Source organism: Streptomyces sp. NPDC057307 (assembly GCF_042667665.1).
Taxonomy (GTDB): domain Bacteria; phylum Actinomycetota; class Actinomycetes; order Streptomycetales; family Streptomycetaceae; genus Streptomyces.
The window spans coordinates 1-56,865 of sequence record NZ_JBHUZM010000038.1 but is presented as its reverse complement, the minus strand read 5'-3'; the positions used below and the strand labels follow the sequence as shown (position 1 = coordinate 56,865).

General features: G+C 71.6%; 44 protein-coding genes, 3 tRNA genes and 2 pseudogenes (1 of these 49 only partly in view). 22 read left to right on the top strand and 27 right to left on the bottom strand.

Going from position 1 to position 56,865, the window contains the following annotated elements:
• On the bottom strand, nt 1-944 hold the start of the coding sequence (locus ACFUN8_RS16560) for a glycoside hydrolase family 3 protein (protein ID WP_383637168.1). 1,540 nt of this gene lie to the left of the window's left edge; only the first 944 of its 2,484 coding nucleotides appear in the window; the start codon lies at nt 942-944; its stop codon lies beyond the left edge, outside the window.
• A 156-nt stretch (nt 945-1,100) separates the two neighbouring features.
• Between ACFUN8_RS16560 and ACFUN8_RS16555 the strand changes: the two genes are divergently transcribed.
• Nucleotides 1,101-1,685 carry a TetR/AcrR family transcriptional regulator gene (locus tag ACFUN8_RS16555; protein WP_383637165.1) on the top strand — a complete coding sequence of 195 codons (585 nt, stop codon included), beginning with the start codon at nt 1,101-1,103 and terminating at the stop codon, nt 1,683-1,685.
• 98 nt (nt 1,686-1,783) lie between these two features.
• Nucleotides 1,784-3,037, top strand: a complete 1,254-nt coding sequence (locus ACFUN8_RS16550) for a pyroglutamyl peptidase (protein WP_383637179.1) — start codon at nt 1,784-1,786, stop codon at nt 3,035-3,037.
• A 66-nt stretch (nt 3,038-3,103) separates the two neighbouring features.
• Here the strand turns inward: ACFUN8_RS16550 and ACFUN8_RS16545 are convergent, their stop codons facing one another.
• Nucleotides 3,104-3,958 carry an EI24 domain-containing protein gene (locus tag ACFUN8_RS16545; RefSeq protein WP_383637162.1) on the bottom strand — a complete coding sequence of 285 codons (855 nt, stop codon included), beginning with the start codon at nt 3,956-3,958 and terminating at the stop codon, nt 3,104-3,106.
• A 176-nt stretch (nt 3,959-4,134) separates the two neighbouring features.
• Here ACFUN8_RS16545 and ACFUN8_RS16540 point away from each other — a divergent pair, with 176 nt between their 5' ends.
• On the top strand, nt 4,135-6,702 hold the full coding sequence (locus ACFUN8_RS16540; protein ID WP_383637159.1) for a M14 family zinc carboxypeptidase: 2,568 nt from the start codon (nt 4,135-4,137) through the stop codon (nt 6,700-6,702).
• A gap of 145 nt (nt 6,703-6,847) precedes the next feature.
• On the opposite strand, the gene ACFUN8_RS16535 is transcribed toward ACFUN8_RS16540, so the two are convergent.
• Both ACFUN8_RS16535 and ACFUN8_RS16530 read right to left on the bottom strand, forming a co-directional pair.
• On the bottom strand, nt 6,848-7,276 hold the full coding sequence (locus tag ACFUN8_RS16535; protein WP_383637156.1) for an organic hydroperoxide resistance protein: 429 nt from the start codon (nt 7,274-7,276) through the stop codon (nt 6,848-6,850).
• A gap of 65 nt (nt 7,277-7,341) precedes the next feature.
• Nucleotides 7,342-8,400 (bottom strand): NADP-dependent oxidoreductase, encoded by a 1,059-nt coding sequence (locus ACFUN8_RS16530; protein WP_383637153.1) that lies wholly within the window; start codon nt 8,398-8,400, stop codon nt 7,342-7,344.
• Nucleotides 8,401-8,494: 94 nt separating this feature from the next.
• On the opposite strand from ACFUN8_RS16530, the gene ACFUN8_RS16525 reads away from it, so the two are divergent.
• A complete protein-coding gene (locus ACFUN8_RS16525; protein ID WP_383637150.1) occupies nt 8,495-8,929 on the top strand; it encodes a MarR family winged helix-turn-helix transcriptional regulator in 435 nt (144 codons plus the stop codon).
• Nucleotides 8,930-8,945: 16 nt separating this feature from the next.
• Here the strand turns inward: ACFUN8_RS16525 and ACFUN8_RS16520 are convergent, their stop codons facing one another.
• A complete protein-coding gene (locus ACFUN8_RS16520; RefSeq protein WP_383637147.1) occupies nt 8,946-9,692 on the bottom strand; it encodes a hypothetical protein in 747 nt (248 codons plus the stop codon).
• 121 nt (nt 9,693-9,813) lie between these two features.
• On the opposite strand from ACFUN8_RS16520, the gene ACFUN8_RS16515 reads away from it, so the two are divergent.
• The 3 genes from ACFUN8_RS16515 (at nt 9,814) to ACFUN8_RS16505 (ending at nt 13,657) form a co-directional block, all read left to right on the top strand.
• Nucleotides 9,814-10,416, top strand: coding sequence for a hypothetical protein (locus tag ACFUN8_RS16515; RefSeq protein WP_383637145.1), 603 nt, complete (start codon nt 9,814-9,816; stop codon nt 10,414-10,416).
• Between the two features lie 196 nt (nt 10,417-10,612).
• Complete coding sequence (locus ACFUN8_RS16510; RefSeq protein ID WP_382568976.1) at nt 10,613-11,656, top strand: rod shape-determining protein; 1,044 nt, start codon at nt 10,613-10,615, stop codon at nt 11,654-11,656.
• Between the two features lie 531 nt (nt 11,657-12,187).
• Complete coding sequence (locus tag ACFUN8_RS16505) at nt 12,188-13,657, top strand: GAF domain-containing protein (protein ID WP_383637176.1); 1,470 nt, start codon at nt 12,188-12,190, stop codon at nt 13,655-13,657.
• A gap of 106 nt (nt 13,658-13,763) precedes the next feature.
• Here the strand turns inward: ACFUN8_RS16505 and ACFUN8_RS16500 are convergent, their stop codons facing one another.
• Nucleotides 13,764-15,953, bottom strand: coding sequence for a ThuA domain-containing protein (locus tag ACFUN8_RS16500; protein WP_383637140.1), 2,190 nt, complete (start codon nt 15,951-15,953; stop codon nt 13,764-13,766).
• Nucleotides 15,950-18,439 carry a PQQ-dependent sugar dehydrogenase gene (locus tag ACFUN8_RS16495; protein WP_383637137.1) on the bottom strand — a complete coding sequence of 830 codons (2,490 nt, stop codon included), beginning with the start codon at nt 18,437-18,439 and terminating at the stop codon, nt 15,950-15,952. The genes ACFUN8_RS16500 and ACFUN8_RS16495 overlap by 4 nt, the downstream gene beginning before the upstream one ends.
• Before the next feature lie 561 nt (nt 18,440-19,000).
• Between ACFUN8_RS16495 and ACFUN8_RS16490 the strand changes: the two genes are divergently transcribed.
• Together ACFUN8_RS16490 and ACFUN8_RS16485 are read left to right on the top strand one after the other, a co-directional pair.
• Entirely contained in the window at nt 19,001-19,486 is a 486-nt protein-coding gene (locus tag ACFUN8_RS16490; RefSeq protein WP_383637173.1) for an SDR family oxidoreductase, read from the top strand.
• Between the two features lie 310 nt (nt 19,487-19,796).
• On the top strand, nt 19,797-20,939 hold the full coding sequence (locus ACFUN8_RS16485) for a methyltransferase (RefSeq protein WP_383637134.1): 1,143 nt from the start codon (nt 19,797-19,799) through the stop codon (nt 20,937-20,939).
• Between the two features lie 70 nt (nt 20,940-21,009).
• On the opposite strand, the pseudogene ACFUN8_RS16480 reads toward ACFUN8_RS16485, so the two are convergent.
• The 6 genes and pseudogenes from ACFUN8_RS16480 to ACFUN8_RS16455 all read right to left on the bottom strand — a co-directional run.
• Nucleotides 21,010-21,213, bottom strand: a pseudogene (locus ACFUN8_RS16480) (MFS transporter); the annotation flags it as partial.
• Between the two features lie 251 nt (nt 21,214-21,464).
• Nucleotides 21,465-22,304, bottom strand: a complete 840-nt coding sequence (locus ACFUN8_RS16475) for a hypothetical protein (protein WP_383637131.1) — start codon at nt 22,302-22,304, stop codon at nt 21,465-21,467.
• A 50-nt stretch (nt 22,305-22,354) separates the two neighbouring features.
• Nucleotides 22,355-24,394 carry an ABC transporter permease gene (locus ACFUN8_RS16470; protein ID WP_383637129.1) on the bottom strand — a complete coding sequence of 680 codons (2,040 nt, stop codon included), beginning with the start codon at nt 24,392-24,394 and terminating at the stop codon, nt 22,355-22,357.
• A 114-nt stretch (nt 24,395-24,508) separates the two neighbouring features.
• Nucleotides 24,509-25,330: a molybdate ABC transporter substrate-binding protein gene (gene modA, locus ACFUN8_RS16465; RefSeq protein ID WP_383637126.1), complete on the bottom strand. Its 822-nt coding sequence runs from the start codon at nt 25,328-25,330 to the stop codon at nt 24,509-24,511.
• A 66-nt stretch (nt 25,331-25,396) separates the two neighbouring features.
• Nucleotides 25,397-25,795, bottom strand: a complete 399-nt coding sequence (locus ACFUN8_RS16460) for a molybdopterin-binding protein (protein WP_383637123.1) — start codon at nt 25,793-25,795, stop codon at nt 25,397-25,399.
• A 103-nt stretch (nt 25,796-25,898) separates the two neighbouring features.
• Nucleotides 25,899-26,402, bottom strand: a complete 504-nt coding sequence (locus ACFUN8_RS16455) for a molybdopterin-dependent oxidoreductase (protein ID WP_383637120.1) — start codon at nt 26,400-26,402, stop codon at nt 25,899-25,901.
• A 193-nt stretch (nt 26,403-26,595) separates the two neighbouring features.
• On the opposite strand from ACFUN8_RS16455, the gene ACFUN8_RS16450 reads away from it, so the two are divergent.
• On the top strand, nt 26,596-27,096 hold the full coding sequence (locus ACFUN8_RS16450) for a GNAT family N-acetyltransferase (RefSeq protein WP_383637117.1): 501 nt from the start codon (nt 26,596-26,598) through the stop codon (nt 27,094-27,096).
• A 133-nt stretch (nt 27,097-27,229) separates the two neighbouring features.
• Here ACFUN8_RS16450 and ACFUN8_RS16445 read toward each other — a convergent pair whose 3' ends face one another.
• Entirely contained in the window at nt 27,230-27,904 is a 675-nt protein-coding gene (locus ACFUN8_RS16445; protein WP_383637114.1) for a ferritin-like domain-containing protein, read from the bottom strand.
• A gap of 43 nt (nt 27,905-27,947) precedes the next feature.
• On the opposite strand from ACFUN8_RS16445, the gene ACFUN8_RS16440 reads away from it, so the two are divergent.
• From ACFUN8_RS16440 to ACFUN8_RS16425, 4 genes are read left to right on the top strand one after another with little or no spacing between them, the layout of a single operon-like run.
• Entirely contained in the window at nt 27,948-28,724 is a 777-nt protein-coding gene (locus ACFUN8_RS16440) for a (5-formylfuran-3-yl)methyl phosphate synthase (RefSeq protein WP_383637111.1), read from the top strand.
• 8 nt (nt 28,725-28,732) lie between these two features.
• Nucleotides 28,733-30,136, top strand: a complete 1,404-nt coding sequence (locus tag ACFUN8_RS16435) for an aldehyde dehydrogenase family protein (protein ID WP_383637108.1) — start codon at nt 28,733-28,735, stop codon at nt 30,134-30,136.
• Nucleotides 30,133-31,239: an NAD(P)-dependent alcohol dehydrogenase gene (locus ACFUN8_RS16430; protein ID WP_383637105.1), complete on the top strand. Its 1,107-nt coding sequence runs from the start codon at nt 30,133-30,135 to the stop codon at nt 31,237-31,239. Before ACFUN8_RS16435 ends, ACFUN8_RS16430 begins: the two co-directional genes overlap by 4 nt.
• A 2-nt stretch (nt 31,240-31,241) precedes the next feature.
• Nucleotides 31,242-32,150: a class I SAM-dependent methyltransferase gene (locus ACFUN8_RS16425; protein ID WP_383637103.1), complete on the top strand. Its 909-nt coding sequence runs from the start codon at nt 31,242-31,244 to the stop codon at nt 32,148-32,150.
• A gap of 236 nt (nt 32,151-32,386) precedes the next feature.
• Here ACFUN8_RS16425 and ACFUN8_RS16420 read toward each other — a convergent pair.
• From ACFUN8_RS16420 to ACFUN8_RS16410, 3 genes are all read right to left on the bottom strand, one after another.
• Nucleotides 32,387-32,460 (bottom strand) — tRNA-Ile (locus ACFUN8_RS16420).
• 276 nt (nt 32,461-32,736) lie between these two features.
• A tRNA-Asn gene (locus tag ACFUN8_RS16415) sits at nt 32,737-32,809 on the bottom strand.
• A gap of 5 nt (nt 32,810-32,814) precedes the next feature.
• Nucleotides 32,815-32,887, bottom strand: a tRNA-Asn gene (locus ACFUN8_RS16410).
• A gap of 202 nt (nt 32,888-33,089) precedes the next feature.
• On the opposite strand from ACFUN8_RS16410, the gene ACFUN8_RS16405 reads away from it, so the two are divergent.
• The 4 genes from ACFUN8_RS16405 (at nt 33,090) to ACFUN8_RS16390 (ending at nt 38,741) form a co-directional block, all read left to right on the top strand.
• On the top strand, nt 33,090-33,386 hold the full coding sequence (locus ACFUN8_RS16405; protein WP_383637100.1) for a YtxH domain-containing protein: 297 nt from the start codon (nt 33,090-33,092) through the stop codon (nt 33,384-33,386).
• A 77-nt stretch (nt 33,387-33,463) separates the two neighbouring features.
• The gene (locus ACFUN8_RS16400; protein ID WP_383637097.1) at nt 33,464-34,915 is read left to right on the top strand and encodes an FGGY family carbohydrate kinase; all 1,452 of its coding nucleotides are present in this window, start codon (nt 33,464-33,466) and stop codon (nt 34,913-34,915) included.
• A gap of 158 nt (nt 34,916-35,073) precedes the next feature.
• The gene (locus ACFUN8_RS16395) at nt 35,074-36,807 is read left to right on the top strand and encodes an ABC transporter ATP-binding protein (RefSeq protein ID WP_383637094.1); all 1,734 of its coding nucleotides are present in this window, start codon (nt 35,074-35,076) and stop codon (nt 36,805-36,807) included.
• On the top strand, nt 36,807-38,741 hold the full coding sequence (locus ACFUN8_RS16390) for an ABC transporter ATP-binding protein (RefSeq protein ID WP_383637091.1): 1,935 nt from the start codon (nt 36,807-36,809) through the stop codon (nt 38,739-38,741). Before ACFUN8_RS16395 ends, ACFUN8_RS16390 begins: the two co-directional genes overlap by 1 nt.
• 75 nt (nt 38,742-38,816) lie before the next feature.
• Here the strand turns inward: ACFUN8_RS16390 and ACFUN8_RS16385 are convergent, their stop codons facing one another.
• The 5 genes and pseudogenes from ACFUN8_RS16385 to ACFUN8_RS16365 all read right to left on the bottom strand — a co-directional run.
• Nucleotides 38,817-40,061: a sigma-70 family RNA polymerase sigma factor gene (locus tag ACFUN8_RS16385; protein WP_383637088.1), complete on the bottom strand. Its 1,245-nt coding sequence runs from the start codon at nt 40,059-40,061 to the stop codon at nt 38,817-38,819.
• A 505-nt stretch (nt 40,062-40,566) separates the two neighbouring features.
• The gene (gene dnaG / locus ACFUN8_RS16380) at nt 40,567-42,489 is read right to left on the bottom strand and encodes a DNA primase (protein WP_383637085.1); all 1,923 of its coding nucleotides are present in this window, start codon (nt 42,487-42,489) and stop codon (nt 40,567-40,569) included.
• Nucleotides 42,490-42,555: 66 nt separating this feature from the next.
• A complete protein-coding gene (locus tag ACFUN8_RS16375; RefSeq protein ID WP_383637082.1) occupies nt 42,556-43,833 on the bottom strand; it encodes an NAD(P)/FAD-dependent oxidoreductase in 1,278 nt (425 codons plus the stop codon).
• A gap of 212 nt (nt 43,834-44,045) precedes the next feature.
• Complete coding sequence (locus tag ACFUN8_RS16370) at nt 44,046-45,401, bottom strand: deoxyguanosinetriphosphate triphosphohydrolase (protein ID WP_383637079.1); 1,356 nt, start codon at nt 45,399-45,401, stop codon at nt 44,046-44,048.
• Between the two features lie 29 nt (nt 45,402-45,430).
• Nucleotides 45,431-46,174 (bottom strand): annotated as a pseudogene (locus tag ACFUN8_RS16365) (sirohydrochlorin chelatase); the annotation flags it as partial.
• 163 nt (nt 46,175-46,337) lie between these two features.
• On the opposite strand from ACFUN8_RS16365, the gene ACFUN8_RS16360 reads away from it, so the two are divergent.
• Together ACFUN8_RS16360 and ACFUN8_RS16355 are read left to right on the top strand one after the other, a co-directional pair.
• Nucleotides 46,338-47,093, top strand: coding sequence for a vancomycin high temperature exclusion protein (locus tag ACFUN8_RS16360; RefSeq protein ID WP_383637170.1), 756 nt, complete (start codon nt 46,338-46,340; stop codon nt 47,091-47,093).
• 121 nt (nt 47,094-47,214) lie between these two features.
• The gene (locus ACFUN8_RS16355; RefSeq protein WP_383637076.1) at nt 47,215-49,311 is read left to right on the top strand and encodes a molybdopterin oxidoreductase family protein; all 2,097 of its coding nucleotides are present in this window, start codon (nt 47,215-47,217) and stop codon (nt 49,309-49,311) included.
• Nucleotides 49,312-49,484: 173 nt separating this feature from the next.
• Here ACFUN8_RS16355 and ACFUN8_RS16350 read toward each other — a convergent pair whose 3' ends face one another.
• The 5 genes from ACFUN8_RS16350 to ACFUN8_RS16330 form a co-directional block, all read right to left on the bottom strand.
• Complete coding sequence (locus tag ACFUN8_RS16350; RefSeq protein ID WP_383637073.1) at nt 49,485-51,251, bottom strand: CocE/NonD family hydrolase; 1,767 nt, start codon at nt 51,249-51,251, stop codon at nt 49,485-49,487.
• 44 nt (nt 51,252-51,295) lie between these two features.
• The gene (locus tag ACFUN8_RS16345; RefSeq protein WP_383637070.1) at nt 51,296-52,147 is read right to left on the bottom strand and encodes an ABC transporter permease; all 852 of its coding nucleotides are present in this window, start codon (nt 52,145-52,147) and stop codon (nt 51,296-51,298) included.
• Entirely contained in the window at nt 52,144-53,052 is a 909-nt protein-coding gene (locus tag ACFUN8_RS16340) for an ABC transporter permease (RefSeq protein ID WP_383637067.1), read from the bottom strand. Before ACFUN8_RS16340 ends, ACFUN8_RS16345 begins: the two co-directional genes overlap by 4 nt.
• Before the next feature lie 5 nt (nt 53,053-53,057).
• Nucleotides 53,058-54,107, bottom strand: coding sequence for an ABC transporter substrate-binding protein (locus ACFUN8_RS16335; RefSeq protein WP_383637064.1), 1,050 nt, complete (start codon nt 54,105-54,107; stop codon nt 53,058-53,060).
• Nucleotides 54,108-54,243: 136 nt separating this feature from the next.
• Nucleotides 54,244-55,104: an ABC transporter ATP-binding protein gene (locus ACFUN8_RS16330; RefSeq protein ID WP_383637061.1), complete on the bottom strand. Its 861-nt coding sequence runs from the start codon at nt 55,102-55,104 to the stop codon at nt 54,244-54,246.
• 86 nt (nt 55,105-55,190) lie between these two features.
• Between ACFUN8_RS16330 and ACFUN8_RS16325 the strand changes: the two genes are divergently transcribed.
• Complete coding sequence (locus ACFUN8_RS16325; RefSeq protein WP_383637058.1) at nt 55,191-55,925, top strand: alpha/beta fold hydrolase; 735 nt, start codon at nt 55,191-55,193, stop codon at nt 55,923-55,925.
• 140 nt (nt 55,926-56,065) lie between these two features.
• Nucleotides 56,066-56,821, top strand: coding sequence for a GntR family transcriptional regulator (locus ACFUN8_RS16320; RefSeq protein WP_383637055.1), 756 nt, complete (start codon nt 56,066-56,068; stop codon nt 56,819-56,821).
• Nucleotides 56,822-56,865: the final 44 nt, after the last annotated feature.

The window sequence follows — 56,865 nt, the reverse complement described above, 5'->3', positions numbered from 1 at the left end:
CCGTCGAGGGGTGCGGGGAGGGCGGACTCGGCGACGACGGCGGGCGCGTTGTCGAGGACGCCGACGCGGGCGGCGAGCCTCAGCACGTTGCGTACGGCGTCGTCGACGAGGGATTCCTCGACCTCGCCGGCCCGGACGGCGGCGGCGAGCGCCTGGCCGTACACGGTCTTGGGGCCGGGCATCGCGACGTCGAGGCCGCCGAGGATGGCGCCGGTGGTGGAGCGGGCGGCCAGCCAGTCGGAGACGATGTAGCCGTCGAATCCCCATTCGCCGCGCAGGACTTCGTTCTGGAGATGGCGGTGCTCGGTCATCGAGTGGCCGTTGACCTGGTTGTAGGCGGCCATGATGCCCCAGGGGTGGGCGTTCTTGACGATGGCCTCGAACGGGGCGAGGTACAGCTCGCGCAGCGGGCGCGGGGCGACGATGTTGTCGACGGTGAAGCGGTCGGTCTCGGCGTCGTTGGCGACGAAGTGTTTGACGGTCGTGCCGACGCCGCCGTCCTGCACGCCGAGGACATAGCCGGTGCCGATCTCGCCGGTGAGGTACGGGTCTTCGCTGTACGCCTCGAAGTGCCGGCCGCCCAGCGGGGACCGGTGCAGATTGACGGTCGGCGCGAGGAGGACGTGCACGCCCTTGCGGCGGGCCTCCTGGGCGAGCAACCGGCCTGCCCCGCGGGCCAGTTCGGGGTCCCAGGTGGCGGCGAGCGCGGTGGGCGACGGGAGCGCGACCGACGGGTCGTCGGCGGTCCAGCGGACGCCCCTGACACCGATCGGGCCGTCGGACATGACGAGGGAGGCCAGGCCGATCTCCGGGAGGGCGGGCAGCGACCAGTTGTCCTGCCCCGCCAGCAGCCGCGCCTTGTCGTCGAGATCCAGCTTGCCGAGCGCCGCCTCGACGGCCGCTTCGCGTGCTTGGTCGGCCCGGGTGTTGGGTGCGCCGGTCACGGCGGTACCTCCTCGTCAGTGTCCTGCTCCTGCGGACGGTTACATGGTGACCCGTAATTCTGTAGGCGGGTAGGCTTCGTTATCGGTTTGTTACTCGTGTACGGTCCGGACAACGGCCGGTGAGCGGACAGGTACGAGGCGAGAGGACCCGGTTGCATGGCGAGGCCCAGAGGCGCGGAGCGGCGGGCGGAGATTCTGCGCGCCACCATCGAGGTGATCGCCGAACGCGGCTACCGCGGCACGACGTTGGGCGCGGTGGCCGAGCGGGTGGGCCTCACCCAGCAGGGACTGCTCCACTACTTCCCCACGAAGGAGGCGCTGCTCCTCGCCGTCATGGACGAGCGCGACCAGTGGGACACCGGGGGCGGCAGCCGGGGCGCGGACGGCTGGCGGCTGGAGCTGCTGACGTCGATGGTCGACTACAACGCGATGCGGCCCGGCATCGTGCAGACCTTCTCGGCGCTGCTCGGCGAGAGTGTGACGGAGGGTCACCCGGCCGGGGAGTTCTTCACCCGCCGCTATGTGCAGGTACGGGGCAATATGGCGGGTGTGCTGCGCGACGAGTTCGGCGACCGGCTGCCGAGCGGGCTCACACCCGAGCAGACGGCGCCGCTCCTGGTGGCGGTGATGGACGGGCTCCAGTACCAGTGGCTGCTCGCACCGGAGTCGGTGGACATGCCGGAGGCGTTCCGGGCGTTCGTGACACTGCTGCGGGGTGGCGCGGAGGGGCCGGAGCGGTAGCGGGTGGCGGGCGCGGTAGCGGCCGGCGGGCACCGGAGGTGATACTTCCGCCACCCGACGGAAGGACTCCCGTGAGACTCGTGCGCACCACCGGCAACATGGGCCGGTTCGGACTCGTACTGCTCGCGTCGGCCGCCCTGGTCGCCGTGGCACCTCCCCCACAGGCCACGGCAGCCGCCCCCGCCCCGCCCGTCACCGTCGAGGAGAAACGCCTCGACGGTGATGTGCCCCGGCGGATACTCGGCGACAGCGGCTTCGGCTCCGTGGCTCCGGCGTTCGCGAGGTCGCTGCGCGGCGCGGGCTCGTACGCGCAGGCGGAGCGCGCGGCCGTACGGCATGGCGAACAGCTGTGGCAGCGGGCGGTGGACCGCGCGCAGGGACGGGGTCCGGCGGGCGGTGAGCTGAGCCGGGACGACGACCGGCCGCTGTACTGGGCGCGGCTGGCCATGACCCGTGAACTGCGCGCGTGGCACGCGGAGTCCGGGCTGTCCGAGGCGGCGGGCGTACGGCTGCTGGAGCGGCTGGAGAGCGCGTCGCGCGGCCAGGACTCGATGACGGACCGGGGCAAGGAACGGGACCGGGACCGGGCGAAGGGCGTCAAGCGGATCGTGGTCACCGGCTTCGACCCGTTCACGCTGGACCGGGACATCCGGATCAGCAACCCGTCCGGGGCGGTCGCGCTCGCGCTGGACGGCACGGTGATCCGTACGGCCGACGGACCGGCGCGCGTCGAGACCGCCGTGTTCCCGGTCCGCTGGGGGGACTTCGCGGACGGCACGGTCGAACGGGCCCTGCGCCGTGCGCTGCCCCGCGCCGACCTGTTCGTGACGGTCAGTCAGGGGCGGGTGGGGCGTATCGACGTGGAGCGGTACAACGGCGCCTGGCGCGGCGGCTTCGGTGACAACGAGAACGTGTCCGAGACCGGGCTTGTACCGGTGCGGGACCCGGCCACGCAGCCCCAGTGGACGAAGACGACGCTGCCCTACGCGGGCATCGTGGCGGCCGACACGGGGCGGTTCCCGGTGTACGACAACACGTCGGTCACCGAGATCCCGGCGGGCGCCACCGCCCCCGTCGTACGTCCGGACGGTCCGACGCCCGGCTCGGCGGCCCGCGCCGGTGGTGGCGGCGACTATCTGTCGAACGAGATCGCCTACCGGGCGACGCTGCTGCGCGACCGGCTGGGGCTCGACATCCCGGGCGGCCATGTCCACACGCCGGTGCTCCAGTTCGGGCCGGGCAACACCGACCCGGCGACCGGGACGGTGTCGGATCCGGTCTTCGTACAGAACAGGCTGGACATCACGGCGCAGCTGCGCACGATCGTGCGGGTGGCGGCGGAGGAGTCGTAGGCCGGGGGGGGCCGGAGCGGCGCACCGGGTCCGCCCCGGTGGGCCGCGACCGGCCGGCGACCGCGTTCACCAGTCGCGCGGGACCTCGGGTGCCGGAGCCGTACCGCCGGTCAGGGGCGAACCGGCCTGCCCCGGCGCCGTGTTGAGGCGCGGTGTCGCCGGATCGGCGGGGCCGGTACCGGCGCCCTCCCCCGTCAGGTCGCGGGCCATCAGCGTCGCCCCGGCCACCGCGCCCGGCATCAGGAACACCGCGACGAACGGCACCAGGAAGGCGAGTGTCAGCGGGACCCCGAAGCCCAGGGTGAGCAGCCGGCGGTGGCGCAACAGCGGGAGGCGCTGCTTCAGTTCGATACCGCGTCGCTGCATCGCGACCGCTGTGAGTTCTTCCGTGAGGAAGAAGCCGGACACGCAGAAGCCGAGCACGGGGACGACGGTCTGGCCGACGACGGGGACGAAGCCGAGGGCGAAGAGCAGGACGGCGTACAGCAGCACGCGTCCCAGGATCCGCAGGCTGTCGCGCGCGGAGATCCACAGTTCGCGCCAGAGCGGCAGACCCGACTCGGGTACGTCGCCGCCCTCCGACCGGTCCACGGCCTCGGACAGCGATTCGTAGAAGGGCTGCCCGACGAGCAGGGTCACGGCGGTGAAGGTGATCACGGCGACGAACAGCACGATCGCGAAGAGCAGCACGGTGAGGAAGCCGCGGAACAGTCCCTGCCACAGCGAGGACCAGTCGTCGGCGAAGGGTGTCGCCCAGGCCGTCAGGTCGTCGGCGCCGTAGAGCAGGCCGACGAGCGCCGCCGCGTACAGCACAAGGGTCACCAGTCCGGGCAGCAGCCCGAAGCCCAGCCATCTGCCGTGCGCGCCGACCCAGCGCTGGCCTTTCACCAAGTAGCCGAAGCCCACACCGAGATCACCCATACCGTCAGCCTATCGGGGTTGTTCCACGGCTGTTTCGGGGTGGTTCCCGGCCGGTTCCATGGTGCGGGTGGGACGGATGAGAGTCCGAGCACCCCTTGTTGTTGACACGTTCAACCGGTATGACCTGCCTATTGAACCGAACGATCGCCCCCCGCACGACCCGGAGGTACATCCGCATGGGGATGCCCAGACCCGTTCTGCTCGCCACCGCCACGGCCACCGCGGCCCTGATGCTCGCACCGCTGCCCGCGCTCGCCTCCCCCGGCGCCGACGGCGGCCGCTCGTCGCACCCGGTGCGGGACGGCGGCACCACGGACAGCCGCGTGGCCTCGTCCGCGCTGCCCTCGGCCGGTGCCGCCGCGCTCTCCTCGGTGGGCAAGACCTCCCTCGGTCTGCGCAAGGACGGCGGCTATCCGCGCCGGAACGTCCTCGACACGCTGCCCGAGAACCCGGCCGACAAGGCCATCAAGCTGGGCCTGGCGCCGTACCACGCGCTCGCTCCGCGTCTCAACGCCCTTCAGGAGCTGGGCAATCGGGTCAGTGTCGAGGTCACGGGCCGGTCGGCCGGCGGGCACGACCTGTATCTGGTGACGGTCACGGCCCCGGAGAGCGCGAAGGAGGCCGCCGAGCAGGAGCGGATGCGCGAGCGCATCGAGAACTCCCCCGCGTCGGCCGCCAAGGACAAGCGCATCAAGGAGAATTACAAGACTCCCGTCTTCATCAACAACAACATCCACGGCAATGAGTGGGAGGGCACCGACGCGGCCCTGAAGCTCATCGAGGAGCTGGCGAAGGCCAAGGACAGCCGGACGAAGAAACTGCTGGCCACGAGCCGGATCCATCTCAACGTCACGGCCAACCCGGACGGCCGGATAGCCGGAACCCGCGCCAACGGCAACGGCATCGACCTCAACCGCGACTTCATCACCGCCTCGCAGCCGGAGGCGCGCGCGATCCGGCAGATAGCCGTCGACAAGCAGCCGGCGGTCATGCTCGATCTGCACGGGTACGTCAACGGCACGCTCATCGAGCCGACGACGCCGCCGCACGGCGAGAACTACGAGTACGACCTGTTCCTCAAGAACTCCTACGCCAACGCCCTCGGTATGGAGGAGGCGGTCAACGACCTCGGCTACACGTCCGAGAAGGACGGCGTCGAGCCGCCCGTCATCCCCTTCCGGGACCAGGAGGAGGGCTGGGACGACTGGCCGCCGATCTTCACCCCGCAGTACATGGCGTTCCAGGGCGCGGTCGCCTCGCACACCATCGAGATCCCGATGCGGGTCAACAACAACGACTACAACACCCTGCCCGTCGAGGAGTTGCGCCGCAGGTCCGCGATCAACACGGATGTCGCGGGCGCCGCGATGCGCTCCACGCTCGACTTCGCGCTGGACCACCGCAAGACGCTGATCGCCGACCAGATCGAGACGTTCAGGCGCGGTGTGGCGGGCGAGAAGCAGCGGGTCATCTCCGAGGAGACGGTGCCCGGTGTGCCCGGCATCGGTCCGGAGGACATCTACACGACCGACTTCCCGCGCGCGTACGTGATCCCGGCCGGCGACGGCCAGCGGTCGGCCTCGGCCGCCGCCCGGCTCGTCGACCACCTCATAGCCAACGACGTGAAGGTCGAGCAGGCCCGTAAGAGCTTCAAGGTGGCCGGCCGCAACTACCCGGCCGGTTCGTACGTGGTCGACATGGAGCAGGCCAAGCGCGGTATCGCCAACGTCATCCTGGACGAGGGCCGGGACATCAGCGCCGACGTGTCGTCGATGTACGACATCTCGGGCTGGAGCCTCGGGCTGCTGTGGGGCGCGAACGTCACCAAGGTCCAGCGGGGCGGGCTGGACTTCTCCGGGCGCGAGGTGAACGCGGCCGCGCCCGTCGGCTCGGTGGCCCGTAACGGGGACCTGAAGCTGCGGCTGGACGACCCGAAGGAGTTCGCCGCCGTCAACTCCCTGCTCGCGCAAGGTGTGCAGGTGCGCAGGACCGCGGACGGCGCGGCGATCGTGCCGTCGTCGGCCCGTAGGAAGGCCGAGATCCTGGCCGACCGGTACGGCGTCGTCTTCACCGCCACCAAGGACAAGGGCGTCGCGGCGCTGCGCCGTACGACGGTCGCCGCGGCGGTCAACTCGGGCGAGCTGTTCGCGCTGCGCGAGATGGGCTTCGAGGTGCTGCCGGTGTCGACTGCGACGGCCAACGCGGGCTTCGACTGGTCGAAGGCCGACGCGCTGTACGTGTCGACGGGGCTGAGCCACAAGGCGCTCGACGAGACCGCCCGCGCCGCGCTCGGTGAGTTCCTCGCCGGGGGCGCCCCGGTGGTGGCGCTGGGCTCCGGCGGTGCGACGTTCAACTCCGAGGCCGCGCTGCTGACGGCCACACCGGTGCGGGGCAACGGGAACGCCAACGGCGTGGTGCGGGTGCTCAACACGCCCGGCCCGATCACCGGCGGCACGCAGCCGCACTCGTTCGTCTACTCGCCGATCTGGTACACCGCGCTCGGCAAGGGCGTGCGTACGGAGCAGTCGTACGGCGGCGGCAACCCGCTCGTCTCGGGCCACTGGCGCGCGAATGAGGACGGCACGGGCGGTCCGCAGGCCGCGGCGGGACAGGCGGCGATCGTGAGCGGTACGTCGGCGGCCGGGGCGCCGGTCACGCTGTTCGGCACCGAGCCGCTGTTCCGTGACCACCCGAAGGGCTCGTTCGCCCAGGTGGGCAGGGCGTTGCTGAACCGGCTTCCGTAGGAGGCGCGCACGAAGGGCCGCACCCCGCTCGTGGGGGTGCGGCCCTTCGCGTGGCTATGGAGCGGCCGTGCCGTCAGTCGTGCGATCGGCCGGACGTGCGGTGTTGCGGTCTTGCGGTGTTGCGGTCTTGCGGTCGGACGGTCCGTCAGGCGACGGACAGCTCGACCTTGATGTTGCCGCGTGTGGCGTTGGAGTACGGGCACACCTGGTGCGCCTTCTCCAGCAGGTCCTTCGCGGTGGCCGCGTCCACGTTCGGGATGGACGCCTCCAGTTCGACCTCAAGTCCGAAACCGCCGGCCTCGGTCTTGCCGATGCTGACCTTGGCGGTCACGGTCGAGCCGGAGATGTCCGCCTTCTCCTTGCGAGCCACGACGCCGAGCGCACCCTGGAAGCAGGCGCTGTAACCGGCGGCGAAGAGCTGCTCCGGGTTCGTACCGGCGCCGCTGCCACCCATCGACTTGGGCGGGTTGACGACGACGTCGAGCTGGCCGTCGTCCGAGGAGACGCGGCCGTCACGGCCGTTCTCCGCGGTGGCGACGGCGGTGTAGAGGGAGTCGATCTTCTGGATGGTCATTCGGGGTTCCTTCTTCTTTGTACGTCGCGGTTCGCGCCCACGGACCACGACGGCCTGGCACGAGCCTAACGGCTGAGGGTCGGTCGCTGTGGTTCGGCCGACGTTTGGCGGAGGGTGACGATCATCTTTCCGGTGTTCTCGCCCCGGAGCAGCCCGACGAAGGCGTCGTAGCCCTTCTCGATACCTTCGACGGACGTCTCCTGGTACTTGAGTTCGCCGGAGGCGAGCCAGCCGGAGACGTCCTCGACGAACCGCGGCATGAGGTCGCGGTGATCGTTGACGAGCATGCCCTGGAGGCGCAGCCGCTTGCCGATGACCAGCGCGAGGTTGTGCGGGGCGGGGGTCGACTCGGTGCTGTTGTACTGCGAGATCATGCCGCAGATGGTGGCGCGGCCGTGCAGGTTGAACGAGGAGAGCGCGGCTTCGAGGTGCTCGCCCCCGACGTTGTCGAAGTAGACGTCGATGCCGTCGGGCGCGGCTTGCCTGAGCTGCTCCTTGACCGAGCCGCCGCTCTTGTAGTTGAAGGCGGCGTCGAAGCCGTACTCCTCTGTAAGAAGCTTGACCTTCTCGTCGGATCCCGCCGACCCGATGACCCGCGACGCGCCCTTGATACGGGCCAGTTGACCCACCTGGTTGCCAACGGCGCCGGCGGCGCCGGAGACGAACACGGCGTCGCCCTCCTTGAAGGAGGCGGTCTCGAAGAGCCCCGCGTAGGCGGTGAGGCCCGTCATACCGAGGACGCCGAGGTAGGCGCTGAGCGGCGCGAGCGAGGCGTCGACCTTCGTGGCGTACTTGGCCGGCACCTCCGCGTACTCCCGCCAGCCGAGTCCGTGCAGCACATGGTCGCCGACCGCGAAGCCTTCGGCGTTCGAGGCGACGACCTCACCGACGGCGGCGCCGTCCATGGGGTGGTCGAGCTTGTACGGCGGGGTGTACGACTTCACGTCGTTCATCCGGCCGCGCATGTACGGGTCGACCGAGAAGTGCTTGTTGCGGACGAGGACCCGGCCCTCGCCCGGCTCGGCCACGGGGGCCTCGCGCAGGGCGAAGTCCTCGGGCTTCGGCCAGCCGTGCGGGCGGGCTACAAGATGCCATTCGCGGCCGGACGCGGGAAGAACGGTCATGGGTGCGGTGCCTCCTCGACTAAAGCTTCACTACCTGAAACAACCATGCTCCTCGATATTTCATGTTGTCAAGTAAACGGGTACGCTGCTTCGTATGGCTGAGCACACGGACCCCTTGACCCTCGAAGTCGTCGAACTCATCGGCACGGTCGTGGCGCGCTACTACGAGGAGTACGACCACGCCGCGGCGGAGCACTCCCTGACCGGCGCGCAGGCACGGGTACTGGGGCTGCTCTCCATTCAGCCGCTGCCCATGCGCCGGATCGCACAGAAGCTGAAATGCGAGCCGTCGAACGTCACGGGGATCGTGGACCGGCTGGAGTCACGCGGCCTGGTGGAGCGGCGCCCCGACCCCTCCGACCGGCGGGTGAAGCTCGCGGCGCCCACGGAGAAGGGGCGGAGCACGGCGCGGCAGCTGCGGGACGGACTGAACTTCGCGCGGGAACCGCTGGCGGACCTCTCGGTGGCCGAGCGGACGGTGCTGCGGGATCTGCTGAAGCGGATGCTGGGGCCCGACGCAGGGCAGTGACCGCCCCGCCCTGCCCTCAGAAGCAGAAGATCAACAGGACGCAGCCGTCGTCATCCTCCGCCGGGGGTTCCGTGGAGGTGGAGGGCTGCGGCGGCGGGGGCTGATTCGACTGGCCGGGGGTGCTCGGGTCGCCCGAGGGACCGGTGGAGCCCGTGGGGCCGGGCGAGCCGCTCGGGTCCGGCCCGTCGCCCGGGTCCGCCGCGTCCGTCGGTGCCGGGGACTCCTCGCCGTCGGACGACCCTGATCCCGTACCGGACGCCGAGGGGTCGGGCGAGCCGTCCCCACCGGGGCCGGGCGAGCCGGTGGATTCGGAGGGCGTGCCGGTCACGGGGACCGGGGCCTTGGGTTTCGTCGGGCCGGTCGGCGGCGGTCCGCCGTCGATCTCTATGGCCCGGTCCTCCTGTACGGAGGTGGCGTCGCCGTCGTCGCCGGACGACTCCAGCGCCAGCTCGGCCAGGCTCAGCGCGCCGACCGCCAGGACGAGACCCATCACGGTGAGCAGGACGGCGCGGCCCTTGCGCCGGTGGACACCGCGCTCGGCGCGCATCTCACGGCGCTCACGACGGGACACCTTGCGCTTGCGGGAACCACGCTGCCGGCGCGGGCTCCCGGCGGGCTCCTCACTGTGTTCGCGCGTGGCAAGGACCACCTCCGCCTCGTGCGGGACGGGGTCGTGGAGCCGTAGCTCCTCGGCGGGCGTACCGCACCCGGCGCAAGCCAGGGCGCCGTTGAGGTGCCGCCGACAGTGATGGCAGTAGTCCATGGCGCCCTGAAGATAATCCGACTAACCCTGGAGCGGGCACCTGTGGTGTGAAGATCCTGTGCGGAATCGGTCCTTCCACCAATCCGCCGCCCGACCTGCCCCGAAGGTGCACGATGTCGCTATGAATGCCACGACATCGGCCGGAGCCGGTGGAACCTCCCACCGTTTCGGACCACGCGACTTCCAACTCGTACTGCTGCGCCGAATGGCCGACCACCAGGGTGAGTTGGTCGAGGACGCCCGGCGTGAACTGGGCGCGTCGCTCGCCGAGATGCGGGAGGCCAACCGGCGCTGGCAGGCGATGGTCCGCTCCCCGCGTGCCCGGGGCACGCTGTCGCGCTACCGCTCGGTGCTGGGCGCGCCGGAGGCGACGTTCCCCCGGCAGGTCGGCGATCTGGCGTGCGAGGTGCTGCTGTGGCCCGTTCCGCTCTGGCCCACGCTCCGCTTCGAGGTGACGGCGGCACCGGGCGGCGGCGTGTGGAACGAGTGGCTGGTACGGGCGCCGGGCGAACCGGGTCCCGAGCTGCGTACGGCGGACGATCTGCGCCCCTGGTCCTGCACGGTCGACGAGGTCGCCCGCGCGTTCGCCCCCGCCAGACCGCTGGAGGGTACGGCGCCGAGCCGCTGGGGTCTCGCGTTCGACACGCCGGGGACGGGGCCGTGCGTCGCGGAGTTCACCTGGGGCCTGCTGCAGCGTTGGGCGCCGGCGCGGGGCGGGGCGTAGGCGGGGCGTAGGCGGGGCGGGCTCCGGCGGCGCGTTCCTGGCGGCGCGTCAGGGTCCGTTCCCTGGCGTGGCGTCAGCTCCGTACCCCCGACCGGCGCATCCCAGCGCGCGCACCGCCCCTCGGGCGCCCACGATGCGAAGAGGACCGGCGGCCCGCCGGTGATCCACCTCAGCGCTCCCGGGAGAAGAACCCGCCGTGACCGTCAGCCTTGAGCAGTTGCGCCGTTGCCATGTCGCCGTCGACCTCGGGGCCGCCAGGACCCGGGTCTTTGTGAAGGGATCCGGGCTCGTCGTGGACGAGCCGAGCGTCGCCGCAGTGAACACCCGGACCGGAGCGCTCATCGCCGTCGGCGCGCTCGCCGAGCAGATGACGGGCCGTACGCCGGACTACATCCGCGTCGCCCGCCCCGTGACCGGCGGCACCGTCGTGGACATCGAGATGGCCCAGCGGATGCTCCGCCATCTCCTCGGCGAGAAGCTCCGCCGCCAGCTGCGCAGAAAGCCGCGGCTGCGCGCGGCGGCCTGTACGCCCCACGACAGCGACCCGCTCGCCCAGCGCGCGGCCGTCGAGACCCTGGTCGGTCTCGGCGCCCGCCGGGTCGAGCTGGTCGACACGCTCATCGCCGCCGCGGTCGGCTGCGGGCTGCCCGTGGAGAAGCCGACCGCCACCATGATCATGGTGTGCGGCGCGGCGACCACGCAGGTCGCGGTGTTGTCGCTCGGTTCGATCGTGACGGCCCAGCGGATCCCGGTCGGCGGCAACGCCATCGACCACGCGGTCATCCAGCATCTGCGCCACCAGCACGAGTTGATGCTGCCGAGCCAGTCCGTCCGGCCGCTCCAGCTGGCGCTGCGCGGCAACGGCATCACGCCGGACGGCCCCACCTCGACGGAGATCCACGGCCGTGACGTGGCGACGGGGCTGGCCCGGTCGGTCTTCGTGGACACCGCCGCCGTACGGCAGGCCATCCACACGCCGCTCACCGCGGTGCTCGACGGCATCGGCAAGGTTCTGCGCGACTGCCCGCCGGACCTGGTGGCCGACCTCGCCGACACCGGCATCATGATGGTCGGCGGCAGCGCGCTGCTGCCGGGCCTGGACCAGATGCTGCGCGACGCGACGGGCATGCCGGTGCACATCGCCGAGCGGCCCGACGTGTGCGCGATCCTCGGGCTCGGGGCGATGCTGGACGGCAAGATCCAGCCGCTGGTACTCAACCCGCTGGCGCACGCCGAGTGACGTGACGACGGGCGGGGAGGACGGAGCCGACGGGCGCCGGGAGGACCGGGCTGCCGGCGACCGGGGGTCCGCCCGGGCCCCGGACGGCCGGGAGGCCCCCGACGGACCGGATGAGCGCGTTGGCCTCCCCGACGGCACGGGTGGGTGCACCGGCATCCCCGACGGCACGGGCGACATGGACGACGGCCGGGGCGGGCCGGGAGACCGGGCCCCCGCGGACCGGCGGGGCGAGCGTCCCGGCGATCGGGACGGCGCATGTCGGCGGGAGGGGGTGACGGGGTGACGGAGGATTCGGGCCACCGGGAGCACCGCCCGGACGGGTCGGACTTCCCGGACGAGCGAGACCCTTCCGCCCCTGCCGCGCAGGACGGCTCGCACGATCGCCCGGACGGTCGGGAGGTCCCCGACAGCGGGGGCGATCGGGACGACCGCCCGTACGACCCGGACCGGGCAGGTTCCCCGCGCGCCGAAGACCCCACGAGCAGCCGCCCCGGAAGCGGTGGCCCCCGTGCCGCCGCCCCCCGGCTGCCCATGCTGCTCGACGCCGTCCTCAACGTCGGGACCGAGGTCGAGTTGGCGTCGACCCTTCAGCACGTCGTCGACAGCGCCGCCGATCTCACCGGCGCGCGTTACGGCGCGCTCGCGCTCGCCGGGCCCGCGCACGGCCGGGGGCGAAGCCGTATCGCCGAGTTGTTCTCCGTCGGGCTCAGCGAGGACGAGCGCCGGCGGATCACCCGGCTGCCCACCGGGCACACCGGACTCCTCGGGCACCCCGGCAGCACCCTCAGCCTCGGCGTCCCCGTCCGTGTCAACAACGACGTGCTCGGTCATCTCTGTCTGGCCCGCAAGCGGCACGGCCCCTTCACCGAGGAGGACCTGGCCCTGCTGCGTGTGCTCGCCTCGCAGGCCGGGATCGCGATCGGCAACGCGCGCCTGTACGGGACCGCCCGTCAGCGCGCGCGGTGGATCGAGGGCGCCGCCGCCGTCACGACCGCGCTGCTCACCGGCGAGACCGCGGCGGACGCGCTGACGACGCTCGCGAAGTCGGCGCGGATCCTGGCGGGAGCCGCCGCCGGGGTGGTGCTCCAGCCCACCGACGAGGGCGGCATGGAGATCGTCGCCGCCTCCGCCCTGGACGACCCCGGCGACTTCGTCGGTACGAGCATCGCCCCCGGCTCCCCCGTACTCATCCAGCTCCTCGGCGGCGAACCCGTCTACATCGACGACTCGGCGACCGACCCCCGGATGACCACCCACGTACGGACCCGGTTCGGGCCCAGCATGATGCTGCCGCTCCAGAGCGGCGGCCGGCTGATCGGCACGCTCGCCCTGCCGCGCAAGCGGGGCGGCCGCCCGTACACCTCCGTGGACCGGCTGCTGGCCACGCAGTTCGCCTCCCAGGCGGCGCTCGCGCTGGTGCTGGCCGACGCGCAGCACAACCGCGAGCGGCTGGCGGTCTTCGAGGACCGCGACCGGATCGCCCGTGACCTGCACGATCTGGTCGTGCAGCGGCTGTTCGCCACCGAGATGATGCTGGAGTCGACCCGGCGGCGTACCGGTGAGGGGGAGCTGGCCGATCTGCTCGGCCACGCCGTGGACGAGTTGGACTCCACCATCCAGGAGGTGCGGACCACGATCTTCGCCCTCCAGCAGCCGCCCGCCGACGCGCCGGCGAGCCTGCGCGGCAAGGTGCTGCGTGAGACGGCGGGCGCGGCGGCCCTCCTCGGGTTCCAGCCGTCCGTGCACTTCACGGGGGCGGTCGACACTCTCGTAGGGGATTCGCTGCACGCCGGGCTGCTGGCCGCGCTGCGCGGCGCGCTGGCCGCCGCCCACCGGCGGACGGGGGTGACGTCGATCGAGGTGGAGGTCGACGCGACGGTGCGCCTGCCGGGCGGCCGGGACGGGGTGCGGCTGGTGGTCACGGACGACGGGGACGGCGACGGGGACGGCAGCAGCGACGGCCCCGAATCGGCGCCCGTCGTCTGGGAGGCCGAGCGATGACCCGGCCCGCCGAACAACAGAAGGCCCGGTACGGCAGGTTCGCCGTACCGGGCCCGCTGCTTCATCGCCCGGACCGGGGGTGTCTGGCACCCGGCACGGGCCGCTCTCACCGCAGCTTGGCCGCTCGCGCCGCCTCGAACTGGTTCACCCAGTACTGCGTGCGGTCAAGATACGCCGTCTCGGCGTCGGCCCCGGTCTTCCCGTACGCGCCCGAGAAGGTCTGGTAGCCGTGACCGGCCGGCGGGTTGCTCGACGCGGGTTCGATCGAGCTTCCCTCGTGCCATTCGTTGAAGGACGTGACGGAGACCCAGGTGGGTGATCCGCCGATGGCCGGGTCCAGCGCGTTGTTCCACTGCTTGTCGTACGCGGCGCCGTTGTCCCTGCCCAGGGTGGGCGTGGTGTTGCCGGGTACGGCGCGGTCGTCGATGTAGCCGGGGGCCACCGAGGGCGCCCAGACCAGATCGTTCGCCGCCGCGTAGTCCCCGGCGTTCTTCCAGCCGGGAGCGGTGGCGCCGGCGATACCGTCGTACGTGTAGATGCCGTTGAAGTGCGCGATCTTCGACGTGTCGGTGGTCTGGGCCAGGACGATGTTGTTGTCGGTCACCTGGTCCAGGGCCGACCAGTCGGGCACGTCGAGGCTCTGGAAGACGTAGAACGCGTTGCTGTTGTTGCGCTCCGCGTCGCGGAAGTACGCCGGGTGGTCGCCGTAGTTCTCGTTGATGTAGTTGATGTCGTCCACCGTGGACGCACCGCTGCGACCGCTGTACGGCTCCAGGTGCCAGGCGACCTTGATGCCGTGGCGCTGGGCCGCGTCCATCACACCGTCGACCAGGCCGTCCTCGTAACTGCCCTGGCCCCACCAGCTGTAGACCAGGACATTGGCACCCGACTGCTTGATCCACTTCATGTGCTCTTCGACGGCGCCGGTGAAGTCACCGGAGTCGTACGCCCCGAGCTTGGGGTAGAGGTCGGCGCCGACGTCCTCGGGCGGGTTCTGGCCGCCCTGCTGCCAGTGCCGCCAGCTGCCGTTGACCTCGGGGCTGCCGTACCAGGGGTAGTAGAAGAGGTGCACGTTCTCCGAGGTGGCGGCCTTGGGCTCCTCGGCCGCGCCGGAGAGGGTGAAGCTGTCGATGTCGAACAGCGCGCCCGCTCCCCCGGTGAAGCGCAGGAACAGCGCGCCCGTCCCGGTGGCGGTCAGCGTGGTGGAGACCTCGGTGAAGGTCTCCCAGCCGCCCGTCGGAGCGACGTCGACCGAGCCGAGCAGGGTGCCGGTGGCGGAGCCGCTTCGGATCTCGACGGTGCCGCCCGCTCCCGCCGACGAGACGTCGGCGGTGAACTTCGTGGCACCGGCGGTGTCGACCTGCGAGTACCCGGCCCAGTCACCGTTCTCGATGTGACCGAGGGTCTGGCCGCCGCTGGCCGGGCCGTGGTTCGCGCGCTCCACGCCCGAGCCGGAGGTGTACGACTCCCCCTCCACGGCCGTCGGCTGCGGACCCGGGTCCTCGCCGCCGTCCGCCGAGCAGTCGGCCTCGACCGCGCCGGCCGCGTACTGGATCCCGCCCAGCAGCACCTGACGGAAGTCGGGATCGGCGTACGACTCCTGGGTGTGGCCGAGCCCGGTGTAGAAGGACCGGCCCGCGGCCTGCTCGTCGCACCAGGTGATCGGGTGGTCGCCGCCCATCTCCCCACCGCTGTAGGTGGATTCGTCCAGGCTCTGGAGCACATGGACGCTACCGCGCGGATTGGTGCGGTAGTTGTACCACTCGTCGGTCCGGGACCAGGTCGGGTCGAGGTGCGAGGTGGCCGGGTTCGTGCGGTCCTCGTTCTTGACCGTCGCCTGCTGGATCGCCGGGTGGCTCTTGAACCAGGCGCCGACCAGGCCCTCGTACGCCGGCCACTCGTACTCGGTGTCGGCCGCCGCGTGGACGCCGACATAGCCGCCGCCCCCGTCGACGTACGACTTCAGCGCCGTCTGCTGCGCGTCGTTGAGCACGTCACCGGTCGTGCTGAGGAAGACCACCGCCTCGTAGTTCGCGAGGTTGGCCGTGGTGAAGGCACCGCTGTCCTCGGTCGCCGTGACCGTGAACTCGTTGTCCGCGCCCAGCGCTTGGATCGTCTGGATGCCGACCGGGATCGAATCGTGCCTGAATCCGGCCGTCTTGGAGAAGACGAGCACCTCGTACGGATCGGCCGCGGCCTCCGCCGAAGCTCCGGTGGGTGCCAGGAACGCGGCCCCGAGCGCGACGGCCAGCACACAGGACAAGTGCCGCATACGCCGGGCTATTTGACCTCTCATCGCTCAACTCCCTTGGCCGCCTTGGCCGCCGCACCGGTGGAGAAGGTGAAGGCGTCCAGGTCGAAGAGGTTGCCCTGGCCCGTCGCGCCCTTGAAGACGAGGAACAACTCGGTTGTCCCGGCAGGGGCGTTGGAGATGTTCCCCGTGACGTCCACGAAGTTCTCCCAGCCGCCGGTCGGGGCGACGGTCAATGTGCTGAGCAGCGTGCCGGTCGCGGAGCCCGCCCGTACTTCGAGCGTGCCGCCGACGCCGCCGGACGCGACGCGCGCCGAGACGCTGGTCGCGTTGTCCACCGCGTACGGCTTGAAGGAGACCCAGTCGCCGTTGTCGGTGAAGCCGACCGTGGCCCCGCCCTCGGCGTTGCCGTGGGCCGCGACCTCGATGCCGGACTGGGCGCCGAAGTGCTCGCCCTGCCGGTGCCGGGGCTGGAGGATGCTGTCGCTGTGGGTGGTCAGACCGCCCGCGTCGGTGTACTCGGCGTCGAAGACCCCGTAGATGTTGGCCGCGGTGTCGTGCTCACCGTCGACGGGGACGTCGATGGTGCCGGAGCAGCCGTTCTTCGAGGTGATCTGGTGCCGGTGCTCGTCGTGGCCCAGCAGATACGTCACCTTGACCTTGGTGCAGTCGACGGTGCCGTCCTCGGGGTCACTGGCCGTCACGGTGAACGGGACGCTGTCGCCCCAGGAGAACAGCTCGCCGTCGGTGGGCGTGTTCAGGGTGACGGTGGGCGCGCTGTTGCCGGCGGTCACGACGAGGCTGGCGGAGCCGGTCAGGCCCTCCGGGTCGGTGACGGTGAGGGTCGGCTGGAACGTGCCGGCCTCGGTGTAGGTGTGGCTCGGGTTGGCGTCGGTGGACTTCGTACCGTCACCGAAGTCCCAGGCGTAGCTGAGCGCTCCGCCCTCGGGGTCGGCGCTTCCGGCGGACGAGAAGGAGACCGCGAGCGGCGTCGGTCCCGATGTCTTGTCGGCGACGGCCTTGGCGACCGGGCTGCGGTTGCTGCCGGCCAGGTACTCGACGCGGTACAGCGCCTGGTTGTTGGAGCCGGTGCCGTAGTCGAGGACGTACAGGGCGCCGTCCGGGCCGAACGCCTGGTCCATGACCTGGGTGCCGGTCCACGGGAAGTTCTCGATGACGCCGGGGGAACCGTCGGCCTTGACCTCGATGGCCTTGATCCACTTACGGCCGTACTCACCGGCGAAGAAGCGGCCGTCGAGGGACTCGGGGAACTTCACGGCGGAGTCGAGACCCGCGTCGTAGTTGTAGACGGGACCGCCCATGGGCGACTCGGAGCCGCTGCCGAACTCGGGCGGGGAGCCCGCGTCACCGGAGTAGCGGATCCAGGCGGCCTTGGCCGGCGGGAGCTTGCTCTGGCCGGTGTTGTGGAGGGAGTTGTTGGTGGGGCCGCCCGCGCAGTCGTACTTGCCCGCGGAGGGTCCGTCCGGGAACGCCCACTCGCCGTACGTCTCGGTGGCGGTGTTGATGCCGGTGCAGTACGGCCAGCCGAAGTTGCCGGCCTCGGTGATGCGGTTGAACTCGACCTGGCCGCTGGGGCCGCGGTCGGCGCTGGTGCCACCGGCGTCGGGGCCGTAGTCACCGAGGTAGACGATGCCGGTCGACTTGTCGACGGACATCCGGAACGGGTTGCGGAAGCCCATCGCGTAGATCTCGGGGCGCGTCTGGGCCGTGCCCGCGGCGAAGAGGTTGCCGGACGGGACGGTGTAGCCGCCGTCGGCCGTGGGCTTGATACGGAGCACCTTGCCGCGCAGGTCGTTGGTGTTGCCCGAGGAGCGCTGGGCGTCGAACTGCGGGTTGCGGTTGGTGCGTTCGTCGATCGGCGAGTAGCCGGCGGACTCGAACGGGTTCGTGTCGTCGCCCGTCGTCAGATAGAGGTTGCCCTGCGCGTCGAAGTCGATGTCACCGCCGACGTGGCAGCACTGGCCACGGTCGTTGGGGACTTCGAGCACGACCTTCTCGCTCGCGGCGTCGAGGGTGCCGTCGGCCTTGAGCGTGAAGCGGGAGAGGTTCAAGTGCCCCTTCCACGGCTCGAAGTCGGCCGCGCTGCCGGTCACCGGGGCGTCGCCGCCGGGGGTGTTGAGCTTGGGCGAGTAGTAGAGGTACAGATACCGGTTGGTCGCGAAGTTCGGGTCTGCCGCGACTCCCTGGAGACCTTCCTCGTCGTGCGTGTAGACATCGAGCTTGCCCGACGTCTTGGTGTTGCCCGCGGCGTCCGTGAGGCGGACTGTTCCGTCCCTCGCGGTGTGCACGACCGAGCGGTCGGGCAGGACGGCCAGCGACATGGCCTCGCCCAGTTCGGAACCACCGAGGGCGAGTTGCACCTGCTGGTAGTCCGCCGCCGGGATCTCGGCGGCCTCGTGCTCCGGGTGACCGGGGTGGGCCACGGCCGCGGGGGCGGCGGTGAGACCGGCCGAGAGTACGAGGGCGAGCGCCGCGAAAATTCTGGACCACGCTGGTGGGCGTCGTGACATGAAATTTCCTTCCTGACCAGAGGTGGGGTGTGTCAGGCAAGGCGCGCGCCGTCGCGCTTTGCTGCCGGGCGGTTTGGTGCGGGGGGTTCGTGGTGCTGGGGGGTTCGGGGGGTGGTGCGGGGGCCGTTCAGGGGTGGTGCGGGGTCGTTCGTGGGTGGTGCGGGAGATGACACGGGGGTACGCGGGGGGATGCCGTGCGTTCGCCCGGGAGCCATGTCCACAGTCCGAGCGAGTTGCATGCTGGCAACGCCGAATTAATTTGTCAAGGTCGTGTCAAAATTGACTCCGGCCATCCCTGCGGCCTCCCGCGTACGCGCGCGGAGCCGAACTTGCCCCGCGTAGACCGGCCTTGGCCTGCCGCGTTCCAAGGACGATCTTGTGGCGCACGGCTCCGGCAACTGCCCACGTTTCGGACAGTGTTGTGTGACTGAACAAATTCGCCGGGGTTACGGGAAACGCCCCCGTAACGCGCCGTGCGCCGCTCGGCGAGGAGCCGGCTCCCGCCCCTCCTGTGCCGTCGCGAACCCGGCGCCGACGCCGTGGACGAACAACGCGAGCGCGATCAGCCACGACGCGCTGTCGACCGCTCTGGTGACCGGTGGCAGCCGAGGCATCGGCCGGGCCGTCGCCCGCCGGCTCGGCGCCGAAGGGGCGCTCGTCGCCCTCACCTACAGCAGCGACGAGAGCGCCGCCAAGGAGACCGTGAACTCCATCGAGACCGAGGGCGGGCGCGCCTTCGCCTTCCGGGCCGAACTCGGCGTCCCCGGCGACGCCGACGCGCTCTGGGCCGAGTACGACCGGCTGCGTGACGGCGGACGCGTCATCAACGTCAACGCCGTCTCGCCCGGGACCGTCGAGACCGACATCCACCCCTGGCCGGCCGACCCGGCCGCCAGGGCGCACGCCGCCGCGTTCTCCGTCTTCGACGTCTTCGACCGCGTCGGGCAGCCGGCCGACATCGCGGACGTCGTCGCCTTCCTCGCGGGCCCCGACTCGCGGTGGGTGACCGGCCAGAACATCGACGTCAGCGGCGGCTCCGGCCTCTGACGCACGGCTGAGACGGGGGCGAGGCGGGGCGGCCACGCCCCAGGCAGCCGGCACCGGACGAGCCGCGTTTGCCGGGCGGGGAGAGACTGTGCGACTCTCCGATGTCATCTCTCCGAAAGGGCTGATCGTGACTCTCGGCATGGTTCTCGGCGATATCTCCTCTCGCGCTTCGACGCGGGAGCGGTAGACCGGCCCCACCACCTGCCCTCTCATTCGCGCCTGTGCCGTAGCACGCGGTACCGGCCGTTTCTCACGCTCCTCGTCGAAGTGCTCTTCGTGCCCCCGCACGTTCGATCACGAGGAGTCTGTGATGCCCACGATCAGCTGGACCGAAGGCCACCGGACCGACCGGTCCGACCGCACCGACCGCACCGCCGACTGGCACTCCGAGAGCGAGTCGCCGACGCCGGAGCGAGTCGTCGTCGCCGACGACCGGATGACGGCCGACACCGCCTATCGACTGGCCCGCAAGGGCACCGCCCTGCTCTGGCGGGGCGACTTCCACAACGCGCGGCAACTGCTGACCGCGATGAGCCGCCGCGTCGAACGCGAACCCGCCCGGCCCGGCGGCGCCACCACCCCGGCCGAGTCGTTCCGTACGCACCGCCGCGCCCGTGGCCACCGGGCGCGCGTGCTCGGCAAGTTGCTCGTCACACTGGAGGCCGACCACTCCCTCGCACTGCGCAGAGCGCCCGATGTCCGCCAAGCCTGCGCGGAGGCGTACGGTCCGCCGTCCGGCGTCCGCGTGGTCGCGCTCAGCGAACTGCTCGGCGTCATCGGCGCGCGGCAGTGGCGCGACAAGGGCGTGGAGGTGCCGGCCCTCGGCTCGCGCGTGCATCCCCATTACGGTGTGTTCTCCCCTGTCAGAGGGGAGTACGTCGACCTCGTCGCGCGGGCGCCCCTCGATGTTCGTCCCCGCACGGCCTTCGACCTCGGCACGGGCACCGGCGTCCTCGCCGCCGTCCTGGCCGGGCGCGGACTCGACCGCGTCGTGGCCACCGACATCAGCCCGCGCGCCCTCGTCTGCGCCGACGACAACGTCCGCGCGCTGGGCCTCGCCGAGAAGATCGAGATCGTGGGCCCGTGCCTGTACCCGGAGGGCCGCGCCGATCTGGTCGTCTGCAACCCGCCGTGGATCCCCGCGCGGCCGACCTCCCCGGTCGAGATGGGCGTCTACGACCCGGACGGCAGCATGCTGCAAGGCTTCCTGGACGGGCTCACGAGCCATCTCGAACCGGGCGGTGAGGGCTGGCTCGTCCTGTCCGACCTGGCCGAACACCTCGGTCTGCGGACGCGGGACGAACTGCTGTCGCGCATCGGGGCGGCCGGCCTGCGCGTGGTGGACCGCTCCGACACGAAGCCGCGCCACCCGCGGGCGTCGGACACCACGGACCCCCTGCACGCGGCGCGCGCCGCGGAGGTCACATCGCTCTGGCGCCTCCGCGTCGCGTAACGGTCCGACCGGCCAGACGTCGGACGGGCCGGCTGGTGTCGGGCTCGGCCCGGTGATCGGCGGTGTGCTGCGAGGCGGCGACGAATCCGGCGGAGCCGAACATGAGGAGCCTGCGGCGGCCGACGCGGTCGCCCAGCGTGCCCATGATCACGAGGGCGCCCGCGGTGAGGAACCCACAGATGTCGGTGATCCACAGGAGTTGGCCGCTGCTCGGTGCCAGATCGGCGGAGAGGAACGGTGTGGCGAGCCACAGCACGCCGAGGTCCGCCGTCATCAGCGTCACGGGCAGCAGAAGAAGGGCAAGCCCGAGCCGCTGCCGGGACCCGGCCCGGCCGGGGGGCGTGTTCTTCGTCGTGGTCGTCGTGGGGGGGGCGTCGTACCGGTCGTCGCCGTTTGCGAAGCGGTGGAAACCATGGGTGGACTGTGCGACGCGGCGTCTCGGATCCGGTTCGGACGGCGTTACGGTCCGGTTCGGATGCCGGGTCCGGTCAGCGGGGTCCGGGGCCCGGCTCCCGGCCCCCGCGATCAGCTCAGCAGCGCGCGCAGCGAGACCGCCGTACGCGTGATGAACGCGTCGCGGGTCGTCTCGTCCAGCAGTTCCAGCGACAGGAACGGGTTGAGGTCCTCCAACTCCACGAGCAGCAGCTCCCCGTCCGGCGCGCGGCACGCGTCCACACGCTGGATGCCGTGGTCGAGGGTGTTCCAGTCGATGAACTTCCGCGCGAAGTCGAGATCGACGGCCCTGGCTTCGTACGGTACGAGCTGCCACCGCCGGTCCGGGTCGGGGGCGTGGAGCGCGTACTGGAAGTCGTGGTCGACGAAGTAGAAGGAGACCTCGTACGAGAAGGGGATACGCGGCTGTACGAGCAGGTCCCGGAGGTTCGGCAGGTCCGCGAGATCGCCGAGCCGGTCGCGCGGCACGAACCGCATGCCTATGGAGTCCGCCCCGTCCTTCGGCTTCACGACGTACTCGTCGGCGTCCGGCAGCCGCCCCAGGTCCTCGGCCCGGTCGGCGGTCGGGATGACCGGCAGCCCGGCGGCGCTCAGCTCGACCAGATACTGCTTGCCCGCCATGTCGCCACGCCCGGTCAGCGGGTTGTAGACGCGCACACCGTCGGCCAGCGCCCGGTCCCGGAAGACCTCGTACTGCTCCCGGTAGTGGATCACGGGCCCGCTGTTGCGTACGACGACACCGTCGAAATCGCCCATGAGGCGGGCGGCGTCGGCCGGATGGCACGTGGCGACGGTGAAGTCCCGCCGCAGCCGGGAGGAGAACAGGATGTCCTCGTCGCAGTAGCGGCGGCCCTTGGCCTCGTAGGCGAGGTCGGTGACATAGAGGACGCGGGGAGGTACGGCGGCGGACATCGTGCTCCTGAGAGTGACGGGTATGTCCGCAGGCTACGCCGGGTGCGGAGTCACCCGGCGACCACGGTCGCCTCCGTCGCCTTCACGCTCGTCCAGACCGGCACCCCGTCGGCCAGTCCGAGTTCGACGGCGGCCTGCGGGGTGATCTCGGCCACGAGGTCCGGGGCCTGCTCCGAGGTGATCAGCACCCGCAGCCGGCTGCCGCTGGAGGTGATCTCGCGTACGGTGCCGGGCCAGACGTTACGGGGGCTGCCGCTCGGCCGGTCGCGGTGCACGGACACGGCCTCCGGCGCGATGATCGCCAGCGCGCGTGTGCCCGGGGGCAGCGGATCGGCGACGACCAGCAGGCCGCCGTCGGTGGGCGCGAGGCCGTCGGCGGTCGCGGTGCCGGGCCAGGCGTTCCGGCCGAGCATCCGGGCCACCCACGGTGAGCGGGGGTGGCGGGTGACATCGGCGGGCGGCGCGTCCTGGACGACGCGGCCCTCGTCCAGGACGAGTACCCGGTCGGCCAACGACACGGCCTCCACCGGATCGTGAGTGACCATCAGACAGACTCCGCCGAAGCCTTCGAGGTGGCTGCGCAGGGTGTGCCGTACCCGTGCGCGGGTCGTCTGGTCGAGCGCGGCCAGCGGTTCGTCGAGCAGCAGCAGCCGAGGACTGGTCGCCAACGCCCTTGCCAGTGCGACCCGTTGGGCCTGGCCGCCGGAGACCTGGGCGGGCTTGCGGTGCGCGAGGTGGCCCACCCCGAGGCGGTCGAGCCACAGTTGGGCGGTCCGGCGCGCCTCGGCGCGGGTGGCGCCGTGGGCGCGGAGCCCGTACGCCGTGTTGCTCAGGGCGCTCAAGTGCGGGAACAGCGCGCCGTCCTGGGGCACCCAGGCGACACCCCGGCGGTGCGGTGGGAGCCCGGTGACATCGAGCGCGCCGAGGCGCAGCTCGGCGTGGGCGCGTGGGGTCAGACCGAGGAGGGCGCGCAGGAGGGTGGTCTTGCCGGCGCCGTTGGGGCCGACGACGGCGATGGTGGTGCCGGGTTCGGCGTCGAGCGTGAGGCGGGTGAAGCCGGTGACGTCGGCGTGCAGCGCCCAGCGTTCCTCGACGGTCGTCGGCCCACCTCGCTTGCCGAGCGCCAGGGGCGCCAGGGGTGCCAGGGACGCCGTGGGAGCCGTGGGAGCCGTGGGGGCCGCGTCCGCGCCGGCCGTCGGGTCGTCGTCCGGTGAAGTCGTCTGCTTCCGCCGCCTGTTGGCGGCGTCGGCGGTGTCCCGCGGTGTGCCCGTCCAGCGTCCGCGCAGCGCGATCAGCACGGCCATGGCGATGGCGAGCAGCAGCAGCGACACGGAGGTGGCGGCCTCGGGCGAGCTCTGGAGCAGCAGATACACCTGGAGCGGGAGCGTCTGGGTGGTGCCGGGCAGATTGCCCGCGAAGGTGATGGTCGCGCCGAACTCACCGAGTGCCCGCGCCCAGGTCAGCGCGGCCCCGGCGAGCAGGCCGGGGGCGACCATCGGCAGGGTGACGGTGGCGAACACCCGTACCGGTGAGGCGCCGAGGGACGCGGCGGTCTCCTCGTAGGTGGGGCGCAGTCCGCCCAGCGCGCCTTCGAGGCTGATGACGAGGAACGGCATCGCGACGAATGTCGCCGCCACGACCGCGCCCGAGGTGTGGAACGGCAGGGTGATGCCGAACGTGTCCTCCAGCCAGGGCCCGAGCAGCCCGCGCCGCCCGAACGCGAGGAGCAGGGCGACGCCGCCGACGGTGGGCGGCAGCACCATCGGCAGCAGGACCAGGGACCGTACGAACGCCTTGCCGGGGAAGTCCACCCGTGCCAGCAGCCAGGCCAGCGGCACCCCGAGGATCAGGGAGAGCGCGAGGGCCCAGAAGGAGACGAGGAGCGAGAGTTCCAGCGCCTCGACGACTCCGGGGCTGGTCAGATGCGTACCGGCCTCGCCCCAGGAGGTGCGGGCGAGGATCCCGACGAGCGGCAGCAGCAGGAACGCGACGGCGAGCAGCGCGGGGACGGCGAGCGCGACGGGAGTACGGGCACGGGTGCGCGTACGGGTACGGCCCGGGGCCCGGCGGATCAGGCTGAGACGGCTCATCGGGCTCCTGCGGGCTGCTTCGGTCCGCCGCGCCGGGCGGGCGGTCGGCCGCCGGACCGCCGGCCGCCCCCACCCGCCCTCTCACGCAAGCGAGTTGACGTGGGTTGACGCGGGTTACGGCTGCTGGAAGCCCGCGTCCTGGAGGAGCTTCTGCGCCTCGGGGGTGCTGAGCCACGCGACGAACGCGGCGGCCGCCTCGGCGTGTTCGGACGTCTTGAGCGTGGCGGCCGGGTACTCGGCGACGGCGTTCTGCGCGTCGGGGATCTCGATCGCGTCCACCTTGTCCGTGGCGGTGGCCGCGTCCGTCTTGTAGACGATTCCGGCGTCGGCCTCGCCGAGTTCGACCTTGCTGAGGACGGCGCGGACGTTCGGCTCCTCGGAGACCGGCTTCACATCGATCTTCTGCGCGTCGAGGACCTGCTCGCTGTACCGGCCGACCGGGACCTCGGGCGCCGCGAGGACGACCTTGAGCTTGGGGTCGGCGAGGTCCTTGAGGTTCTCGATCTTCTCCGGGTTGCCCTCCTCGGTGGCGATGACGAGCCGGTTCTTGGCGATGACGGCCGGGGTGCCGGTGTCGCCCTTCAGACCGTCCATGGTCTTGGTGTCGGCGGTGACCAACGCGTCTGCGGGGGCGCCCTGTTGGACCTGCGCGGCGAGTTCCTGCGAACCGGCGAAGGAGAACGTCACCTTGGTGCCGGGGTTCTCCTTCTCGTACGCGGCGCCCGCCGTCTTGAAGACGTCGGTGAGCGACGAGGCGGCGAGAACGGTCAGGTCCGCCTTGGGGGCGCCGGTGGCGGTGGCCGACTCGGTGGACTTGGCACCGGTGTCACTGTCGTCGCTGTCGTCGCCGCCGCACGCGGTCAGCGGGACGAACAGGGCCGCGGTGAGCGCGGTGGCCGCGGCGCGACGCGCGGCGGTGCTGAGGGTGAAGGACATGAGGGTGAGGACTCCCTGGAAGGCGGAAAGCTGAGGCGGGGCGGAGAGGCTGATCTGCGAAAAGGGTCAGGTGCGGTCGATGTGCACGCTGGTCGACTTCACGCGGGCGGTGGCCTGCATGCCGACCTCGAAGCCCAGCTCCTCCACGGCCTCCCTGGTCAGGAGCGAGACGAGCCGGTGCGGCCCGGCCTGGATCTCGACCTGGGCCGCGACGTCACCGAGCTTCACGGCGGTGACGATGCCGGGGAACGCGTTGCGGGCGGAGGTGTACGAGACCTCCTCCTCACCGCCGTTGCCGCTCTGGCCGACCTCGACCGAGAACGCGGCCAGGTCGCGGCCGTCGATGAGCCGTCGCCCGCCCTCGTCGCGATGGGTGGCGACCCGGCCGGCGTCGGCCCATCGACGGGCGGTGTCGGTGCTGACGCCCAGCAGGCGTGCCGCCTGACCGATTGTGTAGGACTGCATGCGCGGAAAGATAGGCCGCCAGCCTCGCATTTGCAAGGCTTGAGGTGATTATCCATGGCAGATGCGCGTCCCCTTGGATGAACCCCCAAGGCCGGGGACCGGCTCACACGGGCACAGGAGCCGGATCGGGAACGAGGCGGGCGCCGACCCAGACGCTGGTGATCGCGCTGATGTAGCGCGCCCCGCAGCGGTCGGTCGGCACGACGAGCTGACTGCCCACCAGGTCCAGCGCCACGCCGTCGAGCGTGGTGGCGAGCAGGGCGGGCACAGCGCCGAAGTCGGGGTCGATCTCGCCCCAGGACAGCACCGTGTGATGACCGTCCCCACCGGTGACGGCCAGCAGGAAGCGGGAGCGGTCCCGCCGGCGCCGTACGTCGAAGTCCGGCCGCGCGTCGGCGACGACCTCACGCAGGAGCGGCCCCTCGAAGGTGTGATGCCGGGGCCCGCTGCTCGCGCACTCGAAGACGACGTCGGCGCGGTGCTGCTCCCAGCCCTCCCGCAGATCGGCGACGCTCAGCGTGCCGGGACGTCCCACCTCACCGAGCAGGGCGAAGGCCCCGGCGCGTACGGAAGGAAGGCCGCCGGGTGGTGTCTTGAGTCGGCCCATCGAATCTCCCCCTTCGAACGGCGCACGCGCGACACCGCGACGGGGTGATGCCCGCCGGGCGGGCAGCGGAATCATATCTGCGGGCCTTGGGGCGGCTTTCACCTTGCTTCTGCGGGCGTGGGGCAGGGAATCACTCGCGAATGCGCGCCGTCGGCCGGGCCGCTCTCCGGCAGGTCACCGCAGACTTGTGGGCATGGTGCGTCTGCGGGTTCTCACGGCGAACGACTGGCCTCTGTGGCGTGAGGCGCGGCTCGCCGCGCTGGCCGAGGCGCCGCACGCGTTCAAATCCCGGCTCGGGGACTGGCGGCGGGGCGGGGAGGAACGGTGGCGTGCGCGTCTGGCGGCTCCGGGCACGTACAACGTCGTCGCGTCGCTGAACGGCCGAACCGTCGGCATGGCGAGCGGCGTGCCCGGGGACAGCGGTGTGTGCGAGCTGAGGTCGGTGTGGGTCGGCCCCGAGGCGCGAGGTCTCGGTGTCGCGGACCGGCTGATCGCCGCGGTCGAGACATGGGCGCGGCGGTCGGGTGCCACGACGCTGCGGCTCGCGGTGATCCCGGGCAACGAACCGGCCGCCGCGCTGTACCGCCGTAACGGCTTCGTCCTCACCGACGAGCGGGGGGACCTGCTGTCCGACGGCGTGACCACGGAGCGGGTGATGACGAAGAGGCTCCGGCCGGTCCCGAAGGACGACTGACCGGGGCGACGGGCCGGGGCGACGGGCCGGGGCAAGTGGGCCGGGTGCGAGCGGGGACGCGCACCTGACCCGGATTCCGGCGGGCCCCGTGTGGTCGAAGGGCGACGGGCCGCCGGGTCGGACCACGGACGGGTCAGACGGTCAACAAGGTCGGGCTGGCCGCCTTGTCGGTGCCGATGAAGGTGTCCGGCACCGGGTACTGCCCCAGCACGTAGTGCAGGATCGCCGCGTGCATGGCCTCGACCGGGGCGATCGTCGCCGCGGTGTTGATCCGGCCCGCGCTCTTGACGTTGAACGTCGCGAACACGTACGTCTGCGCCGCCTGGTCCTCCAGTTGCGGCGCCGGCTTCGCCACTCCGGGCACGTGCTTGACCTGGCCCAGCGCCTTGGTGACCGCGTCCTGGTTGGACAGCGGAACGTCGGTGATCGTGGGCTTGCCGGACGACGCCAGGACCGCGTTCCACGCGCCCGCGTGGTCCTTGTGCTGCGCCATCGCCGTCTGCGCGAACGTCGTGAACGTCGGCGGTACGGCGCCGAGCTTGCCCGCCGCGGCCGCCTTGAGAGCCGCGTCGTACGCGCCCACGGCCTGGTTCTCCAGGGCCACCGCCAGCGCGACGACCAGCAGGTCGCCGGCGCAGGCACAACCCCCACCGCGCCCGGCAGCAGGCCCGCACCGCCCTCCGCCGTCTCGCGCCGGGGGCGTGGGGAGTTGAGGGCAGTGACCCGGGTGATTCTCCGCGCGCCCTGCCACGGGTCCCGGCCCCCGGAAATGATGAGCGGACCGCACGTGATCCAGACGACTCCGCATACCTGCCCCGCGGCAGGCCGACCTGCGGTGGAAGGAATCCACGTTGTTGCTTCTCATCTCTCCCGACAGTGTCGAAGAAGCCCGCGACTGTGTGAAGGCGGCGGAACACCTCGACATCGTCGATGTCAAAAGACCCGCCGAGGGCTCGCTCGGCGCCAACTTCCCCTGGGTGATCAGGGAGATCCGTGACGCGGTCCCGGCGGACAAGCCGGTGTCCGCCACGGTCGGAGACGTACCGTACAAGCCCGGCACGGTGGCCCAGGCGGCACTCGGCGCGGCTGTCTCCGGAGCCACGTACATCAAGGTCGGCCTCTACGGATGCGCGACGCCCGAGCAGGCCGTCGAGGTCATGCGAGGGGTCGTCCGGGCGGTGAAGGACTTCCGGCCGGACGCGTTCGTCGTCGCCTCGGGCTACGCCGACGCCCACCGGATCGGCTGCGTCAACCCGCTCTCGCTGCCCGACATCGCCCGCCGGTCCGGCTCGGACGCGGCCATGCTGGACACCGCGATCAAGGACGGGACGCGGTTGTTCGACCACGTTCCGCCCGACGTCTGCGCGGAGTTCGTCAGGCTGGCCCACGAGGCCGATCTGCTCGCCGCCCTCGCGGGCAGCGTCAAGGTGGGGGACCTCGGAGTGCTGACCGGCATCGGCACGGACATCGTGGGGGTACGCGGGGCGGTCTGCGAGCGGGGCGACCGCGATACGGGACGGATTCAGCCGCATCTGGTGGCAGCCTTCCGGGCGGAGATGGACCGGCATGCCCGGGAACACGCGGCCACCAACACCGTCACCGTCACCGCCGTCAACGCCGCGAGCTGACCGCCGGCATGCCGACAAGCCGGCCCGGTCACGCGGCAACCAGCCGTGGTGAGCGCTTCACCGTCCTCGATCCGGCCACGGGCAAGGGCTTCGCCGAGGCTCCCGACCAGCGGCCGGACGAGTTGGACGCAGTCGTCGAGCGGGCTCACCGAGCCTGGCTCGGCTGGCGGTCCGACCCCCTCGCCCGCTCCAAGGCACTGCTCACGGCGGCCGACGCCGTGGCGGCGGCCGGGGCCGACCTCGCGCCCCTGCTCACCCGTGAACAGGGCAAACCCCTGGCCGAGTCGTACGCGGAGGTCGCCCGCACGGCGGCCCGCCTGCGCTACTTCGCCGAACTGACCCCCGAGTCCCAGAAGATCACGGACGGCCGGCCGGTACGCGGCGAGATCCGCTGGCGACCGCTCGGGCCCGTCGCCGCGATCGTTCCGTGGAACTTCCCCCTCCAGCTCGCGTCCTCGAAGTTCGCGCCCGCGCTCGCGGCGGGCAACACGGTGGTGCTCAAGCCCTCCCCGTACACGCCCCTCGCCACCCGGCTGCTGGGCTCGGTCGTCGCCGCCGCCCTCCCCGAGGACGTATTGACGATCGTCACCGGTCACGAACCTCTCGGCGCCCGCCTCGCGTCCCACCCGGGGATCCGTCATACGACCTTCACCGGCTCCATACCCACCGGACGGGCCGTCGCGGCCTGCGCGGGCGCCTCGCTCGCGCGGGTCACCCTGGAGTTGGGCGGCAACGACGCCGCCATCCTGCTGGACGACGTGGATGTGGAGCGGATCGCGGAGCGGCTGTTCTGGGCGGCGTTCCGCAACTGCGGGCAGGTCTGCATGGCGGTCAAGCGGGTCTACGCCCCGGCCAGGCTCCACTCGCGGGTGGTCGAGGCGCTCGCGCAGTACGCCAGGACCGTCGTCGTCGGGGCCGGGCTCGACGCGGGCTCGCAACTGGGGCCGGTCAACAACGCCCCTCAACTGGCCCGGGTCGAACAGTGCACGGCACGGGCGTTGGCGGACGGCGCCCGAGCCGTGACCGGCGGCCACCGGCTGGACCGGCCGGGCTACTTCTTCGCCCCGACCATCCTGACCGATGTCCTACCGGCCAGCTCCGTGGTGACGGAGGAACAGTTCGGCCCGGTCCTGCCGGTGCTGCCGTACAGCAGCCTCGACGAGGCGGTCGACGCGGCCAACGACACGCGCTTCGGACTGGGCGGCTCGGTATGGGGCACCGACCTCGACCGGGCCGAGGCGGTGGCCGACCGGCTGGAGTGCGGGACGGCGTGGATCAACCACCACGCGGAACTGTCCCTCGCCCAGCCCTTCGCGGGCATCAAGGAGAGCGGCGTCGGCGTCGCGGGCGGGCCGTGGGGGCTCTACGGAAACCTCAGACCGTTCGTCGTGCACCGCCCGGAGGAGGCGTGAGGAAGTTCGGCGCGGCGGTACTGCGCTCGTACGAGAGCCCTTTCGCCCTTGAGGAGGTGATCCTGCACTCGGGACCGGCCGACGGCGAGATCCTGGTCAGGATCGCGGGCTGCGGGCTGTGCCGGACCGATCTCGCGGTCCGCCGTTCGGCCGGCCGCTCCCCGCTGCCGGCCGTGCTCGGCCACGAGGGGGCCGGGGTCGTGGTGGAGACGGGCGGCCCCGACACCGGCCTGAGCGTCGGCGACCATGTCGTGCTGAGCTTCGACTCCTGCGGACGCTGCCGGAACTGCGTGGGCGCGGCCCCCGCCTACTGCGACTCCTTCGCCTCGCTCAACCTCTTCGGCGGGCGCGAGGAGAACGCGGCACGGTTCACCGACGCGGCCGGGGGTGGACTGGCTCCCCGGTGGTTCGGTCAGTCCTCGTTCGCCGAGTACGCGATGGTCCCGGCCCGCAACGCCGTACGCGTGGATCCCTCGCTGCCTCTCGAACTGCTCGGACCGCTCGGCTGCGGTTTCCTCACCGGCGCCGGAGCGGTCCTCAACTCCTTCGGCGTCGGCCCCGGCGACACCCTCGCGGTCTTCGGCGCGGGAGCGGTGGGCCTGGCGGCGGTGATGGCGGCAACCGCCGCCGGGGCGGTGACCGTGGCCGTCGACCGGCACCCGGAACGGCTGGCCCTCGCGGAACGGCTGGGCGCGATCCCGCTGCACGCCGCGCGGGCCGGCCCGCCCGACCTGCCCGACCGTGTCCGGCGACTGACCGACGGCGGCGCGCGGTACGCGCTGGACACCACGGGCTCCGCCCGGCTGATCAACGACGCACTCCTGGCCCTGCGCCCGACCGGCCGCCTCGGCCTGGTGGCCCGGCTCCACACCGCGCTGCCGCTGGAGCCGGGGACGCTGGACCGGGGCCGGGGAATCTTCCACATCTGCGAGGGCGACGCGGTGCCGGGACTGCTGATCCCACGGCTGACCGGACTCTGGCAGGCCGGGCGGTTCCCCTTCGACCAACTGATCCGCACCTACCCACTCGCCGACATCAACGAGGCCGAACGCGACTGCGACGCGGGCCGTGTGATCAAACCCGTCCTGATCCCGGAAGGATGAGCATGACTGACACAGCGCATCGGAGCACCGGTACGGAAGGCGTGGCGGGGGGCGTCGGACTGACCGCCCTCCTGGTCGCCGCGGCACGGGCGATCGAGACACACCGCCACGACAGCCTGGCGCAGGACGTCTACGCGGAGCACTTCGTCCGAGCCGCACCGGCCTCCGCGGGCTGGCCGGTCCATCTGGACCAGGCCGCCGACGGGGACGCGAACCCGCTGTGGGGCCGTTTCGCACGCTACTTCGGCCTGCGGACGCGGGTCCTGGACGACTTCCTGCTTCAGTCGGTGCATACGGGAGGTGCCCGCCAAGTGGTCCTGCTCGGGGCCGGGTTGGACGCGCGGGCCTTCCGGCTCGACTGGCCTCCCGGCTGCGTGATCTTCGAGATCGACCAGGAAAGCGTGCTGGCGTTCAAGCACGAGGTGCTCGGCGGGCTGTCGGCCGTCCCGAAGGCGACGCGCGTACCGATCCCGATCGACCTGCGCGCCGACTGGGTCGGCGCGCTGGCGAACGCCGGCTTCGACGCGGCCGCACCGACCGCCTGGCTGGCCGAGGGGCTGCTGTTCTACCTGCCCATCACGGCCGAGACGTATCTCATCGACACGGTGGACCGGTTGAGCGCGGGGGGAAGCGCTCTGGCGTTCGAGGTCAAGCTGGAGAAGGACCTGCTGGACTACCGCGACAGCCCGCTCTATGTCTCCACGAACGACCAGATCGGTATCGACCTGCTCAGTCTGTTCGACGGCGAGCCGCGGCCCGACTCGGCGGGTGATCTGCGCGGCAAGGGCTGGTCCACATCGGTCCACACCCCCTTCGACTTCACCCGCCACCACGGCCGCGGCCCGCTGCCGGAGCGGAACGACGCGCTGGAGGGCAACCGTTGGGTGTTCGCGAACAAACCCCGGCCCTGACGCGTCCGTCGGGCGGCGAGCGCCCCTGCCTGGCCCGAGGGCCCTCGTGGGCGGGGTTCCGTGGCGTTCGAACCCGGCCACGCATCCGCTGAACGAGTTCACGTTCCTTGATCGCGTAACTCTCGGGGCGAGCAGGGGGCGAGCAGAAAGGCCCCGGCGTGTCCTCCACGCTTGGGGCCTTGGTCCGTGCATTCTGTTCTCGCAGGTGAAAACGTTTCGTCACCTGCGCCGCGCGGTGGGGCGGGTGGGACTCGAACCCACGGCCGACGGATTATGAGTCCGCTGCTCTAACCGGCTGAGCTACCGCCCCTAACGGCGCGTCGCGCACATTTGTGCGCGCCGTCTGCCGCAGCATAGCCGCTCATACGATCTCCTGCCTCGGATGGTCGACAACGCCTGACCATGAGGACTTCGTCCCGCGTCGGCCGGTTCCAGGAACCCCGAAGATCACCCGGAAGACGGTCCTTGAACCGTGCCCGAAGCGTCCCCGGACCGTTCAAGCGCCGTCGGCGGCGGACGCGGGCACAGGAAACCGGCGGACGCGGGCACAAGAAAGAGGACCCCGAGGGGTCCTCTTCCGTGCTTGCTCTCCCGGCTGGACTCGAACCAGCAACCCTCCGGTTAACAGCCGAATGCTCTGCCAATTGAGCTACAGGAGATCGCGCTCCCCCGACTGGACTCGAACCAGTAACCTGCCGGTTAACAGCCGGCTGCTCTGCCAATTGAGCTACAGGGGATTGCTGCGTATGCACCGAACGTACCCACCCCGGCTCTGCCGGGCGGCGGACGTTCGCTGCGACACATACATTAGCGCAAGCAGGGGGGTGCTCCGCCAATCGGTATCCCGCCGGGTCACACTGGGTGATCTCGGGCCTGGGGGGTAGGCGGACGTCACGGCTCAAGGTCCGATGCCAACGAACTAACGAAGGGTGGCAGGCCATGCGGCGCCTCACGTTCATCGCGGGACTGGCTGTCGGTTACGTACTGGGTACCAGGGCCGGGCGCGAGCGCTACGAGCAGCTCAAGAAGTCCGCCAACCGGATCTCGCAGAACCCGGCCGTGCGCAACGCCGCAGAGACGGCGGCGCTGTCCGGGCGTGAGTACGCGGGCAAGGCGTACCACTCGGTGAGCGACAAGGTCGGGGACAAGGTCCCCGGGTCCGTCGCCGACCGGGTCCGGTCGCTGCGCTCGCGCAACCACAACGGTGAGGACGACTGGGGGACCACCAACACCTGACCCGCCGCGCCGGGTGTCCGGCGCCCGGAGCGGTCCCGGACACCGCCGTAGCTTCGCGCGTGCGGCAGAATCGTGCCATGGGAATAGTCGCCGGGTTGGACAGTTCGTCGGGTTCCACGCGCATCGTCGTGTGTGACGCGGACACGGGTGCCGTGCTGAAGCAGGGATACGCGGCGCATCCCGTGGAGGCCAAGGCCACCGAGGTCGATCCGCAGGTCTGGCTGCTGTCGCTCGGCGAGGCCGCGGGCGGCGGGCTGTTGGAGGGCGTGGAGGCCATCGGTGTCTCCGCGCAGCAGCACGGGCTCGTGCCGCTGGACCACTCCGGCAATCTCGTACGCCCCGCGCTGCTCGGCAACGACAAGCGCGCGCAGGTCGCCGCCGCCGATCTGATCGACGCGCTCGGCGGGCGGCAGGCTTGGGCCGAGGCCGTCGGATCGGTGCCGCAGTCCGGTCAGCCGGTGGCGAAGCTGCGCTGGCTGGCGCGGCACGAACCGGACGCGGCGCGGCGTACGGCGATGGTCCTTCAGCCGCACGACTGGCTGGTGTGGCAGTTGCTCGGCCGGCCGGCCCGGCGGACGACGGACCGGGGCGCGGCGTCTGGTTCCGGTTTCTGGTCGGCCCGCACGGGTGCGTACCGGCCGGATCTGATGGAGCTGGCGCTGGGTCACCAGGCGGCGCTGCCGGAGGTGCTCGGTCCGGCCGAGGCCGCCGGGACCACCCCCGAGGGGCTGCTGATATCCGCCGGTACGGGCGAGACCATGGCCGCCGCCTTCGGGCTCGGCGTGGGGATCGGTGACGCGGTCGTGTCGTTGGGCGCCTCCGGGTCGGTGATGACCGTGCACCACGAGGCGCTGGCGGACCCGTCCGGGATGATCACGTCGTTCGCCGACGCCACGGGGATGCATCTGCCGGTCGTCCACACGCTCAACGCCGTACGGGCCCTGCGCGGCACGGCGGAGCTGCTCGGGACCGAGGACCTGGACGAGCTGTCGGCGCTGGCGCTCAAGTCCACGCCGGGTGCGTCGGGTCTGGTGTTCCTGCCCTATCTGGAGGGCGAGAAGACACCGCAACTGCCGCATACGGCCGGCACGTTGACCGGTCTGCGGCGTGAGTCGATGAAGCCGGAGCATCTGGCGCGGGCCGCGTTCGAGGGGATGCTCTGCTCACTGGCCGACGCGATGGACGTGGTGCGCGGGCGCGGGGTCGAGGTGCGGCGGGTGTTCCTGCTGGGGGCGGCGGCCGGGCTGCCCGCCGTGCAGACGTGCGCGCCGGGGATCTTCGGGGCGCAGGTCGTCGTGCCCGAGCCGGCCGAGTACGCGGCGCTCGGTGCGGCGCGTCAGGCAGCCTGGGCGCTGGGTGTCTCGAAGAACACACTGTCCCCGCACAGCCCGCCCGACTGGCGCGGAGCGGCGGCGCAGGTCTTCGAGCCGGGCGAGGACGCGGCGGTCGGCGCGGCGGTGCGGCAGCAGTACACGGCCGCCCGCGAGCAGATCCATCCGGGCGCCTTCTCGGCGGCGCCGGGGGTGTAGGGAGTGCGGGCGGTGCGGGAGCGGGGCCTTCCGGAACGACCTCTCCGGTATGACAGTCGTTCTTGACCGGTCTTTTGTGGAAAACCCTTGGGTTCCGGTGGCCGGAGTGCCGCAGGATGGGTCCGACCCCCGATCTTGCCGAGCCCGAGAGACAGCACGTGCTGCTACGACTACTCAGAACGCATCTGGTCCCCTACAAGAGAGCCATCGGCCTGCTGGTGGCGCTCCAGCTGCTGCAGACCTGCGCCACCCTCTATCTGCCCACCCTCAACGCGGACATCATCGACAACGGTGTCGTGAAGGGGGACACGGGCTACATCATGGAGTTCGGCGGTCTCATGATCGCCGTCAGCGTCGCCCAGGTCTTCGGCCAGATAGGCGCGGTCTACTACGGTGCGCGCACCGCGTCGGCCCTCGGCCGTGACGTGCGGGCCGCGATCTTCGACCGGGTGCAGAGTTTCTCCGCCCGCGAGGTCGGGCAGTTCGGGGCGCCGTCGCTGATCACGCGTACGACCAACGACGTCCAGCAGGTCCAGATGCTGGTGCTGATGTCGTTCACGCTGATGGTGTCGGCCCCGATCATGTGTGTCGGCGGCATCGTGATGGCGCTCGGCCAGGATGTCCCGCTGTCGGGCGTGCTGCTCGCCGTCGTGCCGGTCCTCGGTATCTCCGTGAGCCTGATCGTGAAGCGGATGCGCCCGCTGTTCCGCACCATGCAGACGCGGCTCGACACGGTGAACCGGGTGCTGCGCGAGCAGATCACCGGCAATCGCGTCATCCGGGCCTTCGTCCGGGACGAGTACGAGAAGGAGCGGTTCAAGGGCGCCAACACCGGTCTCACCGAGATGCAGTTGGCGACCGGCCGGCTGATGGCGCTGATGTTCCCGGTCGTGATGACGGTCGTGAACGTGTCGTCGGTCGCCGTCGTCTGGTTCGGCGCGCACCGCATCGACAGCGGCGGGATGCAGATCGGCGCGCTGACCGCGTTCCTCGCGTATCTGATGCAGATCGTGATGGCCGTGATGATGGCCACCTTCATGTTCATGATGGTGCCGCGCGCCGAGGTGTGTGCCGAGCGCATCGAGGAGGTGCTGGACACCAGGTCGAGCGTGGTGCCGCCGAAGGATCCGGTGCGGATGCTGCGCCGGCACGGTCATCTGGAGGTGCGGGGCGCGGAGTTCCGCTACCCGGGGGCCGAGGAGCCGGTGCTGCGCGCGGTGTCACTGACGGCGCGACCGGGCGAGACGACCGCCGTCATCGGCTCGACCGGCAGCGGCAAGTCGACCCTGCTGGGGCTGGTGCCCCGGCTGGTCGACGCGACGGCCGGCGAGGTGCTGGTGGACGGCGAGGACGTACGCGGTCTCGATCCGGTCCTGCTGGCCAAGACGGTCAGTCTGGTGCCGCAGAAGCCGTATCTGTTCTCGGGAACGGTGGCGACGAATCTGCGGTACGGCAATCCGGACGCGACGGACGAGGACCTGTGGCACGCGCTGGACGTGGCGCAGGCCAAGGAGTTCGTCGCCGACCTGGAGGGCGGGTTGAACGCGCCCGTCGCGCAGGGCGGCACGAACGTCTCCGGTGGGCAGCGTCAGCGTCTCGCGATCGCGCGCACGCTGGTGCAGCGGCCGGAGATCTATCTGTTCGACGACTCGTTCTCCGCGCTGGACTACGCGACGGACGCGGCGCTGCGCGCCGCCCTGTCCCGCGAGACCGCCGAGGCGACGGTGGTGATCGTCGCCCAGCGGGTGGCGACCATCCGCGACGCCGACCGGATCATCGTCATGGACGAGGGCCGGGTGGTCGGTGAGGGGCGTCATCACGAGCTGATGGCCGAGAACGAGACGTACCGGGAGATCGTGCTCTCCCAGCTGACCGAGGCGGAGGCGGCCTGATGAGCGGTCCTGGTGGACGCATGATGGCGGCCGGCGCGGGTGCTCCTACGCAGCGGTCGATGGACTTCAAGGGGTCGAGCAAGCGGCTGCTGCGGCAGTTGGCGCGCGAGAAGGTCACCTTGTGGTGGATGCTCGCCGCGGGTGTGCTGAGCGTGGCGGCGTCGGTGGTCGGCCCGAAGATACTCGGCTCGGCGACCGACCTGATCTTCGCGGGTGTCGTCGGCCGTCAGACGCAGGGCGGTGTCAGCAAGGCGGACACCGTCTCGCGGCTGCGGGAGGAGGGCGACGGCGGGCTCGCCGATCTGCTCTCCGGGGTGGACTTCACGCCGGGGCAGGGCATCGATTTCGACGCGGTCGGCCGGGTGCTGCTGGTGGCGCTGGCGGTGTATGTGGCGGCGGGGCTGCTGATGCTGGTCTCGACGCGGCTGTCGATCCGGGTCATCAATCTCACGATCTACCGGATGCGTGAGGACGTACAGGCCAAGCTGTCGCGGTTGCCGCTGTCGTACTTCGACCGGCAGCAGCGCGGTGAGGTGCTGAGCCGGGCGACGAACGACGTCGACAACATCTCGCAGACGCTCCAGCAGACGATGGGCCAGCTCATCAACTCCCTGCTGACGATCGTCGGTGTCCTGGGGATGATGCTGTGGATCTCGCCGCTGCTGGCGTTGGTCGCGCTGATCACCGTGCCGCTGTCGGTGCTGGTGGCGACGAAGGTCGGCAAGCGCTCGCAGCCGCACTTCGTGCAGCAGTGGAAGTCCACGGGCACGCTGAACGCGCATGTGGAGGAGATGTACACGGGGCACGCCCTGGTGAAGGTCTTCGGGCGGCAGGACGAGTCGGCGCGGGCGTTCAAGGAGCAGAACGACGCGCTGTACGAGGCGGGTTTCAAGGCGCAGTTCAACAGCGGGGTCATGCAGCCGCTGATGTTCTTCATCTCCAATCTGAACTATGTGCTGGTGGCGGTCGTCGGCGGGCTGCGTGTCGCGTCGGGCACGCTGTCCATCGGCGATGTGCAGGCGTTCATCCAGTACTCCCGCCAGTTCTCGATGCCGCTGACGCAGGTGGCGTCGATGGCCAACCTCGTCCAGTCCGGGGTCGCGTCCGCCGAGCGGATCTTCGAGCTGCTGGACGCGGACGAGCAGGAGAAGGACGCGCCGTCCGCGGAGCGGCCGCACGAGCTGCGGGGACGGGTGGCGCTGGACAACGTGGCGTTCCGCTACGACCCGGACAAGCCGCTCATCGACGACCTGTCACTGTCGGTCGAGCCCGGTCAGACGGTCGCGATCGTCGGCCCGACGGGTGCCGGCAAGACGACGCTGGTCAATCTGCTGATGCGGTTCTACGAGGTGACGGCCGGGCGGATCAGTCTGGACGACATCGACATCGCGACCATGTCGCGTGAGGACCTGCGGTCCCGAATAGGCATGGTCCTCCAGGACACGTGGCTGTTCGGCGGCACGATCGCGGAGAACATCGCGTACGGCGCGGCGCGCGAGGTCACCCGGGAGGAGATCGAGGAGGCGGCGCGGGCGGCGCACGCGGACCGTTTCATCCGGACGCTGCCCGACGGGTACGAGACCGTGATCGACGACGAGGGGTCGGGTGTCAGCGCGGGCGAGAAGCAGTTGATCACGATCGCGCGGGCCTTCCTGTCGGACCCGGTGATCCTGGTGCTGGACGAGGCGACCAGTTCGGTGGACACCCGTACGGAGGTGCTGATCCAGAAGGCGATGGCCCAACTGGCGCACGGGCGGACGAGCTTCGTGATCGCGCACCGGCTGTCCACGATCAGGGACGCGGACGTGATCCTGGTGATGGAGAGCGGCGCGATCGTCGAACAGGGCACGCACGAGGGGCTGCTGGCGGCGAAGGGCGCGTACGCGCGGCTGTACGCGGCGCAGTTCGCGCAGGCGGTCGCGGAAGTGGACTAGGGTCCGGCGGACTTTCGGGAGTCTGTGCCGGACGGGTCGCGTGCGCGGCCCGTCCGGTTCCGTCCGGGCCGGCGTTCAGTCCAGGTAGCCGCGGAGCTGATCGGCGAACGCGTGGTCGCGCAGTTTGCTCAGGGTCTTGGACTCGATCTGCCGGATCCGCTCGCGCGTCACACCGAAGATCCGCCCTATCTCCTCCAGCGTGCGGGGGCGGCCGTCCGCCAGGCCGTAACGGAGCTGGACGACCTTGCGTTCGCGCTCGCCGAGCGTGGAGAGGACCGCCTCCAGATGCTCGCGGAGCAGCAGGAACGCCGCCGACTCGACGGGTGAGGCCGCGTCGCCGTCCTCGATCAGGTCACCGAAGGCGACATCGTCCTCCTCGCCCACCGGCGCGTGCAGCGAGACGGGTTCCTGGGCGAGCCGCAGGACCTCGCCGACCCGCTCGGCGGTCAACTCCAGCTGTCCGGCGACCTCTTCGTGGGTCGGTTCGTACCCTCGCTCCTGGAGCATGCGGCGCTGGACGCGGACGACGCGGTTGATCAGCTCGACCACATGGACGGGGACCCGGATCGTACGGGCCTGGTCGGCCAGGGCCCGGGACATGGCCTGGCGTATCCACCAGGTCGCGTACGTGGAGAACTTGTAGCCGCGCGCGTAGTCGAACTTCTCCACGGCCCGGATCAGGCCGAGGTTTCCCTCCTGGACGAGGTCGAGCATCGTCAGTCCGCGGCCGACGTAGCGCTTGGCGACGGAGACGACGAGCCGCAGATTCGCCTCGATCAGCCGTCTCTTGGCCATCCGGCCGAGGACGACGAGCCGGTCGAGGTCGAGGGCGAGCTGGGAGTCCAGGTCGGGTGTGGAGCCCAGCTTCTCCTCGGCGAAGAGTCCGGCCTCGACGCGACGCGCGAGGTCCACCTCCTCGACGGCGGTGAGCAGTTTGATCCGTCCGATCTCCCGCAGATACTGCCGGAAGAGGTCGGACGAGGGCCCGCCGCTGTCGGCCTTGCCGCGCGGACCGACGCGTTCGGGGATCTCGGGGATGTCCACCGGGTCCTCGGTGACGGTCTCCGGGGCCGGCTCGGGGGTCGCCTCGGGGTGGTGCGCGGCGCGGCTCTGTGGTGGAACCGCCGACGCAAGCTCGGTCTCGGTCAGGGTCTGGGTCTGCACGGGGGCGGCCTCCAGGGTGATCGCTGCCGGATCGGGGGCGTGCGGCAGCGGGACGTGGGCGGCCGGGCCGCCGTCAGTCCCGTACACGATGAGCGGATCCGCGGGGGTCAGAGGTCCACGGTGGGTGGACCGGCCGCGCTCCGAGAACACAGGCACCGCTGCCCAGTGTGGCGCACGGCACAGGGCCGCCACGAGAGGTGTGCGGGGACTTTCTGAGTCCCGTGCGTAACCGGCCGGTTACCTAAGGATGTTTAGAACGGCGGGAGTTGGGGTGGGTGGGGCTGGAGTGACTGCGGAGGTATCGACGCCGGGCCCGCCCGGTGGGCGGTTCGCTTCTCGATCGCCGGACGGACTGCGCGGCCGTCCGGTGCGGTGCGTCGCAGGGCGGAGGATCGACGTGGTGGACGGCCCGGCCGTACATGGCCGATTCCGGGGGTGCCAGCCAGGCGTCGCGGGCTCGCGAACCTAAGGCGTGTCCGCGAAGTAGCGCCGTCCGCCCGCAGGGCGGGGCCTGCGGGCGCCACGGAGCGGCTGATGTCTCGTTGGTGCGGTGCATCGCAAGGCGGAGGATCGACGTGGTGGACGGCCCGGCCGTACATGGCCGATTCCGGGGGGGCGCCGTCCAGGCATCGCGGGCCGGGCGGGACTTTGCGGACAGGACCTAGAGCGCCGCCGCGCCGCTGTTGCGCAGCGACTGGCGGTACTGCTGGAGCACCCACAGTTCGTTCTGTACGGCCTGGTGGCGCTCGGCGTCCGCGCCCGTGCCCAGGCGTGCCAGCGTGCCCGTCACGTCGTGGATGCGGAGGTCGACCGCGCGCAGCCGGACGCGGACCAGCTGCTCCCCCGCGTACGCCTCGTCGATCGTCTTGCCGTGGAACACCTCCACCGCCAGCTCCGTGACCAGCGCGCGGACCGCGTCGTTCGGGGCGGCCTCGCGGACTCCCGCCAGATACTCCGGCGCCGAGGCGATGCCCTGCTCCGCGCCGCCCGCGTCCTCGACCGCCCGGCGGACCGCCGCGTACGGCGGGGCGGTGAACTCGTCCACTCCGTAGGCGTCGAAGGCCGGGGAGACCAGCTCCGGGCGCTGGAGGGCCAGCTTCAGCAGCTCGCGTTCGGTGCGGTGGGCGGGGCTGCGGAGGTTGAGCGCGGGGCCGGAGAGGGCCGGGGACCGGCCGGAGTCGTACGAGGACGAGGGGCGGCCCGCCTGGCCGCCGCGCTCCGACGCCGGACCCGCCGGGCCGCGGCCGCCCCGGTCGCGCGCCCAACGCGCCATCTGCGCCACGCGCTTGACCACGAACTGGGTGTCCAGGATGCCGAGGATGCCGGCGAGCTGGACGGCGACCTCGTGCTGCGACGCGCCGTTCTTGATCCGGGCCACGATGGGGCCCGCCTCGTCCAACGCGGACGCGCGGCCGGCCGGGGTCTCCAGGTCGTACCGGGACACGATCTGGCGGATCGCGAACTCGAAGAGCGGTGTGCGCGGTTCCACCAGGTCCTGGACCGCCGCGTCGCCCTTGCTGAGGCGCAGCTCGCACGGGTCCATGCCGTCGGGCGCGATCGCGATGTAGGTCTCGGCGGCGAACTTCTGGTCGTCCTCGAAGGCGCGCAGCGCGGCCTTCTGGCCCGCCGCGTCACCGTCGAAGGTGAAGATCACCCGGGCGCTGCCGTTGTCCATCAGCAGCCGGCGCAGGATCTTGATGTGGTCGGTGCCGAAGGCCGTGCCGCAGGTGGCGATGGCGGTGGTGATGCCCGCGAGATGGCACGCCATCACGTCGGTGTACCCCTCGACCACCACCGCGCGGCTGGCCTTGGCGATGTCCTTCTTGGCCAGGTCCACCCCGTACAGCACCTGGGACTTCTTGTAGATCGCGGTGTCGGGGGTGTTCAGATACTTCGGCCCGTTGTCGTCGTCGCGCAGTTTGCGCGCGCCGAAGCCGACCACTTCGCCCGAGATGTCGCGGATGGGCCACATCAGCCGGCCCCGGAAGCGGTCGATCGGGCCCCGGCGGCCGTCCTGGGAGAGCCCGGCGAGCAGCAGTTCCTTGTCGCTGAAGCCCTTTCCGCGCAGGAACCGGGTCAGATGGTCCCAGCCCGCCGGGCTGTAGCCGACCCCGAAGTGCTCGGCCGCCGCCTGGTCGAAGCCCCGCTCGGCCAGGAACTTCCGGCCGATCTCGGCCTCTTCGCCACCGAGCTGCTCCACATAGAAGTCGGCTGCCGCCTTGTGCGCCTCGACCAGCCGGATGCGCTCGCCGCGCTGGTGGGTGGGGTTGTACCCGCCCTCCTCGTACCGCAGGGTGATGCCCGCCTTGGCGGCGAGGCGCTCGACGGTCTCGGAGAAGGAGAGATGGTCGATCTTCATCACGAAGGCGATGGTGTCCCCGCCCTCCTGGCAGCCGAAGCAGTGGAAGAGACCCTTGCTCGGACTGACCTGGAAGGACGGGGACTTCTCGTCGTGGAAGGGGCACAGGCCCTTCATGTTGCCGCCGCCGGCGGGGCGCAGTTGCAGGTACTCGGACACGACGGTGTCGATCGGGACCGCGTCCCGAACCACCTTCACGTCGTCGTCGTTGATCCTGCCTGCCACGCCAGAATTCTACGGGCCCGCACCGACAGTCCGTTACGCCCGGTCCCCGGACCGGCGTGAGGGCGGTCAGGTGCCGAGCGTGTCCAGCGGCACCGTCGGGTCGGCGAGGGCGTCGAGGTCCTGCTGGGCACCGGAGCGGATGAGCCGCTGGATGTCGCCGGTGACGTCCCACACGTTGACGTTCATCCCGGCGAGCACCCGGCGGTCCTTGAGCCAGTAGGCGATGAACTCCCGCTTTCCGGCGTCGCCGCGCACCACGACCTGGTCGTAACTGCCGGGCGGCGCCCAGCCCGAGTACTCCAGGCCCAGGTCGTACTGGTCGGAGAAGAAGTACGGCAGCCGGTCGTACGTCACGTCCTGGCCGAGCATCGAGCGGGCGGCGGCCGGGCCGCCGTTGAGCGCGTTGGCCCAGTGTTCGACGCGCAGCCTGTCCGCCGGCAGGTCGGTGCCGGGCAGCGAGAACGGGACGGAGGCCACGTCGCCCGCCGCGTAGATGTCCGGGTCGGAGGTGCGCAGGCCCAGGTCGACGGCGATGCCGCCGCCGTGCTCCCGGCCCACGAGGTCGAGTCCGGCGGCCTCGGCGAGACCCGTACGGGGCGCGGCGCCGATCGCGGCGAGCACGTCGTGCGCCATGTGCTCCTCGCCGTCGTCCGTACGGACGGAGAGGACCATGCCGTCCTGGCCGACGATCTCGGTGAGCCGGGCGCCGAAGTGGAACCGTACGCCGTGCTCGCTGTGGAGTTCGGTGAAGAGCTGGCCCAGCTCCGGGCCGATGACCTGGTGGAGCGGGGTCGGGTGCGGCTCGACGACGGTGACCTCGGCGCCGTACCCGCGCGCGGCCGCGGCGACCTCCAGGCCGATCCAGCCGCCGCCGGCGATGACCAGATGGCCGTTGTCGCGGCCGAGGGCGCTCAGGACGTGGCGCAGCCGGTCGGCGTGGGCGAGCCTGCGCAGATGGTGGACGCCCGCGAGGTCGGTGCCGGGGATGTCGAGGCGGCGCGGTTCGGAGCCGGTGGTGAGGAGCAGTTTGTCGTAGCGCACGGAGGTGCCGTCGCCGAGGTGGACGCAGCGGGATTCGCGGTCGACCTCGGTGACCGTCTGGCCGAGGTGCAGCTCCACCTGGTGCCGGGCGTACCAGGCGGGTTCGTGGACGAAGACGCTCTCGCGCTCCTCCTTGCCGGTCAGAAAGCCCTTGGACAGCGGGGGGCGTTCGTAGGGGTGGTCTCCCTCGTCCCCGATGACGATCACTCGGCCGGTGAATCCGTCGGAACGGAGGGTTTCCGCGGCCTTCGCCCCGGCGAGCCCACCACCGACGATGACGAATGTCCGATGTGCGTCGACCACTTGATGCCTCCTCGTTACGCTGCCGCCATCTGTGAGCGTCCCGCACGGAGCGTGATGGCGAAAGAGGGGAGGCTCCACGGGCATGGTTCCGGCTTGATGTGGCTACCTTGCTACACGCGTCACCCCATGGCGGGGCGGCTCGGCCCGCTTCGGCCGTTGGCTGAATATGACGGGTGCGGGGTGCGGGGCGCTCTTGTCGCGGTCCACGGCGGTCAGGTGCGTCCGGTGAGAGCCGTGTGGAGGGAGCGCGCCGCGGCGTCTGTGAGAGAGGCGATCTGGTCGACGATCACACGCTTGCGGGCGCGGTCGTCGGACGCCGTCTCGAACAGGGCGCGGAACTGGGGATCCAGCCCGTCGGGGGCGCGGGCCGTGAGTGTCCAGGCGAGTTCGGCGAGGACGATGCGCTGGTCCGCGCGGAGGGACTCCTGGTCGGCGCGCTGCATCACATAGCGGTGGGCGACGGCTTTCAGTACGGCGCACTCGTCGCGCGCCCCGCGCGGGACGACCAGCGAGGCGCCGTAGCGGGTGAGCCGGCCGGTGCCGTACTCCACCCGGGTCGCGCCCTCGGCGGCGAGACAGAACCGGCCGATGAGCTGGCTGGTGGCGTCCTTGAGCCTGGCCTGGGCGACGGCCGTCCCGTCGTAGCCGTGCGGCCACCACTCCTCGGCCATGAGGCGGTCGAGCGCGGCGGCCAGTTGGTGCGGGTCGGTGTCGTGCGGTACGTAGCGGCCGATCGCGACCGCCCAGACCTCGTCCCGTTCGGGCCCGGAGAGGAGCGTCTTCGGGTCGATGTGGCCGGCGTGCAGACCGTCCTCGAAGTCGTGCACCGAGTACGCGACGTCGTCGGCCCAGTCCATGACCTGCGCCTCGAAGCAGGTGCGGTTCGGCGGGGCGCCGCGCCTGGCCCATTCGAAGACCGGCAGGTCGTCCTCGTACACACCGAACTTCACCGAGCCGGGGTCGGTGGGGTGGGCACCCTGCGGCCAGGGGTACTTCGTCGCGGCGTCGAGGACGGCGCGGGTGAGGTTGAGGCCGACGCTGACGAGGCGGGCGCCGCCGCCGGCTTCGACGGCCGCCTCGGCCCGGGGCGCGGTGACGGCCGGGGACACCGAGTCGGCGCGGACGAAACGCTTCGGCTCGATACGGGTGAGCAGCCGCAGCGACTGGGCGTTGCCCTCGAAGCCGCCGCAGTCCTTCGCGAAGTCGTTCAGCACCTGTTCGCCGTTGTGGCCGAACGGCGGATGGCCCATGTCGTGCGAGAGGCACGCCGTCTCGACGAGGTCCGGGTCGCAGCCGAGCGCGGCGCCGAGTTCCCGGCCCACCTGGGCGCACTCCAGGGAGTGCGTCAGCCGGGTGCGCGGGCTGGCGTCCCACTCCCGGCTCTGCGAGCCGGGGGTCACCACCTGGGTCTTGCCGGCGAGACGACGCAGGGCGGAGGAGTGCAGGACGCGGGCGCGGTCGCGCTGGAAGGCGGTGCGGCCGGGGCGCTTGTCGGGCTCGGCCGAGAAACGTGCGGTGTCCGCCTCGTCGTAGGCGCTGTCGTCGTGAGGTGCGGTGATGCCTTCCATGCATCGAAGGTAACCGGGTCCGGGTCCGGGCGGGTCCGCGCCTCCTCCTGGCACTCGTCGTATCGGTGCAGGAGGAGGTGCGCCAGGTCCGGGTGGTCGCCGAGCGGGGCGGCGGCGATCCAGGGGGCGTGGGCGGCGGAGCGGGTGGCGAAGTGGCCGGGGGCGGTGAAGTACGACGCCAGCGCGATCCGGCTCCGCCCGCGTGCGGCCAGGTCCCGTACGGCGTCGGGGACGGTGGGCGCGGCGGCCGACGCGTACGCGGGGACGACGGGCACCCCGCCGAGCCGCGCGCTCAGCAGCGCGGCCGTACGGCGGGTGGCGGCGGCCGACCGGGGGTCGCGTGATCCGGCGGCGGCGAGTACGACGCCGGTGTCGTTCGCACGGTGCGCCTCGTCGCGCCAGCCGGCCTCCACCAGGCGCGCGTGCAGCGCCCGGGCCAGCAGCGGGTGCGGGCCGAGGGGCGCGGCGATCGTGGTGCGCAGCCGGGGTGCGGCGGCGGCCGCGCGCGGCAGGTCGTACCCGACGTGGTGCCCGGGTCCGAGCAGCAGCGGTACGAGTACGGCCCGGCCGCCTCCCAAGGAGGCGAGCGTGTCGGTGAGGGACGGCTGCTCGATCTCGATGTGCCCGAGCCGGACGGTGAGGCCGGGCCTCTGCCGCTGGACGCGTCGCAGCAGGGCCCTGACGGTGCGCAGGGCACGGGGGTCGCGGCTGCCGTGGGCGACGACGACGAGGGTGGGCGCGGAGGCGGGCGCGAGGGTGGGCGGCTCTTCCATGGGGCGATCCTGTGGGGCGGACGTTGCCGGATGGTTGCCGGGTGTGTCGTGGGGGTTTTCGGGGTGCTCACAGACGGGAGGGGCGCGTGGCGAACTCTTCGGCGGTGCCGATCGTCGTACCGAGTACGTACTTCGTACGTACGGATGATGGGGGCTCATGTTCATGCCGAAGACGCCGACGACGGCACGGCTGCGGAAGGCGCTGACCGCCGTTCGGCTGCGAGCGGTACGGCTGCGAGGGGTGGTGCGGCTGCGGAAGGTGGTGCGGCTGCCGAGGACCCGGCGGGGGCAGCGGCGTGGGTTGCAGGCCGTCATGCTCGGATGCGCGCTGGCGCTCGTGCCCGCGACATGGCTGTACACGACGGCCGACGCCCATGTCCGTACGCTCGCCGACGTACCGGCGCGGGACGTCGCGGTCGTCTTCGGGGCCGGTCTGCGCGAGGGCGCGCCGACGCCGTATCTGGCGCACCGTCTCGACGCCGCCGCCGAGTTGTACGAGGGCGGAAAGGTGAAGGTCGTGCTCGTCACCGGGGACAACAGCCGGGAGGAGTACGACGAGCCGGACGCCATGCGGACGTATCTGACGGCGCGTGGCGTGCCGGACGACCGGATCGTCAGCGACTTCGCGGGCTTCGACACGTGGGACAGCTGCGTCCGGGCGAAGAAGATCTTCGGCGTCGAGCGGGCGGTGCTGGTGACGCAGGACTTCCATGTGCGGCGCGCGGTCGCGCTCTGCCGGGCGGCGGGCGTCGATTCGTACGGTGTCGGGGTCGCCGAGCGGCGGGACGTCACCTGGTACTACGGCGGAGTGCGGGAGTTGGCGGCGGCGGGCAAGGCGGCGCTCGACGCGGTGACGCGGCCCGATCCGCACTTCCTCGGCCCGGTCGAGACGGGTGTACGCGAGGCGCTGGCCGGGTGAGAGCGTCCTCACAGCGGTGAGAGCGTCCTCACAGCGGCGGGGCGTCGTGCGGGAGGTGCGCGTGTCGGGGGCGTAACCGCGTACGGGCGGGGGCGTAACACCGTGAACGCACGCTTTGGCCATGACGACCGATGGAGCCGTGACCGACGCCGTCCCGACGCACTGCCCCTACTGCGCGTTGCAGTGCGGGATGGGGCTGCGGCGGGCGCCGGACGGCGCCGGTGTGGAGGTCGTCGAGCGCGCCGACTTCCCCGTCAACCGCGGCGCGCTGTGCGGCAAGGGGCGTACGGCGCCGGCCGTGCTGTCCTCGCGGGTGCGGCTCACCGAACCGCTCGTCCGGCGGTCCCCGGGCGGCCCGCTCGAACCCGCCGGCTGGGACGAGGCGTTGGGCGCCGTCGCCGACGGGCTCGCGCGGACGCGCACGGACCACGGGCCGGACGCGGTGGGCGTGTTCGGCGGGGGCGGGCTGACCAACGAGAAGGCTTACGCGCTCGGCAAGTTCGCCCGCGTCGTGCTCGGGACCTCGCAGATCGACTACAACGGGCGCTTCTGCATGTCGTCGGCGGCCGCCGCGCATCAGCGGGCGTTCGGGCTGGACCGGGGGCTGCCGTTCCCGCTCGACGACATCGCGCGTACGGGATGCGTGATCCTGGTCGGTTCGAATCTCGCCGAGACGATGCCGCCCGCGCTGCGGTATCTGACCGAACTGCGCGAGAACGGCGGCACGTTGATCGTGGTGGACCCGCGCAGGACGAGAACCGCCGAGCAGGCGGACCTCCATCTGGCGCCCCGGCCCGGCACGGATCTGGCGTTGGCGCTGGGCCTGGCGCACCTGGTGGTGGCGGGGGGCCGGACGGACGAGGAGTTCGTGCGGGAGCGTACGACGGGCTGGCCGGCGGCCAGGGCGGCGGTGATGGCGCACTGGCCGGAGCACGTCGAACGGATCACGGGGGTCCCGGTGCCCCAACTCCGCGAGGCGGTGCGGCTGTTCTGCGACGCGCCGACGGGCATGGTGCTCACGGCGCGCGGGCCGGAGCAGCACTCCAAGGGCACCGACACCGTGGGCGCCTGGATCAACCTCTGTCTCGCGACGGGCCGCGCTGGTCGGCCGCTGTCCGGCTACGGCTGTCTCACCGGTCAGGGCAACGGCCAGGGCGGGCGTGAACACGGCCAGAAGGCCGACCAGTTGCCGGGCTACCGGAAGCTGACGGACCCGGCCGCGCGGGAGCATGTGGCGCGGGTGTGGGGGGTGGCTCCCGACGCGCTGCCGGGGCCGGGGCGCAGCGCGTACGAACTGCTCGACGCGCTCGGCGGTGAGGTGAAGGCGCTGCTGCTGATGGGTTCGAACCCGGTCGTCTCGGCGCCGCGCGCCGCGCACATCGAGGGGCGGCTGCGTTCGCTGGACTTCCTGGCCGTGGCGGACGTGGTGCTCTCGGAGACGGCGGCGCTCGCCGATGTCGTGCTGCCGGTGGCGCAGTGGGCGGAGGAGACGGGGACGACGACGAGCCTGGAGGGGCGGGTCCTGCTGCGGCGCCGGGCGATCACGCCGCCGTCGGGCGTACGGAGCGATCTTCAGGTGCTGCACGGGCTGGCGGGGCTGCTCGGTCATGAGAAGGGGTTTCCGGCGGATCCGGAGGAGGTCTTCGAGGAGTTGCGCCAGGCGTCGGCGGGCGGTCCGGCCGACTACTCGGGGATCACCTACCGGCGGATCGCGGCGGAGGACGGGGTGTTCTGGCCGTGCCCCGAGGAGAGCCATCCCGGCACACCGCGCCTCTTCCTCGACCGGTTCGCGACGGACGACGGGCGGGCCCGCTTCGTCCCCGTGGTCCATCGCCCGGCCGCCGAGGAGACGGACGCGGAGTATCCGGTGCTGCTCACGACGGGGCGGGTCGTCTCGCAGTACCAGTCGGGCGCCCAGACCCGGCGCGTGGCCGAGCTGAACGCCGCCGCGCCGGGCCCCTTCGTGGAGCTGCACCCACGGCTCGCCGAGCGGCTCGGGGTGGCCGAGGGCGACCGGCTCGCCGTGGTGTCACGGCGCGGAAGGGCGGTCGCGCCGGCGCGGATCACGACCGCGATCCGCGCGGACACGGTCTTCATGCCGTTCCACTGGCCGGGCGAGGGCCGGGCGAACAACCTGACGAACCCGGCGCTCGACCCGACGTCCCGGATGCCGGAGTTCAAGGTGTGCGCGGTGCGCGTGGAGCGCTTCGATTCCTAGGCCCTGTCTTCAAAGTCCCGCCTGGCCTGCGACGCCTGGCACGGCACCTCGCCGCGTTGTCGGAGTCGACCAAGTACGCCCAGTACGAGGCCGATCCTCCGCCTTGCGATGCACCGCACCAGACGCCGCAGGCCCCGCCCTACGGGCGGACGGCGCTACTTTGAAGACAGGTCCTAGGGCCTCTTCGGGATCACCGGCAGCAGCAGGTACGACGCGTGGTCGCCGCCCGTGTGGACCGTCGTCCGGCCGTCGTAGGTGCCCGCCACCCGGTCGTGGTCGTCGTTGTGCAGGAACGGACCGCAGCCGGTGAGGTCGTTCTTCAGGTTGGACAGCCGGGCGCTGGGGCCCGGGTAGACGTAGTCCTTGCCCCGTATCTGGAGTGCGATCCGGTAGCCGGCCGGGACGACCAGACAGGTCGGGAGGATCTCGATGTCGAGTTCGTGCACCTCCCCCGGCACCAGCGGCTCGGCGCGGTCGTGCGGGTGGTAGGGGCGGTGGGCGGTGGACAGTTCGGGGTCGAGGCGGCGGTGGGACGCCCGGAGCCAGCCCTGGGCGACGGGGGTGTGCGGGTCGAGCGCGCCCTGGAAGACGACCTCGTCGCCGGTGGGTGAGTAGACCCGTACGACGAGGAACAGGTCGGCGTCGGTGGTGCTGGTGGAGACGTACAGCTTGGCCGCCAGGGGCCCGGTGATCTCGGTCTCCTCGGTGAGCGGCGGGGTGCTGAACTCCAGTCCGTCGCCGAGCGCGGCGAACTCCGCCGACGCCCCGCCGGCCGGTGTCTCGGCGCCGAGGGTCGAACCGGCGGCGTCCAGATGGAGTTTCGTCCACCGCGTGGACGGCAGCGGCCAGGCGTCCTCGCCGCGCTCCGTGAAGGTCGCGTCGACGTGCCGGATCTGCAGTTGCACCGCCGGGCGGTCCTCCCAGCCGTTGGCCTCGTCCTTGAGATAGCGGTCGAAGAAACGCTTCTGGAGGTCGACGCCGTAGTCGGTGTAGAACAGCGGCCAGTGCGCGTGGCCGTGCATCTCCAGCCACTTGGCTTCGGACGCGGCCCGTACGAAGCCCTCCACGTTGCCGCGCAGATGCAGGCCCTGGCCGCCCCAGTTGCCACAGCTCAGGACCGGCACGTCGATGGCGTCCCAGTCGGCCGACCGGTCCCGGTGGTACGCGTCGTGGAAGGGGTGCGCGGCGATGTCGGCGCCCAGGTCGGTGCGGTTCTTGGCCAGTTCGGCCGTGTCGAGGAGGTCGTCGCCGCAGATGAGCTGCCCCGTGCTGGGGTTGCGGCCGCCGGTCTCGCCGACGCCGTACTGCACGGTCTTGACCTGCATGTCGTACCAGTGGTCCCAGAAGGTGGAGCGGATGCCTCCTTGGTAGGAGCCGTCGCGGTAGAAGTCCGACGCGCCTTCCCACGGGCAGATCGCGGCGAGGTGCGGCGGCCGCAGGGAGGCGACCTGCCACTGGTTCATGGCGTAGTAGGAGATGCCGTTGAGGCCGACGCGTCCGTTGCTCCAGTCGCGGGTGCCCGCCCATTCGACGCAGTCGTGGAAGTCCCGGGTCTCGCGCGGCGAGAACGGGTCGACGCGGCCCGGTGAGCGGCCGGTTCCCCGCGAGTCGACGCGCACGCACGCGTAGCCGTCCGGCACCCATTTCTCCGGGTCGACGACTTCCCAGTTCTGGTACGTGTTCGAGGTGCCGGCCACGGTGTCGGGATGGTCCCGCGCCATGGCCTCCCACGCGCTGGGGTAGCCGCGCTCGAAGGGCAGGCCCTTCGCGTACGGGCCGTAGGTCATGATCACCGGTACGGGGCCGTCGGTCAGCGGGCGGAACACGTCCGCGCGCAGGACGATCCCGTCGTCCATCTCCACGGGCACGTCCCACTCGACCCGCATGCCGCGGACGATCTCGGTCCGGAACGGCCGCCGTGCGTCGCCGTCGTCGGGCATTTCCTGCTCCTTGCTGTTCTGGGGGCTGCGGGCCTGTCGGCCGGTCAGCGGTTGACGTGCAGATGCCAGGGCGCGAGCCGGCGCAGTGCCGCCTCGGTCCCGGTGCGCGCGGCGATGCCGAGCACGGCCAGCACGAGGACGGCGACGAACGCGGCGTCCTGGTCGAACGAGCGGGCGTTGGTGAGGATGAACGTGCCGAGACCCGGCAGGCTGGCGAGGAACTCCACCGCCACCGCGCCGACCAGCGCCCGGCCGACGGCGACCTGAACGCCGGCGACGACGAACGGGAGGGTGGCCGGCAGCAGTACGTCGACCACCACCCGGGGGCGGGACAGCCGCAGCATCTGGGCGAGTTCGGACAGTTGGACCGGTACGTTCCTGGCGCCGTCGCCCGTGCTGACCACGCAGGGCAGGAACGCCGAGAGGGCGATGACGGCCAGCCGGGTCTGGCTGGAGTAGCCCAGCCAGATCGTCGCCATCGGGACGATCGCGAGCATCGGCATGGCGTAGAGGCCGCTGACGTACGGCGAGGTGAGGTGGCGCAGCCACGGCACCCGTCCGACGGCGAGACCGAGTGCGGTTCCCGCGACGCAGCCGATGAGCAGGCCGAGCAGCACGCCGCCCAGGGTCTCGCCGAACGCCGTGCGGAAGTCCGGCGAGGTCAGGGTCGGCCAGGCGGCCCCGGCGACGCCGCTGGGGGTGGGCAGATAGTCGGGCAGCCACAGCCGTACGGAGAGTTCCCAGACGGCCAGGACGAGGGCGGCGACGGTCAGTTTCCCGAGCATGTCGGCGCGGCGGCCGACGGGCCGGTCGGTGCGCCGGGGCCGTTTCGGGGGCCGTACGGGCGCGGGTGCGACGGCGGACGCGGGCGACTTGGTCAGCGCTTCCGGGGTCATGACTTCACCTCCCGCCACCGTGCGAAGTAGCCCTCGACGGCCCGGCCGACGCCCATGAGGGCGACCGCCAGGACCGACACCAGCAGGGTCAGTCCGAGCACGGTGGCCGAGTCGAACCGGGTGCTCGCGGCGAGCAACAGCCCGCCCACGCCGCTGGCGTTGAGGAAGAACTCGGCGGCGAGGGTGCCGACGAAGGCCATCGCGATGCCCTGCCGTACACCGGTCATGGCGTACGGCACGGTGTGCGGCAGCAGGACGTCCTTCCAGATCCGCCACTCGCTGCTGCGGAACGTGCGCGCGACTTCGAGCAGGGTGGCCGGCACCCGGTGTGCGCCTTCCGCCGTGTTGACGGCGATGGGGAACACCGCGGTCAGGAACACCACCAGCGTCTTGGCCGGCAGTCCGAAGCCGAACGCCGACAGGATCAGCGGGGCCAGGGCCACGATCGGTACGGACTGGAGGGCGAACAGCAGCCAGTCGGTGCTGCTGCGCAGCAGCCGGGCCCGGGAGAGCAGCAGGCCGAAGCCGACCCCGGCGACGATCGCGAGGGCGAGTCCGACGACGAGCAGCCGGCCCGACGAGAGCAGCGCGCTGGGCAGCGTGCCGTCCTCGGTGATGGTGGCCAGCGCGGAGAGCGAGCGGCCGGGGGTGGCGAAGAGGACGGGGTCGCGCTGTCCGGCCCACTGCCAGAGGCCGAGTCCGACGAGCAGACCGGCGGCGGAGATGGCGAGCGGTATCAGCCGGCGGGTGACGCGGCGCGTCAGCCTCGGGCCGGCCGGGGGTGCGGTCCCGGGTTCGGCCGGGGCCTCCGCCGGTGCGGCGGACGTGGCGGCGGAGGGTGCGGCGGCCGGGCCCGGTGGCGCGGAGGTGGACCGGTGGGCGGCCCCACGGGTGGCCGGGGACATACCCATCACTTGCCCGTCGCGTCGGCGAACACGGACGGGTCGACCATGTCGTCGTACGTCGGCGCCTTCTGCTTGGGGACGTTGCCGGCGGCCACGGCGCCCTCGATGGTGTGCTCGATGGCGTCACGGTCCAGGCCGTCGCCCGACTTGGGCCAGACGCCCAGCGAGAGGAACGTGGGCAGCGCCGCCTCGGTGACGCTCGCCGGCTCCTTGGTGACGCTCGCGGCCACGGCCGCGACCTCCTTGAGGTTGGCCGGGTCGTTCATGTAGGCGACGGACTCGCGTACGGCGGCGACCATGTCGACCCACTGCTCGCGGGCCGCGCCGTCCAGCGCGCTCTTGGGCGCGACGAGCACCGTGTAGTGCTCCAGCGGGTCGACGCCGGCCAGCGTCATGATCTCCTCGGCCTTCGTGCCGGGCTTGATCTTCTCCCGTACGGTGGCGAGTTCGTCCGGGTGCAGTACGGCGACCTTGACCTGCCCGGCCACCAGCGCGTCGACCGTCGGCGGACCGCCCACGTTGATCGTGCTGACGTCCTTGGGGCCGAGTCCGCAGCTCTTGAGCATGCCGGCCAGGGCGAGGGCCTTCGGGGCGCCGACCGCGTCCACGGCGACCGTCTTGCCCTTGACCGACTCACAGGTCGTGACGCCCGGGTCGGTGCTGGCCAGCAGGTAGGTCGGCTTGGGGAAGCCCATCACGGAGACGACAGAGCCGCCGGTGGCCCGCAGGGCGACGGCGCCCGGGGTGCCGATGATGCCGCCCTGGATCTCGCCGCTCTGCACCGCGCGGCCGACGTCGGCGCCGGTGGTGAGCGGGCGCAGGGTCACGTCGAGGCCGCGGTCCTTGAAGAAGCCCTGCTTCTCGCCCACGTACATCACGGTGTTGAGGAAGATGGGCGGGATGCCCGGCACGCCGATCGTCATCTTGCCGCCGCCGCCCGAGGCGGAACCCGCCGCCGTGTCGGAGCCGCTGTCGCCGCAGCCGGAGAGGACACCGACGAGAGCGAGGACGGTGGCCGCACCGACCAGGGCGGACCTGCGCCGCGGAATCTTCATGAGAGTTGCTCCTTCTTCTTCCGCGCGACGGTGCACGGCGGGCGGGGCTGGCTGAGGGTGGGTGTGGCGGGTGCGTGGGGGCGAGCGAGGCGTGGGGGCGGGTGCGTGGGGCCCGCGGGTGGGGCGGGCGGTGTGGCTAGCGGCCCGATTCGGCGTTCATGATCAGGGACCAGACGCGCTCGCGGATCGCCAGGAACTCCGGCGTCGCCAGTACGGAACGGTCCCGCTCCCGGTCCTGTGGAAGCTTTACGTCGATCAGCTCGGCGACGCCGCTGGGCCGGCCGCCCAGTACGGCGATCCGGTTCCCGAAGAGGACGGCCTCGTCGATCGAGTGGGTGACGAACAGCATCGTCACGGGGTGGTCCTGCCAGATGCGCAGCAGTTCGAACTGGAGTACCTCGCGTGTCTGGGCGTCCAGCGCGCCGAAGGGCTCGTCCATGAGGAGCAGCCGGGGGCGTACGGCCAGCGCCCTGGCCAGGCCGGTGCGCTGCTGCATACCGCCCGACAGCTGGTGCGGGTACGACTTCTCGAAGCCGTCGAGCCCGACGAGGGTGATCAGCTCCCGGGCCCGGTCGAGCGCTTCCTTCTTTCCTGTCCCCCGCACGCGTAGCGCGTAGGCGACGTTCGACTCGACCGTCTTCCAGGGGAAGAGGCCGAAGTGCTGGAAGACCATGGCCACGCCGTCCGGCGTGCCGTCCACGACGCGGCCGTCGATACGGACCGCGCCCTCGGCCGGCGGGATGAGACCGGCCACCGCTCTCAGGAGGGTGGTCTTGCCGCAGCCGGACGGTCCGACGATGGAGAGCACCTCGCCGGCGCCGATGGTCAGGTTGATGTCTTGGGAGACCGTGCGCTCACCGAATCGCATGGTCAGCCCGTCCAGCAGCACCGTGGCACCGGCTCCGGCAGTCGCTCCGGCATCGGCACCGGCATTCGCTCCGGTGTCGTCGCCGTCGCCGGCCGGTATGGCTTGGCGCACCGATTTGATCGTGGTCATAGTGGGGATTCTGGGTCTAAGATGCCTGACACGCAATAGCTATACTTCAGAAACTGGAAAATGCATCATCTTGGTATGAGGTGCCTATGACGACGAGGGCGACCCCGCTTCTCCTGCTGCACACCTGGGGCGGCGACGCCGCGACCTGGGGACCCGCGCTGGGTCATCTCGGCGTGGGCGGGCGGCAGTTGAAGGCGCTCGATCTGCCGGGCCACGGGGCCCGCGCCACCGAGCCGTTCACCGTGGACGGGGCGGTGCGCGCGGCCGTGTCCGCCCATGACGGCGAGTCCGTGGACGTCGTCGGGTCCGGACTCGGCGCGCTCGTCGCGCTCGCCCTGGCCCGGCGGCACCCGGACCGGGTGCGTGCGCTGACGCTGGTCGGGTTCCCCCCGGCCGACGGCGCCGAGGCGGCCCGCCGCCCGGCGGACACCCGGGCCGCGCTGGAGCGCGACGGCGCGGACCTCTTCGCCCGCAACTACGTCGACAGCACGCTCCTGTCCGCCGACCCCGGCCACCGTGACCTGCTGCGCCGCGCGATGGCGGGCACCCGGCCCGAGGTCCTGCTCGACTCCCTGCGCGCCACACTCGGCTGGGCCACGCACGCCCCGGCCACTCCGCTCGGGCTGCCCTGTCAGGTGCTGCGCGGCGCGCGGGACCACCGGGTCGCCGCCACCGCGGCCGAATCGCTCGCCGGCCGGCTCGGCGGCATCAGCGCCGTCGTGCCCGGTGCGGGTCATGTCGCCTACCTGGACGAGCCGGCGGCCTTCGCCGCCGTGCTCACCGCCTTCCACGACGGGATCCGCACGGCACCCGCCGACTGAGGTCCCTCCGTCAATTCGCCGCGCCACACTGGTCCGTTCCGTTCGATGGGACACTCGTCGAGCGCGCCGCCCCGCACCCCGCCCGCACCTCGCCCGCTCCCCCACCGCTCCCCGAGCGCCCACGACAGAAGGACCACGACATGCCGCCGCAGTCCCGACGAACCAAGACCGCCACGACTGACGGCGTCGTACCCAAGCGCGTCGCCAAGACCGTGCCGAAACCGGCGAAAGCGCCCACGAAGCGGGACCGCATCGCCACCGAACTGCGGCGGATGATCAGCGAGGGCGAGCTGCCCCGGGGCAGCCGTATCCAGCAGGACGTGCTCGCCGCGATGTTCGACACGAGCATCACCCCGGTCCGCGAGGCGCTGCGGCTGCTGGAGGCCGAGGGGGTGCTGGTCGGCGAGCCGCACAAGGGCGTCCGGGTCGCGGACGCGGACTACGAGCAGGTCAAGACCGTCTATCTGCTGCGGCGTCTCGTGGAGCCGTACGCGATGCAGCGGGCCGCCCGGCGGCTCTCGCCGCTGGACATCGACCTCGCCGAGCGGCTGGTCACCGACATGGAGCAGGCGGCGGAGGAGGGGGACCGGGCGCGGCTGAACGCGGCCAACTACCAGTTCCACTTCCTCTTCTACGCCAAGTGCGGCAACGAGGGGCTGGCCGCGGAGATCGACCAGCTCTGGCAGAAGTTCCCCTGGGACGTGCTCCAGGTGCTCCACGACCGGGCCGACGAGACCTCCAACGAACACCGCTCCATGCTGGCGGCGGCCCGGCTCGGCGACGGTGACGCGCTGGCGAAGGCCACGGAGTGGCACCTCTCGCGCAGCTTCCTCGCGCTGGGCAAGCACTTGACGGGCCGGCCGGTGGCCGACCCGTTCGACGTCGACAACGACTGAGGCGCGTGTCGTCGTTCGCCGGAGGGGCCGCGGGTGCGTACCCG

What these genes read in the sequence shown, in the direction of transcription:
- ACFUN8_RS16555 (WP_383637165.1), top strand. Translation starts at nt 1,101, where the DNA reads ATGGCGAGGCCCAGAGGCGCGGAGCGGCGGGCGGAGATTCTGCGCGCC.
- ACFUN8_RS16550 (WP_383637179.1), top strand. Translation starts at nt 1,784, where the DNA reads ATGGGCCGGTTCGGACTCGTACTGCTCGCGTCGGCCGCCCTGGTCGCC.
- ACFUN8_RS16545 (WP_383637162.1), bottom strand. Translation starts at nt 3,958, where the DNA reads ATGGGTGATCTCGGTGTGGGCTTCGGCTACTTGGTGAAAGGCCAGCGC.
- ACFUN8_RS16540 (WP_383637159.1), top strand. Translation starts at nt 4,135, where the DNA reads ATGGGGATGCCCAGACCCGTTCTGCTCGCCACCGCCACGGCCACCGCG.
- ACFUN8_RS16535 (WP_383637156.1), bottom strand. Translation starts at nt 7,276, where the DNA reads ATGACCATCCAGAAGATCGACTCCCTCTACACCGCCGTCGCCACCGCG.
- ACFUN8_RS16530 (WP_383637153.1), bottom strand. Translation starts at nt 8,400, where the DNA reads ATGACCGTTCTTCCCGCGTCCGGCCGCGAATGGCATCTTGTAGCCCGC.
- ACFUN8_RS16525 (WP_383637150.1), top strand. Translation starts at nt 8,495, where the DNA reads ATGGCTGAGCACACGGACCCCTTGACCCTCGAAGTCGTCGAACTCATC.
- ACFUN8_RS16520 (WP_383637147.1), bottom strand. Translation starts at nt 9,692, where the DNA reads ATGGACTACTGCCATCACTGTCGGCGGCACCTCAACGGCGCCCTGGCT.
- ACFUN8_RS16515 (WP_383637145.1), top strand. Translation starts at nt 9,814, where the DNA reads ATGAATGCCACGACATCGGCCGGAGCCGGTGGAACCTCCCACCGTTTC.
- ACFUN8_RS16505 (WP_383637176.1), top strand. Translation starts at nt 12,188, where the DNA reads ATGCTGCTCGACGCCGTCCTCAACGTCGGGACCGAGGTCGAGTTGGCG.
- ACFUN8_RS16500 (WP_383637140.1), bottom strand. Translation starts at nt 15,953, where the DNA reads ATGAGAGGTCAAATAGCCCGGCGTATGCGGCACTTGTCCTGTGTGCTG.
- ACFUN8_RS16495 (WP_383637137.1), bottom strand. Translation starts at nt 18,439, where the DNA reads ATGTCACGACGCCCACCAGCGTGGTCCAGAATTTTCGCGGCGCTCGCC.
- ACFUN8_RS16485 (WP_383637134.1), top strand. Translation starts at nt 19,797, where the DNA reads ATGCCCACGATCAGCTGGACCGAAGGCCACCGGACCGACCGGTCCGAC.
- ACFUN8_RS16475 (WP_383637131.1), bottom strand. Translation starts at nt 22,304, where the DNA reads ATGTCCGCCGCCGTACCTCCCCGCGTCCTCTATGTCACCGACCTCGCC.
- ACFUN8_RS16470 (WP_383637129.1), bottom strand. Translation starts at nt 24,394, where the DNA reads ATGAGCCGTCTCAGCCTGATCCGCCGGGCCCCGGGCCGTACCCGTACG.
- modA (WP_383637126.1), bottom strand. Translation starts at nt 25,330, where the DNA reads ATGTCCTTCACCCTCAGCACCGCCGCGCGTCGCGCCGCGGCCACCGCG.
- ACFUN8_RS16460 (WP_383637123.1), bottom strand. Translation starts at nt 25,795, where the DNA reads ATGCAGTCCTACACAATCGGTCAGGCGGCACGCCTGCTGGGCGTCAGC.
- ACFUN8_RS16455 (WP_383637120.1), bottom strand. Translation starts at nt 26,402, where the DNA reads ATGGGCCGACTCAAGACACCACCCGGCGGCCTTCCTTCCGTACGCGCC.
- ACFUN8_RS16450 (WP_383637117.1), top strand. Translation starts at nt 26,596, where the DNA reads ATGGTGCGTCTGCGGGTTCTCACGGCGAACGACTGGCCTCTGTGGCGT.
- ACFUN8_RS16445 (WP_383637114.1), bottom strand. Translation starts at nt 27,904, where the DNA reads ATGCGGAGTCGTCTGGATCACGTGCGGTCCGCTCATCATTTCCGGGGG.
- ACFUN8_RS16435 (WP_383637108.1), top strand. Translation starts at nt 28,733, where the DNA reads ATGCCGACAAGCCGGCCCGGTCACGCGGCAACCAGCCGTGGTGAGCGC.
- ACFUN8_RS16425 (WP_383637103.1), top strand. Translation starts at nt 31,242, where the DNA reads ATGACTGACACAGCGCATCGGAGCACCGGTACGGAAGGCGTGGCGGGG.
- ACFUN8_RS16405 (WP_383637100.1), top strand. Translation starts at nt 33,090, where the DNA reads ATGCGGCGCCTCACGTTCATCGCGGGACTGGCTGTCGGTTACGTACTG.
- ACFUN8_RS16400 (WP_383637097.1), top strand. Translation starts at nt 33,464, where the DNA reads ATGGGAATAGTCGCCGGGTTGGACAGTTCGTCGGGTTCCACGCGCATC.
- ACFUN8_RS16390 (WP_383637091.1), top strand. Translation starts at nt 36,807, where the DNA reads ATGAGCGGTCCTGGTGGACGCATGATGGCGGCCGGCGCGGGTGCTCCT.
- ACFUN8_RS16370 (WP_383637079.1), bottom strand. Translation starts at nt 45,401, where the DNA reads ATGGAAGGCATCACCGCACCTCACGACGACAGCGCCTACGACGAGGCG.
- ACFUN8_RS16360 (WP_383637170.1), top strand. Translation starts at nt 46,338, where the DNA reads ATGCCGAAGACGCCGACGACGGCACGGCTGCGGAAGGCGCTGACCGCC.
- ACFUN8_RS16355 (WP_383637076.1), top strand. Translation starts at nt 47,215, where the DNA reads ATGACGACCGATGGAGCCGTGACCGACGCCGTCCCGACGCACTGCCCC.
- ACFUN8_RS16350 (WP_383637073.1), bottom strand. Translation starts at nt 51,251, where the DNA reads ATGCCCGACGACGGCGACGCACGGCGGCCGTTCCGGACCGAGATCGTC.
- ACFUN8_RS16345 (WP_383637070.1), bottom strand. Translation starts at nt 52,147, where the DNA reads ATGACCCCGGAAGCGCTGACCAAGTCGCCCGCGTCCGCCGTCGCACCC.
- ACFUN8_RS16340 (WP_383637067.1), bottom strand. Translation starts at nt 53,052, where the DNA reads ATGTCCCCGGCCACCCGTGGGGCCGCCCACCGGTCCACCTCCGCGCCA.
- ACFUN8_RS16335 (WP_383637064.1), bottom strand. Translation starts at nt 54,107, where the DNA reads ATGAAGATTCCGCGGCGCAGGTCCGCCCTGGTCGGTGCGGCCACCGTC.
- ACFUN8_RS16330 (WP_383637061.1), bottom strand. Translation starts at nt 55,104, where the DNA reads ATGACCACGATCAAATCGGTGCGCCAAGCCATACCGGCCGGCGACGGC.
- ACFUN8_RS16325 (WP_383637058.1), top strand. Translation starts at nt 55,191, where the DNA reads ATGACGACGAGGGCGACCCCGCTTCTCCTGCTGCACACCTGGGGCGGC.
- ACFUN8_RS16320 (WP_383637055.1), top strand. Translation starts at nt 56,066, where the DNA reads ATGCCGCCGCAGTCCCGACGAACCAAGACCGCCACGACTGACGGCGTC.